The organism is Antrihabitans stalactiti, from assembly GCF_012932915.1.
Taxonomy (GTDB): Bacteria; Actinomycetota; Actinomycetes; order Mycobacteriales; family Mycobacteriaceae; genus Antrihabitans; species Antrihabitans stalactiti.
This window is the reverse complement of sequence record NZ_VCQU01000002.1, coordinates 57298-114968: the sequence shown is the minus strand read 5'-3', so window position 1 is coordinate 114968 and position 57671 is coordinate 57298. Positions and strand designations below refer to the sequence as shown.

Annotated in this window: 55 protein-coding genes (2 of these 55 only partly in view); 15 read left to right on the top strand and 40 right to left on the bottom strand. The window is 64.7% G+C overall.

The window, feature by feature from the left end:
• Both FGL95_RS06215 and FGL95_RS06210 read left to right on the top strand, forming a co-directional pair.
• Positions 1–447, top strand: partial view of a CbiX/SirB N-terminal domain-containing protein gene (locus tag FGL95_RS06215; RefSeq protein ID WP_169585880.1) — the 3' portion only. It extends 321 nt beyond the left edge of the window; 447 of the gene's 768 nt are visible here — the last part of the coding sequence; its start codon lies beyond the left edge, outside the window; the stop codon is at positions 445–447.
• A 29-nt stretch (positions 448–476) separates the two neighbouring features.
• Entirely contained in the window at positions 477–1511 is a 1035-nt protein-coding gene (locus FGL95_RS06210) for a winged helix DNA-binding domain-containing protein (protein WP_338079732.1), read from the top strand.
• On the opposite strand, the gene cysC is transcribed toward FGL95_RS06210, so the two are convergent.
• From cysC to FGL95_RS32865, 9 genes are all read right to left on the bottom strand, one after another.
• Positions 1496–3373 (bottom strand): adenylyl-sulfate kinase, encoded by a 1878-nt coding sequence (gene cysC / locus FGL95_RS06205; RefSeq protein ID WP_169585364.1) that lies wholly within the window; start codon positions 3371–3373, stop codon positions 1496–1498. The two genes, FGL95_RS06210 and cysC, sit on opposite strands and share 16 nt — an antisense overlap.
• Positions 3373–4302, bottom strand: coding sequence for a sulfate adenylyltransferase subunit CysD (gene cysD, locus FGL95_RS06200; protein WP_169585363.1), 930 nt, complete (start codon positions 4300–4302; stop codon positions 3373–3375). The genes cysC and cysD overlap by 1 nt, the downstream gene beginning before the upstream one ends.
• Positions 4299–5099: a trehalose 2-sulfotransferase gene (gene stf0 / locus FGL95_RS06195; protein WP_169585362.1), complete on the bottom strand. Its 801-nt coding sequence runs from the start codon at positions 5097–5099 to the stop codon at positions 4299–4301. The genes cysD and stf0 overlap by 4 nt, the downstream gene beginning before the upstream one ends.
• 93 nt (positions 5100–5192) lie before the next feature.
• Entirely contained in the window at positions 5193–6554 is a 1362-nt protein-coding gene (locus FGL95_RS06190; protein WP_169585361.1) for a sulfatase-like hydrolase/transferase, read from the bottom strand.
• 12 nt (positions 6555–6566) lie between these two features.
• The gene (locus FGL95_RS06185) at positions 6567–7616 is read right to left on the bottom strand and encodes a sulfate/molybdate ABC transporter ATP-binding protein (RefSeq protein ID WP_169585360.1); all 1050 of its coding nucleotides are present in this window, start codon (positions 7614–7616) and stop codon (positions 6567–6569) included.
• On the bottom strand, positions 7613–8419 hold the full coding sequence (cysW, locus tag FGL95_RS06180) for a sulfate ABC transporter permease subunit CysW (RefSeq protein ID WP_169585359.1): 807 nt from the start codon (positions 8417–8419) through the stop codon (positions 7613–7615). Before cysW ends, FGL95_RS06185 begins: the two co-directional genes overlap by 4 nt.
• Positions 8416–9219, bottom strand: a complete 804-nt coding sequence (gene cysT, locus FGL95_RS06175; RefSeq protein WP_206071631.1) for a sulfate ABC transporter permease subunit CysT — start codon at positions 9217–9219, stop codon at positions 8416–8418. The genes cysW and cysT overlap by 4 nt, the downstream gene beginning before the upstream one ends.
• A 100-nt stretch (positions 9220–9319) precedes the next feature.
• Positions 9320–10351, bottom strand: a complete 1032-nt coding sequence (locus FGL95_RS06170) for a sulfate ABC transporter substrate-binding protein (RefSeq protein WP_169585357.1) — start codon at positions 10349–10351, stop codon at positions 9320–9322.
• Positions 10352–10504: 153 nt separating this feature from the next.
• Positions 10505–10594, bottom strand: coding sequence for an Ms4533A family Cys-rich leader peptide (locus FGL95_RS32865; RefSeq protein ID WP_338079731.1), 90 nt, complete (start codon positions 10592–10594; stop codon positions 10505–10507).
• A gap of 90 nt (positions 10595–10684) precedes the next feature.
• Here FGL95_RS32865 and FGL95_RS06165 point away from each other — a divergent pair, with 90 nt between their 5' ends.
• Positions 10685–11746, top strand: coding sequence for a M48 family metallopeptidase (locus tag FGL95_RS06165; protein ID WP_169585356.1), 1062 nt, complete (start codon positions 10685–10687; stop codon positions 11744–11746).
• 2 nt (positions 11747–11748) lie between these two features.
• On the top strand, positions 11749–12432 hold the full coding sequence (locus FGL95_RS06160; protein WP_169585355.1) for an O-methyltransferase: 684 nt from the start codon (positions 11749–11751) through the stop codon (positions 12430–12432).
• 73 nt (positions 12433–12505) lie between these two features.
• Here the strand turns inward: FGL95_RS06160 and FGL95_RS06155 are convergent, their stop codons facing one another.
• Complete coding sequence (locus FGL95_RS06155) at positions 12506–12685, bottom strand: hypothetical protein (RefSeq protein ID WP_169585354.1); 180 nt, start codon at positions 12683–12685, stop codon at positions 12506–12508.
• 201 nt (positions 12686–12886) lie between these two features.
• Here FGL95_RS06155 and FGL95_RS06150 point away from each other — a divergent pair, with 201 nt between their 5' ends.
• Positions 12887–14800 (top strand): glycoside hydrolase family 15 protein, encoded by a 1914-nt coding sequence (locus FGL95_RS06150; protein ID WP_338079773.1) that lies wholly within the window; start codon positions 12887–12889, stop codon positions 14798–14800.
• A gap of 66 nt (positions 14801–14866) precedes the next feature.
• Here the strand turns inward: FGL95_RS06150 and FGL95_RS06145 are convergent, their stop codons facing one another.
• The 3 genes from FGL95_RS06145 to lepA form a co-directional block, all read right to left on the bottom strand.
• Entirely contained in the window at positions 14867–15301 is a 435-nt protein-coding gene (locus tag FGL95_RS06145; RefSeq protein WP_169585352.1) for a hypothetical protein, read from the bottom strand.
• A 183-nt stretch (positions 15302–15484) separates the two neighbouring features.
• On the bottom strand, positions 15485–16417 hold the full coding sequence (locus FGL95_RS06140; RefSeq protein WP_169585351.1) for a nitronate monooxygenase: 933 nt from the start codon (positions 16415–16417) through the stop codon (positions 15485–15487).
• Between the two features lie 23 nt (positions 16418–16440).
• Positions 16441–18276: a translation elongation factor 4 gene (gene lepA, locus FGL95_RS06135; RefSeq protein WP_169585878.1), complete on the bottom strand. Its 1836-nt coding sequence runs from the start codon at positions 18274–18276 to the stop codon at positions 16441–16443.
• A 132-nt stretch (positions 18277–18408) separates the two neighbouring features.
• Between lepA and FGL95_RS06130 the strand changes: the two genes are divergently transcribed.
• Entirely contained in the window at positions 18409–18978 is a 570-nt protein-coding gene (locus tag FGL95_RS06130; protein ID WP_169585350.1) for a type II toxin-antitoxin system PemK/MazF family toxin, read from the top strand.
• A gap of 54 nt (positions 18979–19032) precedes the next feature.
• On the opposite strand, the gene FGL95_RS06125 is transcribed toward FGL95_RS06130, so the two are convergent.
• From FGL95_RS06125 to FGL95_RS06115, 3 genes are all read right to left on the bottom strand, one after another.
• On the bottom strand, positions 19033–19863 hold the full coding sequence (locus FGL95_RS06125; protein ID WP_169585877.1) for a transglutaminase family protein: 831 nt from the start codon (positions 19861–19863) through the stop codon (positions 19033–19035).
• A gap of 112 nt (positions 19864–19975) precedes the next feature.
• Entirely contained in the window at positions 19976–20947 is a 972-nt protein-coding gene (locus FGL95_RS06120) for an alpha-E domain-containing protein (protein WP_169585349.1), read from the bottom strand.
• Between the two features lie 4 nt (positions 20948–20951).
• Positions 20952–22610: a circularly permuted type 2 ATP-grasp protein gene (locus tag FGL95_RS06115; protein WP_169585348.1), complete on the bottom strand. Its 1659-nt coding sequence runs from the start codon at positions 22608–22610 to the stop codon at positions 20952–20954.
• A gap of 163 nt (positions 22611–22773) precedes the next feature.
• Between FGL95_RS06115 and rpsT the strand changes: the two genes are divergently transcribed.
• On the top strand, positions 22774–23034 hold the full coding sequence (rpsT, locus tag FGL95_RS06110) for a 30S ribosomal protein S20 (RefSeq protein WP_169585347.1): 261 nt from the start codon (positions 22774–22776) through the stop codon (positions 23032–23034).
• Positions 23035–23116: 82 nt separating this feature from the next.
• Here the strand turns inward: rpsT and holA are convergent, their stop codons facing one another.
• The 11 genes from holA to FGL95_RS06055 all read right to left on the bottom strand — a co-directional run bounded on the left by holA (position 23117) and on the right by FGL95_RS06055 (position 33439).
• Positions 23117–24085 (bottom strand): DNA polymerase III subunit delta, encoded by a 969-nt coding sequence (gene holA, locus FGL95_RS06105; protein WP_169585876.1) that lies wholly within the window; start codon positions 24083–24085, stop codon positions 23117–23119.
• 42 nt (positions 24086–24127) lie between these two features.
• Positions 24128–25618, bottom strand: coding sequence for a ComEC/Rec2 family competence protein (locus FGL95_RS06100; RefSeq protein WP_169585346.1), 1491 nt, complete (start codon positions 25616–25618; stop codon positions 24128–24130).
• On the bottom strand, positions 25615–26427 hold the full coding sequence (locus tag FGL95_RS06095; RefSeq protein ID WP_169585345.1) for a helix-hairpin-helix domain-containing protein: 813 nt from the start codon (positions 26425–26427) through the stop codon (positions 25615–25617). The genes FGL95_RS06100 and FGL95_RS06095 overlap by 4 nt, the downstream gene beginning before the upstream one ends.
• Positions 26428–26545: 118 nt before the next feature.
• Complete coding sequence (locus FGL95_RS06090) at positions 26546–27406, bottom strand: DegV family protein (RefSeq protein ID WP_169585344.1); 861 nt, start codon at positions 27404–27406, stop codon at positions 26546–26548.
• A gap of 4 nt (positions 27407–27410) precedes the next feature.
• The gene (gene octT, locus FGL95_RS06085) at positions 27411–28160 is read right to left on the bottom strand and encodes a diglucosylglycerate octanoyltransferase (protein WP_169585343.1); all 750 of its coding nucleotides are present in this window, start codon (positions 28158–28160) and stop codon (positions 27411–27413) included.
• Positions 28150–28800, bottom strand: coding sequence for a histidine phosphatase family protein (locus FGL95_RS06080; RefSeq protein ID WP_169585342.1), 651 nt, complete (start codon positions 28798–28800; stop codon positions 28150–28152). Before FGL95_RS06080 ends, octT begins: the two co-directional genes overlap by 11 nt.
• Complete coding sequence (rsfS, locus tag FGL95_RS06075; RefSeq protein ID WP_169585341.1) at positions 28793–29194, bottom strand: ribosome silencing factor; 402 nt, start codon at positions 29192–29194, stop codon at positions 28793–28795. Before rsfS ends, FGL95_RS06080 begins: the two co-directional genes overlap by 8 nt.
• The gene (nadD, locus tag FGL95_RS06070; protein ID WP_338079730.1) at positions 29191–29871 is read right to left on the bottom strand and encodes a nicotinate-nucleotide adenylyltransferase; all 681 of its coding nucleotides are present in this window, start codon (positions 29869–29871) and stop codon (positions 29191–29193) included. Before nadD ends, rsfS begins: the two co-directional genes overlap by 4 nt.
• Before the next feature lie 24 nt (positions 29872–29895).
• The gene (locus FGL95_RS06065; protein WP_169585340.1) at positions 29896–31293 is read right to left on the bottom strand and encodes a vWA domain-containing protein; all 1398 of its coding nucleotides are present in this window, start codon (positions 31291–31293) and stop codon (positions 29896–29898) included.
• Complete coding sequence (locus FGL95_RS06060) at positions 31290–32156, bottom strand: AAA family ATPase (RefSeq protein WP_169585339.1); 867 nt, start codon at positions 32154–32156, stop codon at positions 31290–31292. The genes FGL95_RS06065 and FGL95_RS06060 overlap by 4 nt, the downstream gene beginning before the upstream one ends.
• The gene (locus FGL95_RS06055; RefSeq protein ID WP_169585338.1) at positions 32156–33439 is read right to left on the bottom strand and encodes a glutamate-5-semialdehyde dehydrogenase; all 1284 of its coding nucleotides are present in this window, start codon (positions 33437–33439) and stop codon (positions 32156–32158) included. Before FGL95_RS06055 ends, FGL95_RS06060 begins: the two co-directional genes overlap by 1 nt.
• A gap of 83 nt (positions 33440–33522) precedes the next feature.
• Here FGL95_RS06055 and FGL95_RS06050 point away from each other — a divergent pair, with 83 nt between their 5' ends.
• From FGL95_RS06050 to FGL95_RS06020, 7 genes are all read left to right on the top strand, one after another.
• Positions 33523–34413, top strand: a complete 891-nt coding sequence (locus tag FGL95_RS06050) for a ribokinase (RefSeq protein WP_169585337.1) — start codon at positions 33523–33525, stop codon at positions 34411–34413.
• Positions 34414–34550: 137 nt separating this feature from the next.
• Positions 34551–35747: an RtcB family protein gene (locus tag FGL95_RS06045; protein ID WP_169585336.1), complete on the top strand. Its 1197-nt coding sequence runs from the start codon at positions 34551–34553 to the stop codon at positions 35745–35747.
• 156 nt (positions 35748–35903) lie between these two features.
• The gene (locus tag FGL95_RS06040) at positions 35904–38000 is read left to right on the top strand and encodes a RecQ family ATP-dependent DNA helicase (protein ID WP_169585335.1); all 2097 of its coding nucleotides are present in this window, start codon (positions 35904–35906) and stop codon (positions 37998–38000) included.
• Positions 38001–38059: 59 nt separating this feature from the next.
• Positions 38060–38605: a diaminobutyrate acetyltransferase gene (gene ectA, locus FGL95_RS06035; protein ID WP_169585334.1), complete on the top strand. Its 546-nt coding sequence runs from the start codon at positions 38060–38062 to the stop codon at positions 38603–38605.
• Positions 38592–39866, top strand: a complete 1275-nt coding sequence (gene ectB, locus FGL95_RS06030; RefSeq protein ID WP_169585333.1) for a diaminobutyrate--2-oxoglutarate transaminase — start codon at positions 38592–38594, stop codon at positions 39864–39866. Before ectA ends, ectB begins: the two co-directional genes overlap by 14 nt.
• 13 nt (positions 39867–39879) lie before the next feature.
• Entirely contained in the window at positions 39880–40275 is a 396-nt protein-coding gene (locus FGL95_RS06025) for an ectoine synthase (protein WP_169585332.1), read from the top strand.
• Between the two features lie 9 nt (positions 40276–40284).
• A complete protein-coding gene (locus FGL95_RS06020) occupies positions 40285–41205 on the top strand; it encodes a D-isomer specific 2-hydroxyacid dehydrogenase family protein (RefSeq protein ID WP_169585331.1) in 921 nt (306 codons plus the stop codon).
• On the opposite strand, the gene FGL95_RS06015 is transcribed toward FGL95_RS06020, so the two are convergent.
• Positions 41199–41684 carry a VOC family protein gene (locus FGL95_RS06015; protein ID WP_169585330.1) on the bottom strand — a complete coding sequence of 162 codons (486 nt, stop codon included), beginning with the start codon at positions 41682–41684 and terminating at the stop codon, positions 41199–41201. The genes FGL95_RS06020 and FGL95_RS06015 overlap by 7 nt on opposite strands.
• Here FGL95_RS06015 and FGL95_RS06010 point away from each other — a divergent pair.
• Positions 41683–42555: an NAD-dependent protein deacetylase gene (locus FGL95_RS06010; protein ID WP_169585329.1), complete on the top strand. Its 873-nt coding sequence runs from the start codon at positions 41683–41685 to the stop codon at positions 42553–42555. The two genes, FGL95_RS06015 and FGL95_RS06010, sit on opposite strands and share 2 nt — an antisense overlap.
• On the opposite strand, the gene FGL95_RS06005 is transcribed toward FGL95_RS06010, so the two are convergent.
• The 12 genes from FGL95_RS06005 to FGL95_RS05950 form a co-directional block, all read right to left on the bottom strand.
• The gene (locus tag FGL95_RS06005) at positions 42515–43093 is read right to left on the bottom strand and encodes a TetR/AcrR family transcriptional regulator (RefSeq protein ID WP_169585328.1); all 579 of its coding nucleotides are present in this window, start codon (positions 43091–43093) and stop codon (positions 42515–42517) included. The two genes, FGL95_RS06010 and FGL95_RS06005, sit on opposite strands and share 41 nt — an antisense overlap.
• Positions 43090–44784 carry an MFS transporter gene (locus FGL95_RS06000; protein ID WP_169585327.1) on the bottom strand — a complete coding sequence of 565 codons (1695 nt, stop codon included), beginning with the start codon at positions 44782–44784 and terminating at the stop codon, positions 43090–43092. Before FGL95_RS06000 ends, FGL95_RS06005 begins: the two co-directional genes overlap by 4 nt.
• Positions 44785–44873: 89 nt before the next feature.
• A complete protein-coding gene (gene proB, locus FGL95_RS05995; RefSeq protein WP_206071583.1) occupies positions 44874–45992 on the bottom strand; it encodes a glutamate 5-kinase in 1119 nt (372 codons plus the stop codon).
• Positions 45992–47449, bottom strand: coding sequence for a GTPase ObgE (obgE, locus tag FGL95_RS05990; protein WP_169585326.1), 1458 nt, complete (start codon positions 47447–47449; stop codon positions 45992–45994). The genes proB and obgE overlap by 1 nt, the downstream gene beginning before the upstream one ends.
• Before the next feature lie 83 nt (positions 47450–47532).
• Positions 47533–47796: a 50S ribosomal protein L27 gene (rpmA, locus tag FGL95_RS05985; RefSeq protein WP_169585325.1), complete on the bottom strand. Its 264-nt coding sequence runs from the start codon at positions 47794–47796 to the stop codon at positions 47533–47535.
• Between the two features lie 12 nt (positions 47797–47808).
• A complete protein-coding gene (gene rplU, locus FGL95_RS05980; RefSeq protein WP_169585324.1) occupies positions 47809–48120 on the bottom strand; it encodes a 50S ribosomal protein L21 in 312 nt (103 codons plus the stop codon).
• Between the two features lie 208 nt (positions 48121–48328).
• Positions 48329–51442, bottom strand: a complete 3114-nt coding sequence (locus FGL95_RS05975; protein WP_420838024.1) for a translation initiation factor IF-2 N-terminal domain-containing protein — start codon at positions 51440–51442, stop codon at positions 48329–48331.
• A gap of 417 nt (positions 51443–51859) precedes the next feature.
• The gene (gene ndk / locus FGL95_RS05970) at positions 51860–52282 is read right to left on the bottom strand and encodes a nucleoside-diphosphate kinase (protein WP_169585323.1); all 423 of its coding nucleotides are present in this window, start codon (positions 52280–52282) and stop codon (positions 51860–51862) included.
• Positions 52283–52300: 18 nt separating this feature from the next.
• On the bottom strand, positions 52301–52630 hold the full coding sequence (locus tag FGL95_RS05965) for a DUF4233 domain-containing protein (RefSeq protein ID WP_169585872.1): 330 nt from the start codon (positions 52628–52630) through the stop codon (positions 52301–52303).
• Between the two features lie 68 nt (positions 52631–52698).
• Positions 52699–54132 carry a bifunctional tetrahydrofolate synthase/dihydrofolate synthase gene (gene folC / locus FGL95_RS05960; RefSeq protein WP_338079728.1) on the bottom strand — a complete coding sequence of 478 codons (1434 nt, stop codon included), beginning with the start codon at positions 54130–54132 and terminating at the stop codon, positions 52699–52701.
• A complete protein-coding gene (locus FGL95_RS05955; protein WP_169585322.1) occupies positions 54129–56801 on the bottom strand; it encodes a valine--tRNA ligase in 2673 nt (890 codons plus the stop codon). Before FGL95_RS05955 ends, folC begins: the two co-directional genes overlap by 4 nt.
• 69 nt (positions 56802–56870) lie before the next feature.
• On the bottom strand, positions 56871–57671 hold the 3' portion of the coding sequence (locus FGL95_RS05950; RefSeq protein WP_169585870.1) for a diacylglycerol kinase. Its footprint extends 72 nt past the window's final position; only the last 801 of its 873 coding nucleotides appear in the window; its start codon lies beyond the right edge, outside the window; its stop codon occupies positions 56871–56873.

Sequence of the window (57671 nt, the reverse complement as noted above, 5' to 3'; positions counted from 1 at the left end):
TTGACGCAGTCAGACGTCCTCGGCTCCGACCCGTTGCTGGTCGACGCGGTGCGCGACCGAATTCTGGAGGCGGGCGTCGATCTCGACGACGAGACTGTCGGTGTCGCGGTCGCCGCTGTCGGCTCGTCATCGGCTAGCGCGAATCACAAGACGGATGGGATCGCCCGACTGGTCGCACAAGGCACCGCCTGGACCGCGAAGACATGCTTTGCGACCACCGAACCGGGCGTCACGGACGCAGTCGCCTCACTACGCGCGGCAGGTGCGCAACGAATCGTGGTCGCTCCGTGGTTCCTCGCCCCCGGACTGCTCACTGACCGAGTGACCGCGCTCTCGCCGAACACTCTCCACGCCAACACCATCGGAACGCATCCGGCTCTCGCAGAGGTTGCGATCGCGCGCTACGACCGCGCTCTCGCCGAACTCGCCGACCGCATCTCGGCCTGACGCTTGCCCCTCGGGGGTTGAATGGTGGAGTGACCCTGGACCGCAAGCGTGTGCTGGCCTACCGATTTGCCGCACAGACCGGCTCCGCGGTTCTCGATGTCGGGGTGCAAGACACCGGACCCGACGGTGCGCCGTGGGCGCTGGCGGTCAGAAACGCAGCACCCGACGACCTGGTCTATGCGTGGACCATCCGCGGCGCACCGCACGCCTACCGTCGCAAAGACATCGCCGAGGTCGCCGCTGCCACGCGACCGTTCAGCGAGGCAGACGCAGGCAAGAGAATTTTCGATGCGAACACACCCTTGCGCAAGGCCGGCATTCCCGCATTGCAGGCGCTCGAGCGGATCGCGGACGAAATGCGCCACATCGTGCAGAGTCCGATGGTGAAAGGCGAAGTCTCACAAGCGCTCACCGCGACATTGCCAGAGGAGTACGTCAGATTCTGCCGATCCTGCAACGCAACTCACCCCTTCGAGCAGACGTTCCGGATCGCAGCGCTACAGGCCGGACTCGAACTGGAACCGGGTACGTCGCCACCGGTGTTGCGGCCGATCGACGGCTGGACCGGACCTGCCGAGACGGTGTCAGACCGATTCGACCTGATCCGCGGCTACCTGCGTCTGCTCGGCCCGGCGAAGCCAGCCCATGTCGCGTCCTACCTCGACTCCCCCGTCGGCGAAGTGAAAGCCCGGTGGCCTGCCGACGCCATCGACACCGAGCACGGCTCGATCCTCGAGGCTGACTCGTCAGCGCTCGGCAAAGCGAAGTCGACCGCGCTGCGTCTACTCGGACCATTCGACCTGTATCTCCAGGCGAGGGACCGCGAACTCCTCGTGCCGGACCAGGCTCGCCGAAAACAACTCTGGCCCGTTCTCGGTCGACCGGGTGCCGTGGTCCGCGGCGGCGAGATCGTCGCGATCTGGCGGCCGAAGACGGCAGGCAAGAAGCTCACCATCCTCGTCGAGCCTTGGGCGCCGCTGGACACGGACGCGATCGAAGTGCAGGCGCAGCGGCTTGCCGATTTCCGTGGAATTCCGACGGTCAGCGTTCAGCTTTCGAACTGAGCCAGCACCTCCAGTACCTCGGCGACCAGGTCGTCGATGTTGGCACCGGTTGTGTCGATGGTCAGGTCCGGATTCTGCGGCGGCTCGTATGGCGCGTCGACGCCGGTGAGTCCCTTCAATTCGCCTGCTCGTGCCCGCGCGTACAGACCTTTAGGGTCGCGGCGTTCGCACTCGGCGAGTGGCGTGGCGACGTGCACCTCGATGAACGGCAGCTTCGCCGCATGATTGAGCGCGCGAGCAATCTCGCGATCCGATTCCAGCGGGGACACGAGCGACGCCAACGCCACGACGCCAGCATCGGCGAAGAGACGCGTCAGGTGGCCGACCCGACGAATGTTCTCTGCGCGGTCGCCGGGAGAGAAGCCTAGGTCGTCGGAAATGCCGTGGCGCACGTTGTCACCGTCGAGAAGGTATGCGGCACGCCCGGATTCGACGAGCACGCGTTCGAGCGCGACTGCGACCGTCGACTTGCCAGACGCGGGCAAGCCCGTGAACCAGATCGTCGCCCCACGCTGCTGGACTGCAGTCCATCGGTGCTTACGGTCCAGCGACGACGGATGCCACTTGATGTCGGACCTCGTCTGCACGCCTGGCTTGACCTCACGCGCTTCGAGAATCGTTCCGGCGCCGACGGTTTCGTTCGATGTTTCGTCGATGAGGATGAAGGCACCGGCATCACGGTTGCCCGCGTAATCGTCTGCAACCACGATGGAACTCGTGCGCAACGTGACGGCGCCGATGTCGTTGAGCGCCAACGCGACCGGATTGTCGTGCTCGTCGAGCGTCTCGGGGTCGAGCAACGTGTGGAGCGCCTGGACCGTCGCACGGACCGTCTTGGTGGTGTGTTTCAGTGCCACTCGATCGCCGGCCCGCAGCGGGGTCTCGCCGAACCAGCAGACCGTCGCATCAAGCTCGCGCGCCAGCACCGGCACGTGGGCGTCGTCGACGCCGCTGATCAGAACGTCGCCACGACCGATATCGATGTCGTCGGCCAGCTCGACCGAAACAGACAGCGGCGCAACGGCAACCGTCCGGGAGTCGTCGAGTGTATCGACAGCGGTGACGGTCGTCCGCGTGCCGGCGGGTAGTGACACCACCGAGTCGCCGACCGCCAACGTGCCAGCCGACAACCGGCCGGTGTAGCGCCTGCGCTCCCCCTCGGTCGGGCGCGAAACCCACTGCACCGGCAACCGCAGCTCCCGCGGTTCGGCTTGCGGCGCAACAAGTTCGATCGACTGGAAATGCTCCAGCAGTGTCGGACCCGTGTACCAATCGGTGTTGGTCGACCGATGCACCACGTTGTCGCCGTGCTTGGCTGCAATCGGAATCACCGAGAGGTCGACCCCGCCGAGCCGGTGCGCCAACTGAGCGAGCTCCGCTTCGACTTCTTTGAACCGCACCTCGTCGTAATCGACGAGGTCGATTTTGTTCACCGCAGCGACGAGGTGCGGGACACCCAACAGTGTCGCAATCCTTGCGTGTCGGCGTGTCTGCCGAAGCACGCCGTGACGGGCGTCGACGAGCAGGATTGCGACGTGCGCATTCGACGCGCCGGTGAACATGTTTCGCGTATACCGTTCGTGCCCAGGAGTATCGGCGAGGATGTAGCTGCGATCCTCGGTCGCGAAGAATCGATACGCGACGTCGATCGTGATGCCCTGCTCACGCTCAGCGCGGAGGCCGTCCGACAACGCCGCAAGGTCGGGCTCACCGTCATCGTCGGTCACCGATTCCAGGTGATCCAGCGGCAGGCTGTCGGTGTCGTGCAGCAACCGTCCGATCAGCGTGCTCTTGCCGTCGTCGACGGATCCCGCTGTCGCGAGGCGCAGCAGCTGCCGCCCGGCAGGTGTGGTGGTGGTCATCAGAAGTAGCCTTCCCGCTTGCGGTCTTCCATCGCTGCTGCCGACGTTCGGTCGTCGGCGCGCGTCTCGCCGCGCTCGGACACCGTTGCTGCCGAGATCTCGGCGATGACGCCGGGAATGTCTGTGGCTCGCGATCGAACGGCACCCGTGATCGTGAGGTCTCCGACCGTGCGGTACCGAACCCATTCGACCGCAGGCGATTCCGACTTCGTCGGCGTGCTGTGCTCCGAAGTGGCCAGCAGAATGCCGTCGCGTTCGAACACTTCTCGCTCGTGCGCGAAGTAGATCGACGGCAGCTCGAGTTCCTCCAACTGGATGTAGCGCCAGATATCGAGTTCGGTCCAGTTGCTCAGCGGAAACACACGGACTTGTTCGCCGCGCCGGATTCTGCCGTTGTACAGCGACCACGGTTCGGGCCGTTGCGCACGTGGGTCCCACTGACCGAATTCGTCACGGAAGCTGAGCACCCGTTCCTTCGCACGCGCACGCTCTTCGTCGCGACGGGCCCCGCCGAACGCGGCGTCGAAGCGGCCGGCTTCCAAGGCATCCAACAGAGTTCGTGTTTGCTGACGGTTGCGGGAGCCGCTCGGTCCGCCGACCTCCTGGACCCGGCCTGAGTCGATCGTCTCCTGCACGGACCCGACGATCAGCTTGTGCCCACCTTCTTTCAGACGGCGGTCGCGAAATTCGATCACCTCGGGAAAGTTGTGTCCGGTGTCGATGTGCAGCACTGGAAAGGGAACCGGGGACGGGCGAAATGCCTTCTCTGCGAGACGAAGCAGGACGATCGAATCCTTGCCTGCCGAAAACAGGAGTACCGGCCGTTCGAGTTCGGCCACCACTTCTCGGATGATGTGGACCGACTCGGCTTCGAGCACACGCAGTTCGTCGACCCGCCTAGTATCCAATTCGATTGTCGCGGTGCTCATGTGGGTAGTCCCTTTCGTGCAGCGTCTGCCTTGTACCGCTCGATCCATTCGAGTGAGCGTTTACCGGCCTGTCGTTCAAGCGGTGGCGCGGGCGCCAGCGTCGGATCCTGACCCAGTTCCTTCAGGATCCGCCCGATCACGTCGGTGGTGTTGGCCACGAGGTCGCGGTATTCGACCTCGATCGGTTCGATCTGTTCGTCGGTGAACCACTTGCTCCAGTTGGCTTCTTGATCGCGCAGGATGGTGACGAAATGCGCGATGCCGTCGGCGTGATACTCGGCCAGGCCGTCGATCACCGGGTCGGCCTGCCCTCGCCAGGTCTGCGTTTGGACTGCGCGCCAGAACGAGACTGCTTGGGGCACGACGTCACGACGCGCGATATGGATGAACAGAATGTCGTCGCCGAGGATGTCGCGGAGGGCAGTGCGTAGGTCCGTGCCGGACCGCTCGGGCAATCCCGCCGCTCGGTCGATGACCAGGGGCGTCTGATTCCACATCAGCTTGCCGCCCCAGATTCCGTTCGCGGTCCGACCGTCGCGTAACAGGTCGGCACGCCATTGCTCGCTGCTCCGAGTGTCGGGCGTTCCCGCCTCCAACGGCGCCAGTCTGGCGAGAATCGACTCGTCGGTGACACCCTCGAACCATTGACGAGGCTGCGGAGCCCTGCTAGTCGAGGGCAGGTACTGGAAGAACTCCTGCGGTTCGCCCGCGACACCGGTGGCACGTAGCGATTCGACGAGTAGCGTGCTTCCGCTGCGCTGCGAACCGAGCACCAGATAGGTTTGCGGATGGGCCATCGTGTGATCGTAGCCTGAGCGGAATCACCCTGCACGGCAAGGTATTTCAAATCTTTATGAGTAAATTACTTGCGCGACAACGCAAGCTGTGGGTTACGGGCCTGCCTGCTTGTCGATGCCGCGATCCTTACCGAGTGCGGCACGCGGTATACGAACGAGCCCTTTGATTTTCGCGTAATCGTTCGTGTAGCGATCCGAGATTCGCGTCCCGACGAACTCGGACGGGATGACATCGCCGGTGCGCTGTCGCCACTCGTGCAGGCGCAGCGCCAGACCTTCCACGACCTCTTTGTAACCAGGCGCATATGCCAGGTTGCGATGCTCACCTGGATCGGCGACCAGGTCGTACAGTTCGCGCGCGGGACGGTCCGGCCCGATCTGCGCGGCGACTGCCTGACCCGACGGACTTTCCTCGATGTCCCACGGCAGGTCGAGTTCCGGTCGATTCGCGTAATTCTCGATGTAGCTGAACTCCTTCGTCCTGATCGCTCGGATCGGGTCGAAAGAATCGTGATAGGTCTTCGAGGTGAAGACTGCGTCGCGAACCGACCCCGCGACCCCGGGGGACAGCAATTGCGTTGCGTGGGAAACGCCTTCGACATCATCGGCGACCGGCAGCCCCAGAAAACCGAGGATTGTCGGCAACAGGTCCACGCCGCTGAACATTTCGTCGTACACACTGGGCACGAATTCGCGTCCGCGTGGTGGCGCGACGATCAGCGCAATCCCCGTGCCCGGGTCGTACAACGTCGATTTCGCCCGCGGGAACGCCGGACCGTGATCGGTCACGAAGATCACCCACGTCGACCGGTCCAGACCCGTTTCCTTCAGCGTGTCGAGCAATTCACCGACCGCCGCGTCGGCGACGGTGACCGAGCCGTAGAACTCTGCGAGATCCGCGCGGACCTCGGGCGTGTCCGGCAAATAGTCCGGCACATCGACGCTTTCGGGCGCTACGGGCGAATACCGTTCCCGCGGATACGGCCGATGCGTCTCGAAGAAGCCGGCGGTCAGCAGGAACGGCTTCTCCGGTGGCGAGCGCAGCCATTCGTTCGACTTGGCGACCACGTACTCGCAGAACGAGTTCGAGACGTCGAACTCGTCGAAACCCAACCGTGACGGGAACGAAGTCTCGTGCTGCATGCCGAACAGTGCTGTGTGCCAACCATTCTGCGATAACAGGCTGGGCAACGTCCGGACGTCGGGTCGATACTCCCAGCCGTGGTGTGCGAGGCCGACCAACCCGTTGCTGTGTGGGTATCGACCGGTGAACAGCGACCCGCGCGACGGTGAGCACAGCGGGGCCGTCGCGTGCGCTCGCGTGAACAGAATCCCTTCCGCGGCAAGAGCATCGAGCCTTGGGCTCGCCGCGGCCGGATGACCGTACACACTCAGATGCTTGCCGAGATCGTGCCAATGCACGAGGACGACATTGTCACGCAGCTGGGTCGTCACAAGCGATCCGGATCAGCGTGCCGCAGAGGCCGTTACAGCAACGGCACCCTCGGCTGCCGGCTCGATCACCCGCTGGGGAAGCACCGGGATCCGCGTCGCCCGCGCATAGACCGTCTCACCTTCGTGCAGACCGAGCGCCTCGCTGTCGCCACGAGTGACCTGCGCCGAGAACAGCTCGTTCGTCGCGGCATTGCGCAGCTCTACCCTGACCTCGAAGCCCAGGTGCACAACGCGTTCCACCGTGGCACGGGTGACGCCCGCGGACTCTGCGGTCCCTTCGTTCTGCACCAGCGCCATGCTCGGATCGCGTCCGATACGAATATCGTGCGGCCGCACCAGGTGACCGTTCAGCTTCGCGACTTCACCGAGGAACGACATCACGAAATCGTTCGCCGGGCGATCGTAGAGATCCTCCGGCGTACCGACCTGCTCGATCCGACCCTTGTTCAGTACCGCGATCCGGTCGGCGACGTCGAGCGCCTCCTCCTGATCGTGGGTCACGAGCACGGTAGTCACATGGACCTCTTCATGGAGCCGACGCAGCCAGGTCCGCAGATCCGCGCGGACCTTGGCATCGAGCGCACCGAACGGTTCGTCGAGCAGCAGCACCTGCGGATCGACTGCAAGCGCACGCGCGAGAGCCATACGCTGCCGCTGTCCGCCCGACAGTTGGGCCGGGTAGCGGTGCTGGAAACCGTCGAGTCCGACGATTTTGAGCAACTCGTCGACGCGCTTGGCGATCTCGGGCTTCGGCCGCTTGCGAATCTTCAGGCCGAACGCAACGTTGTCGCGCACCGTCATGTGCTTGAACGCTGCGTAATGCTGGAAGACGAAGCCGATGTCGCGCTTCTGCGGCGACACGTGCGTCACGTCCTTGCCCGAGATCGTCACGACGCCGGAGTCCAAGCTCTCCAGCCCCGCGATCGACCGCAGCAACGTGGACTTTCCCGAGCCCGACGGTCCGAGAAGCGCGGTCAACGACCCGGAAGGGATGTCGAGCGAAATGTTGTCCAGCGCGGCGAATGAGCCATAGCGCTTGTTCGCGCCGGTCACGGTAATCATTGTTTGGCTCCCCTTTTGCGGTCGAGCAAGGTCATGGCCAGCAACGTCACGAGCGCGAGGCCCATCAACAACGTTGCTGCGGCGTAGGCGTCGAAATCGCGGCCTGCGTGATAGCGGTCGTTCACCAGCAAAGTCAGCGTGCGCGAGCTACCCGCGAAGTTCGACGACACGATGATGACCGCGCCGAATTCGCCGAGCGACCGCGCGACCGTCAGCACGATGCCGTAGGTAAGTCCCCACCGAATCGACGGCAGCGTTATTCGCCAGAACGTCTGCCATTTGGATGCGCCCAGTGTCGCGGCGGCCTGTTCCTGGTCGTCGCCGATTTCGTGGAGCACCGGTTCGACTTCCCGGACGACGAACGGCAGAGTCACGAAAATGGTCGCGAGAACGATGCCCGGCAGGGCGAAGATGACCTTGAAACCGGTCTTTTCGATACCGCCGAACCAGCCATGCACGCCCCACAACATGATGAGCGAAACGCCGACGATGATCGGCGAGATCGCGAACGGCAGGTCGACGATGCCCTGAATCAGCCGCCGCCCAGGAAAGCGACCCCGCACGAGTGCGAGCGCGGTGACCACGCCGAACACCACGTTCACCGGGACAACGATCGCCACGATGAGCAGCGAGAGTTGCAGCGCCGAAATGGCAGCGGGCGTCGTCACCGAATCGATGAATGCGCCGACACCTTCACCGAAGGTGCGATACAGGATCACGACAATGGGGAATACGAGAAGCACGACAAGATAGCCCAGCGCGACAACGCGCAACGATATCCGCGATCGCGTCGAAACATTCACGGCGCGTGCTCCTCTTTACGTTGTCCGCGTTCGGCAAAGAGACGCAACACCAACAGCACCAGGAAAGAAATGGCCAGCAACGACACCGAAACTGCGGCCGCATTGATCGGGCGATCGATTTCGATCTGTTGCTGAATATATTGTGGCGTCATTTGCGTCAGCTTCGGAATATTTCCGCCGATAAGCACAACCGAGCCGTACTCGCCGAGCGCACGAGCAAACGCCAATCCCCCACCACTGAGAATCGACGGCGCCAAGGCGGGCAACACGACGGAGCGAAACGTCGTCCAATTGTCTGCACCCAACGACGCCGCGGCCTCTTCGACCTCACGATCGGTTTCGATCAGCACCGGCTGCACGGACCGAACGACGAACGGCAACGTCACGAACGCGAGCGCCACGATCAGGCCGGGGCGTGTCGCGTACAGGTGGACGTCGATCGGACTCATCGGACCGTAGAGCGAGAGCAGCACAATGCTTGCCACGATGGTCGGCAAAGCGAAGGGAAGGTCGATGAGTGCGTTGACTATTCGCTTGCCCGGGAACTCGTCGCGCACCAACACCCAGGCGATGAGCGTTCCCATGACGACGTTGACCACGGCGACGATCGCCGAGACGAGAATGGTCACTTTCAGCGACGCGACCGCGGCAGGAGCCGTCACCGCATCCCAGAAACCGCTGACCCCCTCGTCGAACGACGTCACGGTCAGTGCTGCCAACGGAAGCAGCACGATCAGGCTCAGCCACAACACGGTCACCGCAATGCTCAGCGGACCGACGGTGCCGGTAACGCGCGTCAATCCGAGACCGCGCTTCTTTCTCCCAGCGGACGCTGGACCGGCAACCGGTCCAGCGTCCGCCTTCTGAAGGTTCGTCACAACGATTCAGGCTACCGATCGACTACTTGGTCGCCGCGTCGTAAATTACCGCGACCTTGCCGGTGTCCTTGGTGAACAGGTCCTTGTCGACGGCCTTCCAGCCACCGAGGTCGGCGATCGTCCACAGCTTCGCCGGTTCGGGGAAGTCCTTGGTGAACTCCTTGGCGACCTCAGGATCGACCGGACGGAACCCGGCCTCCGCCCACAGCTTCTGCCCTTCCTTGGTGTAGAGGAAGTCCTTGAGCGCGTTCGCCTTTGCGATGTTCTGGCTCGTCTTGATGACGGCGACGGGGTTCTCGATCTTGAACGTGGTCGGCGGGGTCACGTGCTCGACGTCCTTGCCCTGGCGCTCGACGAACAACGCTTCGTTCTCGTAGCTCAGCAGAACGTCGCCCGAGCCCTGCAGGAACGTGTCGGTCGCTTCGCGTCCGGACTTCGGCTGCACCTTGATGTGCTCGGTGATCAGCGAGTTCAGGTAGTCGAGACCGGCCTGCGGGTTCTTTCCGCCTTCGGACTTGGCCGCGTATGGCGCAAGCAGGTTCCACTTCGCCGAGCCCGAGCTGAACGGGTTCGGGGTGACGACCTCGACACCCGGCTTGAGCAGGTCGTCCCAGTCCTTGATGCCCTTCGGGTTGCCCTTGCGGGTGACGATCGTGACGACCGAACCGAACGGAATGCCCTTGTATGCGTCGGCGTTCCACGTCGGGTCGACGAGACCCTTGTCGACCAGACGGGTGATGTCAGGCTCCACCGAGAAGCTCACGAAGTCGGCAGGGGCGCCGTCTGCGACCTTGCGCGACTGATCGCCGGAGGCGCCGTAGGTGTCCTGGATCTTGACGCCCTTGCCGGCGTCGGTCTTGTTGAATGCCGGCTTGATCTTGTCGTAGCCGACCTGCGGGACTGCGTATGCGAACAGGTTGAGCGTGCCGTTGCTGCCGTCGCCCGTGCCTTCCTCACCACTGGTCGAGTCGCTGGCTCCGCCGCCGCAGGCAGTGAGAGCGACCGCTCCGATGGTGACAAGAGCTGTTGCAAAATAGCGAGATCTGCGTCTCATGACGGTTGAGCCTTTCAAAATGGGATTTCGAGAGAGGGTGAAACGACGAACGACAAAAGTCTGCGGCGTGCTGCGCATGGCGGAACCCGGCGGCAAAGGCGGGGTTATCGAACGCTAATGCCGGCGAATACCGTGCGGCGCAGCGAAATTAGATCAGCGACAGTCGATGTCGGCTACTGCGAGCATGCCGACAGCAATCAACGCCAAGCGATGGCGGACCTTCTGTACGGCGGCTGCAGACACGCGGCAGACTTTAGCAGAGCCTTGGAGACCGCTCCATTCGAGCGGTTAGGCTGGCATGTGGCTTCATTCTTGTTCTTGGGGGAATAACCGATGACCGACAGTCCGGACCGCACTCGAAAGCGGTTCCCCGGCATCAGCTCGCGTGCCTGGGAACACCCTGCAGACCGGACGGCGCTGGTAACCCTGCGGTCGCTGTCCGGCTTCGACACGGTGTTGAAGACGCTGTCGGGCTTGTTGCGCGAACGTCAGCACCGGTTGTTGTATCTCGCCACCGCCGTCCGGGTCGATGAACGACAGTTCCAGAGCATCGATCACCTCCGCGCCGACTGTGTGGCGATTCTGGACTCGGACAGCACACCGGAGTTCTTCGTCCTGCAAGACCCGACGCCGAACGCCTTCACCATCGGTATGGACAAGCCCTTCGTCGTCATCACCACGGGTTTGATCGATCTGCTGGACTACGAGGAATTGCGTTTCATCGTCGGGCACGAACTCGGCCACGCCATGTCGGGCCACGCCGTCTATCGGACGATCCTGATGCACCTCATGCGCCTGGCAGGCAGCATCGGCTGGATGCCGGTCGGCGGATGGGCTGTCCGCGCGATCGTCGCGGCGTTGATGGAATGGAACCGCAAGTCCGAGCTGTCGGGCGACCGTGCGGGCATGCTGTGCTCGCAAGACCTCGATGCAGCGATTCGGGTCCACATGAAGTTGGCAGGTGGGCCGCGGCTGTCAGCGATGAATACCGTCGCCTTCCTGGACCAGGCCGCCGAATACGAGGCGTCGGGCGACCTGCGTGACGGCGTTCTCAAGCTGCTGAACCTCGAACTGCAGACGCATCCGTTCTCGGTGCTCCGCGCCGGTGCGCTGCGGAGTTGGGTCAAGAGCAGTGAGTACCGCACGATCATGGCCGGCGACTATCCGTTGCGTGCCGACGACAAGAATGCGTCCATCGGCGACGAGATTCGTGGTGCAGCCCGTAGCTACAAGGAGTCGTTCGACGAGTCCGAGGATCCGTTGATCCGCACGGTCCGGGATGTGGGGCGCGACTGGAGTTCGGCCGCACAGACTGTAAGCCAGGGCCTCAACGAGGCCGTCTCGAATATCACCAGCAAGCTCGCCGATTGGCGGGTCAACCGCGGAGACGACTGATCATGACAACTCTCGGCAATCCGGAACTCGATGCCTTGCTGGCTCGACTCCACGGCAGCAGCGCCGGTCAAGACCCTGACCTTATTTCGTATTTCACCGACCGCGCAAAGGCAGGCGGCTTCGACTGGGAACACTTCGACGACGACGCCAACCAGTTCATGGCGGACAAATTGGTCGCACTGGAGCAAGACAAAGCGCTGTTCTGTCACCGCCTGTGTCTGAGTCTGCGCGCTCGCCGAGTGGTGGAGGCGGGCACGTCGCACGGAGTCTCGACGATTTATCTCGCCGAAGCGGTCCGTCAGGTGGCTGCGGCTGAGGGCGGCAACGGAGTGGTGATCGGCACCGAGTACGAGCCCGCGAAAGCCGAGGCGGCGCGGCGCAACTGGGCGGAGGCCGGCCTCACAGAGTTCGTGGACCTGCGAGAAGGCGACCTGCGCGAGACCTTGGCGACTATCGAGGGTCCTGTCGACTTCGCACTCATCGATATCTGGACCGAGATGGCCCGGCCGGCCTTGGAACGGATTTCGCCGCACTTGCGACCTGGCGCGATTGTCGTTGCCGACAACACCACCCAATTCCGCGATTCCTACGCCGATTACTTCGCTTTCATCGCCGATCCGGCCAATCGACTTGTGACACAAACTCTTCCGTTCACCGGAGGCCTGGAGCTGACTGTCAGGGTCTAGTGCGCCAGTAGCCAGGCGACAACGACCAACAGCACCAACGCGATCAATGCGAGAGTGACGCGAGAGCGCGGCATCAGCGGTCCGAATTCCGGCCGGCGAGCTTGAGCAGCCCGTCCAGCAAGCGATCGAAGCACCACGCGATGCCGAAAGCTACTGGTATCAAAATCGCAAGCACCAGAATGAATTGCGGGATGAAAGGCAACCCGACAATCCAAAGTTCGAACTCGTCCCACCAGCTTGCAATGCGATGCACCGTGACAGCCTAACGCGCTGCATAATTTGCCCGATCATTCCGTTGCGGGACTCAACGACGAGGGTCGATGATGTGGCAGTGACGCAAACCGCGAAGAAGACCCGGTCCGACGAGAAAAACGGCGAAGCGGATTCGGCTGCGCAGTCGAAAGACGAGTCGCCGCCTGAGGAAAATTCGGCCGATTCCCAAGATTCGGATGCCGTGGTCACCCCGCGGCATCACAGCAATTTCCCGCCGATCGACGACTACGCGTTCCTTTCCGATTGCGAGACAACGTGTTTGATCGCTCGCAACGGCGCGGTCGAGTGGATGTGCGTACCGCGGCCCGACTCCCCCAGCGTGTTCGGCGCCGTGCTGGACCGCAGCGCCGGGCATTTCCGCGTCGGGCCGTACGGGCAGCAAGTGCCTGCTGCGCGCCGTTACCTTCCCGGTGGTCTGATCATGGAAACCACCTGGCAGACCGAAACGGGTTGGCTGATCATTCGCGACGCGCTCGTCCTCGGGCCATGGCACAACACCGAGGAACGGTCGAAGACGCACCGCCGCACGCCGATGGACTGGGATGCCGAGCACATCCTGCTGCGCACCGTGAAATGCGTGAGTGGCGTCGTCGAACTCGAAATGAACTGCGAACCGGCCTTCGACTATCACCGCGAAGCAGCGACCTGGGAATACAGCGGCAAGGTCTACGAAGAGGCGACCGCTACGGCGAAAGGGGCGAAGAACGGTCACCCCACGCTGAAGCTGACAACCGACCTACGGTTGGGCCTGGAGGGCCGCGAAGCCCGTGCTCGCTGCCGAATGGTCGAGGGCGACAACAAGTTCGTTGCACTGTCGTGGTCCGAACTGCCAGCGCCCAAGACGTTCGCCGAGGCCGAGCAGAAGATGTGGCAGACGGCCGAATGTTGGCGGCAATGGATCACCATCGGCCGCTTCCCCGACCACCCATGGCGTGGCTACCTGCAGCGCAGCGCTCTCACGCTCAAAGGCCTGACGTACGCCCCGACCGGCGCTCTGATGGCCGCATCGACCACATCGTTGCCGGAAACGCCACAGGGTGAACGCAACTGGGATTACCGCTTCGCGTGGGTGCGCGATTCGACCTTCGCATTGTGGGGTCTCTATACCCTCGGCCTGGACCGCGAGGCCATCGATTTCTTCGCGTTCATGTTCGACGTCAGCCAAGGCGACGACGGCGAGGAGATTCCGCTTCAGGTGATGTACGGGCTCGGCGGCGAGACGAAGTTGGAGGAGTTCGAGCTCAACCACCTCTCGGGCTACGACGGGGCCAAGCCGGTCCGGATCGGCAACGGTGCCTACGACCAGGACCAGCACGACATCTGGGGCACGATGCTCGACTCGGTCTACCTGCACATCCGCTCGCGCGAGCAGGTACCCGAAAACCTCTGGCCGCTGCTGAAGCGTCAGGTGGAAGAAGCGATCAAGCATTGGAAGAAGCCGGACCGCGGAATCTGGGAGGTTCGCGGCGAGCCGAAGCACTTCACGTCCTCGAAGATCATGTGCTGGGTCGCGTTGGACCGCGGCGTGAAGCTCGCGGTGCTGCACAACGAACACAAGTACGCCGAGGACTGGACGAAGATCGCCGACGAGATCAAGGCGGACATCCTCGAGCACGGCGTCGACAAGCGCGGCGTGTTCACTCAGGCATACGGCATGGAAGCACTGGACGCGTCACTTCTACTCGCCGTGCTGCTCCGGTTCCTGCCTGCCAACGACAAGCGGATCGTTGCGACCGTTCTTGCCATTGCCGATGAGCTCTCCGAAGACGGACTGGTGCTGCGGTATCGCACCGAAGAGACCGACGACGGTCTCACCGGTGAGGAAGGCACGTTCACGATCTGCTCGTTCTGGCTCGTCTCCGCGCTCGTCGAAATCGGCGAACTCGACCGGGCAAAGCACTTGTGCGAACGGCTACTCGGCTTTGCGAGCCCGCTGAAGCTGTACGCAGAGGAGATCGACACCAGGACAGGCCGTCATCTCGGCAACTTCCCCCAGGCGTTCACGCACCTGGCACAGATCAACGCCGTCATGCACGTGATCCGCGCCGAGGAAGATCTACGATCGGGCCGATTCAGGCCGGCTCACCACTCCTAGAAACACCCTCGTGAGTCTTTTAGGAGTCCCTGGACTCCTAAAAGACTCACGAGCAGGTGGGGTTGATCAGCCTGCGAGCAGCCGGACCTCGGCAAGCTGGGTGGGCTCTTCCATCACGTGCTGCGCCTGGATGCGCAGCGTGAAGATTCGGCGCAGATCGGCGATGTGCTCGACCACGCGGTCGATCGTGTCGCGGGCGACGAACGCCGGCGTCAGGAACCATTCGAGCAGGTCGATCATCCGCTGAATCTGCTCGACCGAGGCATGAACCTCACGGCGCGTGTGGCCGATGCCGGCGACCTCGCGTCGAGTCTCCTGAATCAGCTGATCCAGGCCATCCGCGCAGGGGTCGAGACGGTCGACGATGAGTGAGAGGTCGTCGATGAGAAGTGTCGCGTTGGTCGCGAACTCCTCCGCGTGACTCAAAGCTGAGTCAGCCGTCAACGCTGCGCGTGTCAACCTACGAAGGCGACCAGCCGAACCGGCTTCCGTTACCGCCATTGGGAACAGCTCCTCATCCGGAGGGTTGACTACCTCGAAGTGTGACCTGGATCGCATTGCGTTGACCAACTTAGCGCCTCGAGCGCGGACATCGCTGTATTTCGCCGTCTCATTTTGAGCGCCTCGGCGCGTCGTTCACGAAATCCCAGGTCGTCGCGGCAACTGCCGCGACACGCCCGACGCTCAACTCGCAAAGCGACGCAGCAACGCGTCGGCATCAGCAGCGATTCTGCGAACGATCTCGCCGGCCGGATGTTCGCTGTTCACCAGGCCAGCCGCCTGACCTGCATAAACAACGCCCAGCTCCGGGTTGGCAGGGTCGTACGCGGTCGCCAGTTCAGCCTCGTCGACACCGGCATCGTGATAGCGCGCAGTGAACTCGTTGGCGATGGCCCGACCGCCCCACCGCGTCGGCCACGGCTGGTGACGCGCCTGATCGAAGACGGAGGTGTAAACCGTGTCGGTACTGCTGGCGGCAAGGATGCGCGACCGAGCGTACTCAGGACCGATCGTCTCCGGGCTGGCCAGGAGTGCGGTACCGATCAGTGCCCCTTGGGCGCCAGCGGCGATCACAGCGGCCAATCCGCGCCCAGTCGCGATGCCTCCCGCGGCCAGCACGGGTAGCTCAGTGCTGTCGAGCACCTCCTGAAGCAGCGGCAGGGTCCCGACCTTTCCCGTGTGGCCACCGGCCTCGCCACCCTGCGCGACAATGATGTCGACGCCTGCTTGCTCGGCCAATCGCATGTCGTCGACCGTGTTGATCTGCGACATGACCGCAATGCCCGCCGCATGGACGCGCTCGGCGTAGGGAGCCGCATCGCCGAAGGACAGGGCGATCACCCGCGGCTTGGCCTCCAGCGCGGCCTCCAGCAGGGCGTCGTCCTCGTCCAGTGACCAGGTCTGCAGGCCGATGCCGAAAATGCCTCCGATGTCGCGGGCTACGGCAGCCTCTTTCGCAATCCAGTCGGCGGTCGTATATCGAGCTGCGCCGAGCATGCCGAGGCCACCGGCTTTCGACACCTCACCGGTCAGCACTCCCCCGGCCCGGCCACCCATCGGCGCGCCGACGATCGGAAAAGCAAGCCCGAATTCCTTGGTCAACCAGGTCTCGGTCACTGAAGGTCCCCTCGTGGTGAGTGCTACTTCTTGGGCTTGTCGGAATCGGACGACAACGCGGCGACGAAGGCCTCTTGCGGCACCTCGACGCGGCCGACCATCTTCATCCGCTTCTTGCCTTCCTTCTGCTTCTCGAGCAGCTTGCGCTTGCGGGTGATGTCACCGCCGTAGCACTTCGCGAGCACGTCCTTGCGGATGGCCCGGATATTTTCGCGCGCAATGATTTTCGAGCCGATCGCCGCCTGGATCGGGACCTCGAACTGCTGGCGCGGGATCAGCTCGCGCAGCTTGGTGGTCATCTTGTTGCCGTACGCCGCTGCCGCGTCCTTGTGCACGATCGCACTGAACGCGTCGACCGCTTCGCCCTGCAACAAGATGTCCACCTTGACCAACGCTGCCGCCTGCTCGCCCGACTCCTCGTAATCGAGACTGGCGTAGCCGCGCGTACGCGACTTCAGCGAGTCGAAGAAGTCGAAGATGATCTCCGCCATCGGGAGCGTGTAGCGCAGCTCGACGCGGGTCTCGGAGAGATAGTCCATGCCGCCGAGTTCACCGCGCCGCGCCTGGCACAACTCCATGATCGTGCCGATGAACTCACTCGGCGAAATGATCGTGCATTTGACGATCGGCTCGAAGATATTGCGGGCCTTGCCTTCCGGCCAGTACGACGGGTTCGTCACGATGTGCTCGCTGCCGTCTTCCAACTCGACGCGGTATACGACGTTCGGCGCGGTCGAGATGAGATCCAGGTCGAATTCACGCTCCAACCGCTCACGCGTGATCTCCATGTGCAGCAGACCGAGGAAGCCGCAGCGGAAGCCGAACCCCAACGCCACCGACGTCTCGGGCTCGTAGGTCAGCGCGGCGTCGTTGAGCTGCAGCTTGTCGAGTGCGTCGCGCAGGTCCGGATAGTCGCTGCCGTCGACGGGATAGAGGCCGGAATAGACCATCGGACGGGGCTCGCGATAGCCGACCAACGCCTCGGTGGCGCCGTTGCGCGCCGCCGTCACGGTGTCACCGACCTTCGATTGCCGGACATCCTTCACACCGGTGATCAAGTAACCGACCTCACCCACGCCGAGGCCGATCGTCGCTTTCGGCTCCGGTGACACGATGCCCACCTCGAGCAGTTCGTGTGTCGCGCCGGTCGACATCATCTTGATCTTCTCGCGCGGCGAAATCTTGCCGTCGACGACGCGGATGTAGGTGACAACACCGCGATACGTGTCGTAGACCGAGTCGAAAATCATTGCGCGAGCAGGCGCATCGGAATCACCGACCGGGTGCGGAATCATCGCGACGACATGGTCGAGCAGTTCCTTCACGCCTTCACCGGTCTTACCCGACACGCGCAGCACATCGTCGGGCTCACACCCGATGATGTGGGCGATCTCGCCGGCATAGCGGTCCGGGTCGGCGGCGGGCAGGTCGATCTTGTTCAGGACCGGGATGATCGTCAGGTCGTTGTCGAGCGCGAGGTAGAGGTTCGCCAGCGTCTGCGCCTCGATTCCCTGCGCGGCGTCGACGAGCAAGATCGCACCCTCGCAGGCCTCCAGCGCGCGGGAAACCTCGTAGGTGAAGTCGACGTGGCCCGGCGTGTCGATGAGATGCATCACGAATTCTTCGCCGTCGACAACCCACGGCAGCCTGACGTTCTGCGCCTTGATGGTGATGCCACGCTCGCGCTCGATGTCCATGCGGTCGAGGTACTGGGCGCGCATCTGCCGACCTTCGACGACGCCCGTGAGCTGCAACATCCGGTCCGCCAACGTCGACTTGCCGTGGTCGATGTGCGCGATGATGCAGAAGTTCCTGATCCGCGCAGGATCGGTGAACGTTGTATCCGCGAAGCTGGCGATGAGAGTCTCCTAGGTGGGGCGATCAATGCGCACTTTACCTGCGGCGAAAGCGCCCAACCCCTCGTGAGTCTTTTAGGAGTCCCTGGACTCCTGAAAGACTCACGACCCCAAGCGCTACTAAACTGGGTCGCTATGGCACGACCGTGGACCACAATCGGCAAGCAGCTCACCAGTATTGCGAAGGAGCAAGGGCAGAAGGTTGTCCGCAGTCAGGCCCCCAAGCTGGTCGAACGCCTGCAGAAGTCGGGTGTGCTTCCCGACCCCGACGCTCCCAAACTCGGTCCAGGCATTGCGGTCCGGCCGGTAGCGGCCAACGCCGTTCCCACCGCGCAACGCGCACGCCGAGTTGTCTACGCGCCACGTTTGGACGGACGGGCAGATCCCGGCGAAGTCGTCTGGACCTGGGTCACCTACGAGGAAGACCCGAGAAACGGCAAGGACCGTCCGGTCCTCGTCGTCGGCCGCGACAAGGACACGCTGCTCGGTCTGATGCTGTCGTCGAATCCCGCGCACGCTCACGACCGCAACTGGATCGGTATCGGCAGCGGCGCCTGGGACCACGAAGGCCGGCCCAGCTGGGTCCGCCTCGACAGGGTCCTCGATGTGCCGGAGGCCGGCATTCGGCGCGAAGGCGCGATCCTCGAACGCAAAGGGTTCGACGAGGTCGCCATTCGTTTGGTCCGCGAATACAGCTGGCGCTGACCCCGTGCGCGCGTCTCACCCCCGGCGGGGTGAAACTCGCGCACGGTTGTGGGGTCAGGCGAGCCGCGTAATTTCCACGACGACGTCGAGCGCGGTCGAACCGCCACCCGAATAGATACCTTTCAGCGGCGGCACGTCCCCGTAATCACGACCGACACCGACCGACACGTGCTGTTCGCTGATCGCGACCGCGTTGGTCGGGTCGTAGGCCCACCAGGTTCCCGTCCACGCCTCGACCCACGCATGGCTTTCGCCGGCGACCGTCTCCCCCAACGCCGCACTGCGCTTGGGATGCAGATAGCCCGACACATACCGACTCGGAATTCCCATGCTGCGCAACAGAAGCAGCGTCAAGTGGGCGTAGTCCTGGCAGACACCCTTGCGTTCGTCCCACGCCTGGACCGCAGAGGTATGCACTCCTGTACTACCCGACACGTAGGACATTTCCGAATGCACCCATTCGGCTGCCTTCACGACCGCCTCGGCGGGATCGACACCCTTCGACAACTGCTTTGCGACCGAAGCGAGCTTGCGATCACGAGGAACATACGTTGTGGGAGTAAGCAATTCGTCGAAACGGTCGAGCAGCATGTCGCTGCGCAGATCGTCCCACGACCACGATTCCGCCGGTGTCGCAAAGGGTTCGGTCTCTACGACCGACGACCCCGTCACCTCCAGCTCGGTATGCGGCGCATGCAGGTCGAACGCCGTGACCGACGTCCCCCAGTAATCGCGGTACTTGTACGACCGCGTCGCCGGCGACGTCTCCACGCGATTGAGAATCACGTTCTGCCGGTAATCCGCCCGGGGCGTGAGCCGTGCCTCGTTGTACGACGACGTCACCGGCGCGTTGTACGCATAACCGGTGGTGTGGACGACACGCATCCGCCAACTCACTGTGACATTCCTTTCGTTCGCGGACCTGAAGGCATCGCCTTCCCTCCTCGACTCGGTCGCTGCGCTCCCTCGCTCGTCAGTCCAGGCAATGCCGGTCCGCTCACAGCTCCCCCTCTACTTCTGGCTCGAAGTCTGTGCTTCCCGCGTCGTGCCAGGCCACCCACGGAGCTGCGTGGAAGTACTGCAACGCGATCGCCTCGCCCACGTCACGGCAGGTCTTCTGCAACGAGATGAGTCGTGCCTGGAGGTCTTCGAGCAGAACACCCGGCGGCAGAAACTCGAGTTCGCTACGGGCTCGGCCGAGCAATCGCTGCGCTTCGTCGCGCGCACCGACCCGGCTGCTGGGACGTTGGTCGAGCTCGTCGAGGCATTTCTCGGCGACCCGCACCGTGTGGAACACCGACCGCGGAAAGAGCCGATCGAGCAGGATGAACTCGGCAACCAGATGCGCATCGAGTGCGCCACGGTAGGTGCGCAAATACGTGTCGTGCGCTCCCGCCGAACGCAGCACTGTGACCCACGCCGGTGACGACGTGCGGTCCCCGGCACGCGAAAGCAACAGGCGCACAGTCATATCCACGCGCTCGACCGAGCGGCCGAGCAACAGAAAGCGGTAACCGTCGTCGCGGCTCAACGTCGAGTCCGCGAGGCCTGCGAACATCGCCGCTCGTGCCTTGATGTACTGGAAGAACTCGTGCGGACCGAGTCGGCGCGCAGCACGCTCCCGCTCAGCCAGACCGTTGTAGGTCGTGTTGAGGCACTCCCACATCTCACTCGACGTGACCTCGCGGGCTCCGCGAGCATTTTCGCGGGCACTGGAGATCGAGTCGACGATCGAGCCGCCGTGGTCGCTGCTGAACGCGACGAGGTCGGTCACCGACCAGACGTCGAGCGGACCGTCCGGCGGGTCGATCCCGAGGACGCGCAGCAACAGCCGGGAGGTTCGGTCCGGGTCGACGGTCGCGTCTTCGAGCAACTGATGGACTGCGACGTCGAGGATGCGAGCCGTGTCGTCTGCGCGCTCGACGTATCGTCCGATCCAGTACAGGGATTCGGCATTTCGGGCCAGCACGTTGTCACCCGCCGATCTGTTGCTGTTGCTGTTGCTGCTGTTGTTGGTTTGCCTGCGAAGGGCTCAGCTCCGGACCGTGTTCGGCCCGGTCCGACGCGGCCACCACCTCACCGACCAGTTCTTCACCGGCAAGCTCACGTTCGGCGACCGACGCGCGGCTGGCCAGCACCCACGTGTCCTTGCTGCCACCACCCTGGCTCGAGTTCACGATCAGCGAGCCCTCGGGAAGCGCAACGCGAGTGAGTCCGCCAGGGAGCACCCACACATTGTCACCGTCGTTGACCGCGAACGGACGCAGGTCGACGTGCCGGGGTACGAGCTTGTCGCCGACCTTGGTCGGGACCGTCGACAATTGGACGACAGGCTGCGCGATCCACCCACGCGGATCCGCCCTGATCTTGCGGGAGATCACCTCGAGCTCCTTCGGCGTGGCATCGGGTCCGAAGACGATGCCGTAGCCGCCCGACCCCTCGACCGGCTTGATCACCAGCTCGTCGACCCGATCGAGCACTTCCTCCCGCTCTTCGGTCAGCCAACAACGGAACGTGTCGACGTTCGCGATGAGCGGCTTCTCGTTGAGGTAGTACTCGATGATCGTCGGCACATAGGTGTAGACGAGTTTGTCGTCCCCGACGCCATTGCCGACCGCGCTCGAGATCACGACGTTGCCTGCGCGGGCGGCGTTCAGCAGTCCGGCGACTCCGAGCACGGAGTCAGGTCGGAATTGCATCGGGTCCAGGTAATCGTCGTCGATGCGCCGGTAGACGACGTCGACCTGGCGTTCGCCCTCCGTGGTCCGCATGTAGACGACGTTGTCGCGGCAGAAGAGGTCACGGCCTTCGACGAGTTCGACGCCCATCTGCCGCGCAAGCAGGGAGTGCTCGAAGTAGGCAGAGTTCGCGACACCCGGCGTGAGGACGACGACCGTCGGATCGGCCTCGTTGAGCGCAGCGGACGCGCGCAAGGCCCGCAGCAGATGCGACGCGTAGTCACCTACTGCGCGCACACGATGCGAGGAGAACAAGTCCGGGAAGACCCGAGCCATCGTCCGCCGATTCTCCATGACGTACGAGACGCCGGACGGCGAGCGAAGGTTGTCCTCCAGCACGCGGAAGGTGCCTTTTTCGTCACGGACCAGGTCGATGCCTGCGACATGAATCCGCACACCGTTCGGCGGGACGAAGCCCGCGGCCTCCCGATGGAAATGCTCACAGGACGTGACGAGCCGTTTCGGAATGACGAGATCACGCAAGATCGATTGCTCGCCGTAGACGTCGGCGAGAAACATTTCCAGCGCCTTGACCCGCTGCCGAATACCGCGCTCCAATCGCGCCCACTCCGCCGCTGCGATGACGCGCGGGACGAGGTCGAGCGGGAACGGTCGCTCCTGGCCGGACAGCGAGAAGGTGATGCCCTGGTCGATGAAAGCCCTGCCCAGGGCTTCGGACCGCGCCGCAAGGTCGTCGACGTCGATGGGCTCCATGCCGTCGTAGATGCCCTTGTACGGCGTTCGCACCTTGCCGTCGGCGTCGAACATCTCGTCGAAGGCGCGGCCATAGCGGGCGCCATCGCGATAGCCGTCGAATACACGGGTGGGGGGCTCAGCGGAACGCGCCCTGCCAGGGGGCGACTTCGTCGGCTTCGTTGTCGATCGGGTGATCATTTGGCCATGGTGCTACATCCAGCGCGCGAGAGCAGGTTGGGTGGCGTTAATTTCTGGAATCGTCGCAGTTTGAGAACCATCCACCCACCCTGGTATTCTCGACCGTCGGCGTGAATGCGCGCCCAATACTTCCCTTTCGATCAGAAAACTGAGGAACAAACGCGTGGCCAATATCAAATCCCAGGTGAAGCGGATCGGCACGAACGAAGCGGCCCGCCTTCGCAACCAGTCGGTCAAGTCGGCACTGCGCACGTCGATCCGCTCGTTCCGCGAGGCGGCTGCGACCGGTGACAAGGACAAGGCCAACGAGCTCCTGCTCGCTGCGAGCCGCAAGCTCGACAAGGCCGCCAGCAAGGGTGTCATCCACCCGAACCAGGCTGCCAACAAGAAGTCGGCGCTCGCGCTGGCGCTCAACAAGCTCTGATCGACTAGCTTTAGGCGGACGCACACCGCCGTGGTCACCCGGGCCGCGGCGGTTTTTGTTGTGTTCGCAGTAGGACCGCAGGTCAGCGCCGCCGCGAGCGCAGCTCGAGCACCTGTTCGACCGCCCGCTCCACCGCATAGTCGGCGTTCGCCGATGCACCTTTGACGTCGGCATTCAGTGTCGCAACGACCTGCAGCGCCGCGCTTATCGTCTCCGGGTTCCAGCCACGCACCTGCGCTTGCGCCTTCTTGACCTTGAAGGGCGCCAGACCGAGCTGGCCGGCAAGCCGAAATGGGTCGCCATTGCCGGCTGAGCCGACCCGAGCAATCGTGTGCACCGAATCTGCGAGCGCGTCGGCGAGCAGAACCGGGTGCAGACCGCGCAACGACGCCCACCGCAGCGCTTCCATCGCCCCTGCGCGATCGCCCGCGACGGCGAGGTCCGCGATCTCGAACCCCGACACCTCCGCCTTGCCCGAGTAGTAGCGCCGGACCGCGGCGATGTCGATCTTTCCGCCGGTATCTGCCGCGAGCTGCGAACACGCCGCTGCCAATTCGCGCAGGTTGTTGCCGACCGCCTCGATGACGGCGGCCACGACGTCTGCGGCGACACGAACCCCAAGTGCCCGGAACTCGCCGCGCACGAAGTCGACACGCTCTGCGGGTTTGGTCACCTTCTGGCAGTCGTGTACCCGAGCGTTCGCCTTCTGCAGCGCGGGTGCCAGAGCTTTCGCCCTGCCGCCGCCGGTGTGCAGGACGACCAGGACCACGCCCTCCGGTGGCTCGTCGGCAACCTCCTGCACCAGCGCTACTGCATCCTTGCCCGCCTCAGCCGCGGCTTCGAGCACGATCACCCGGTCTTCCGCGAAGAGCGACGGACTCAGCATCTCCGCCAGCTCAGCAGCACTCACATCGCCGGCACGGAGCCGGGTTACTGGGAGATTGTCGCCCGCGCCCCCTGCGCGCACCTCGGCCACGATGCTCGACACCGCGCGCTCGATCAGCAACTCCTCTTCGCCGAGAACGAGGTGCAGCTGGGCGCTCGGGGCAATGTCACTCACGTCGCCGATCGTCGCACGGCTGGCCGACACCGATCACGGCGGCTTGCTGGCAGCGATCCGCCACAATGCAAGGACGACGACCGGTGCCGTGCACAATCCCGCACCGACCAGGCCATCCGGAACGCTGACCACCGCACCCGGCATCGCCGCAGCGCGATCGGCCACCCATAACAGCCACCACAGCAACGGACCTGCCGTCTGGGCAACGAACACCGCCAACGGCGTCCACACCATCGCCGCCACAGCCGCTACCGCCCCGACTACGGTGAGCGGCGCGACCACCACGGCGACCAGCAAATTCGCCCCGATCGCGACAACGCTGACCGTGCCCGACATCCCCGCCACGATCGGCGCGGTGACCACGTAGGCCGCCGTCGCGACGGCGACTGCCTCGGCGGGCGCCCGCGGCCAGCCACGGTCGCGCAGCTTGTCCGCCCAACTGGGTGCAATAAGGATCAATCCCGCCGTGGCGACGACCGAAAGCGCGAAGCCGAAATCGACCGCCAGTGCCGGATAGAACGCGAGCAGGAGCACGACCGCGGTACTGAGCGCGGGAAGCGCCTGCTTGCGCCGACCGGTCACCAGCGCGAGCAGCCCGACCGAGCCCATCACCGCCGCCCGAAGCACGCTCGGCGACGGCCGCGCGAGGACGACGAACAGCGCCAACACAACGGCAGACAATGCAACGCCAGCCTTCGGACCCAGCGTGAGACCGCGAACGACGAGCAGCATCGCACCCAACAGGATTGCCACGTTCGCACCCGACACCGCGGTCAAATGCGACAGTCCGGCGGCCTTGAAATCTGCGCGCACGGCGTCGGGCAGGTTCGACGTGTCACCCACCACCAACCCCGGCAGCAACCCGCCCGCTGCACCGGGCAGCGCAGTCGTCGACACCTCCGCAAACTTGGCGCGCGCCGAGCCCGCTATTCGCTGGACGAACGACGGCGGCGCGACAGTCAGCGGCGGATCGGGTGCGCGAATGGTCGCCACGCTGAGGTCGTTGTGGCGGGGCGCCCGCACGGACCCACGGAACTCGACCCGCTGACCTGGCAGCAGGGATTCCCAACCCCGCGCGGTCGCCAGCACCGTGACCGCTCCGCCCACCGTCCACGTTCCACGAGCGGTGCTGAATTGCTCGAGCCGTGCAGCGACGATCACCTGTTGCGGCCCAGACGCGCTCAGCGCGGCGGGATCGGTCGTCAACACGACCGTGGCGTTCACTTGTGCACCGTCGGCCAGCCCGTGCAGCGGGTGGGTCTGCGATGCATGCGCCCTGACCGCGATTGCTGCGGCGAACCCGGCGCCCAGCGCGAGCGCAGCCGCAAGTCCTGCACCGATCCGCGCCAACGCGCCCCGCCGCAGCACGGCGATTACGACCAGGCACCCGCAGCCGAAGGCAGCCGCCAGCCACACCGCCGCAATCCACCCCGCCTGGATACCGAACAATGTTGCAGCCCAACAGAACCCGGCCGACGGAACAAGGCGCATATCCAGCGGCTTCGACGCTTCGCGCTCGGTCATATCGTCACCAGCTCGCGCAGCTTCGCCAACCGCGCCGGACCGATCCCCTCGACCTCGCCCAATTGCTCGACATCGGTGAACCGCCCGTTCACCGACCGCCACGCGACGATCGCCGCCGCGGTCACCGGACCGACGCCGGGCAAGGCATCGAGTTCTTCTTCGGTCGCACTGTTCAGATTCACTTTGCCCCGACTGGCTGGTCCAGGTGCTGCCGCAGTGCCCGAACTGACTGTGCCGCTGCCGAGTACGGGTGGACCACCGTCGGTCGACGCGACGCCGACGAGAACCTGGTCGCCGTCCATCAGCCGCTGCGCCATGTTCAGGCTCAGCAGGTCGGCGCCCTCCTGCGCTCCGCCCGCCGCCGTGATCGCGTCCGCGATGCGCGACCCCTCTGGTAGCCGGACCAGCCCGTTCGTGTGGACCAACCCAACGACGCTCACGACGATCATCGCCGGCGCAGGAGGGGTCGACGTTTCCACCGGCGATGCCGACACCGATGCCGACACAGCGGGCAAAGCCGGTACGGCATTCTGCTGCGGGCGCTCCAGCAGGAACACGACGCCGACAATCACGACGACCACGACGCCGACGAGCGCCAGAGTCACCGCTCCAGGCCGCCCAGGGTCGAACCTCGCGCCCCGCAACCTCTCGGGCAACCACGAAGACCGCCCCCGCGGCTCCGGGCCCAGGTCGAGCCACTCCGGCGTCCGCTCGGCGTCGTCGAGGTCCGCCACGACCTCCGGCTCACGGCCACCGGTGACAGCACCGAGCCTGCTGCGGACCCTGTCTCGCTCCTCGATGCTGCGCATGTCCGGGACCGTATCGACTCGGCCGGACGTGCAGCCGTTCGCGACCTGGGCTTTCAGAAAATCTGTGGATAACTAGGGTGCCTGTGGATAACGCCGAAATAGGTTGGCAGTCAGTCTGTTACGCGGGATCGCCGGATTCGACCAGCGGGGAACTACCCGGAATGACAACTACTCCGACCGCCCCCGGGCCGAGGTGGACGCCCAGCGTTGCGCTGAACTCCGTAACGATCAATTCGGTGAGTCCGGGAATGCGGTCACGCAACTGCGCGGCGACCTCGTCGGCCCGGCCTGCCGCGCCGACATGCTGTACCGCAACAGCGGTGGGTTCGGACCCGGCTTCCTTCACCGCGGCGTCGACAAGTTTCGCGACCGCCTTCGACATAGTCCGCGTCTTTTCCTTAAGGATCAGCTTTCCGTCGACAACGTGCAGGACGGGCTTCATCGCGAGCGCGGTCCCGAGTAGCGCTGCGGCCGTGCTGATCCGGCCGCCGCGGCGCAGGTGGTCGAGTCGGTCGACGACGGCGAAGCTTCGGCCACGCTTGCTCACCGAGACCGCCGATTCGTAGACGTCGTCGATACCGGCGCCCGTCGCCGCGAGTCGAGCAGCCGCAAGGGCGGGAAATCCGACACCCATTCCCGCACTGAGCGAATCAACGATTCGGACTTTGCCGTCGAAGTCCTCGATCGCCTTTCGCGCGGCTTGCCACGTGCCGGACAATTTGCGCGAGATATGCACGGCTACAACACCATCGCCGTCACTTGCGTCATAGGCGCGCGAATAGTATTCGCGCAGTTCGCCAGGCGACGCACCCGACGTCGTGACGGTTGCGCTGTACAAAGATTCCGGCATCTCGTCGACGCCTTCGCGCAGCTGACGATCACCCACCAGGACGTGCAGCGGGACGACGATGACCGAATAACGCTCCACGAGAGCAGGATTCAAGCTCGCTGCGGAATCGGTTACTACAACGACGCTCACAGTGCTACCGAACCTCCGCGAGCACTGGCCTCAGTGCCCCGATCATGGCCGCCGCGACCCTGCGGTGAGCCTCCCAACCCCAATGAATCCCATCAGGATTCGCCTCGCTGGAAAAGATGTTGTCCGCGACGACGCTCAAGTCGACGATCGGCACGTCATGCTCCGCGCCCCATTTCGTCGTCGCGCGAACTGCCGGCTCACGCCCAGCATGGACGCGGCCGTATGCCTCACAATCGTGGACCGCAGGCAGGGACGCGATGAACGGCAGTTCGGGACGCAGGTACGCCAAAGCGGCCCTTGACTTTTCGAGGTATTCCACAGTGAGCCGTGGCGGCAGAGCAACCGGCCTGCCGAGCTTCGACAGCCGCGGTTGCAGCCACTGATACCCGGAACGCACGTACCGCCGCACGAGCGGCGGTCGGATGTAGCGGATCTGTTCGCGCAGAGCGGTCGGCAGCGGCGACGGGAGGGAATCCATGCCGCCGGTCGCGAAAATCACCGCACCAGCTTTCGGCACGGACGCCCAGACCGTCGGGTCCTGAATCAACGCCCAATACGCGTCGCGACAGGTCCAGCCGATACGCGCGACGAGCACCAGGTCCCAGCCGAGCTCGGCCGCCACCAAGTTGGGCCAGATCTCCGGATGGTCGGACGGCAAGCCGCCCTTCGGTCCGTAATAGGCGAGCGAGTCGGCAATGACGAGCAACACCGGCCTGTCACATTTCCCCTCGCTTCGCTCGACCCTAAAGGACATCCGACGCCACCTTCGCCGACGCATTCCAGACGTCGAGCCGCCATGCAACGTCGAGACCTTCACCGTGCGCGGCCAACTGCACCCAGCTCGTGTTGCCGAGCCCGCCGAGGATGGGCCAACGGGCAACCGGCAGGTCGAGCAGCGACGCCGTCAATGCCGCAATCAAACCGCCATGCGCGACGAGAACGACCGGGCGCGCCTGCCACTGCGCCGTCCCCAGAAGCTCGTCGACCACCGGACGGGACCGTCGCGCTACATCGAGCCGAGTCTCGCCGCCTGGAGGCGCCATCGTTGCGTCGGCGCGCCACGCAAGACGCGCGCCGGGGTACTGCTCGTCGACCTCGTTGTGGTCCAGCCCCTGCCAATCACCGAGATGAGTCTCTCGCAGGCGCGGGTCGACGGCGACGGTCAGACTTGCGGAATCGGCCAATTCGGCCGCGGTGTCGTAGGCGCGACGAAGATCGGACGACACGATGGCGATCGGTTGCAAGGCGGCCAACTCGCGCGCCGCTTCCTTCGCCTGAGTTCGCCCCAGCTCGGTCAAGTCGGTGTCGATCTGGCCTTGCATGCGTTCGCCGGCGTTCCACTCGGTTTGCCCATGCCGCAACAGAATGAGCTTGCGGACCGTGGGGCTAGCCATCGCTACTCTCGGCGCTCTCAACACGGTCGCCGCCGATCAACCCGGGAACGTCGACGATCGGGCAGTCCTTCCACAACCGTTCGAGCGCGTAGAAATTGCGCTCGTCGTTGTGTTGCACGTGGACGACGACGTCGATGTAGTCGAGCAGCGTCCACCGACCCTCGCGAGTGCCCTCGCGACGAACCGGCTTGTGACCTGCTTCGCGCAACTTCTCTTCGATGTTGTCGACGATCGCGTTGACCTGACGCTCGTTCGGTGCGGACGCGATGACGAAGCAGTCGGTGATGACGAGCTGCTCGGACACGTCCAGAACGACGACGTTCGATGCGAGCTTCTCGTCGGCAGCGAGCGCAGCCTGACGTGCGATATCGATGGCCTCGGCTGTGGCGCTCAAGTTGAACCTTCCATAGTTGGCGACGACATCGGTTCCCGGCTCTTGGACTTCGATTCGCCCGCTGAGCCGTACAGATGCCGCTTCGAGATGTATTGGACGACCCCGTCGGGGACCAGGTACCAGACCGGGCGATTCTCCGCGGCGCGGCGGCGGCAATCTGTCGACGAAATAGCCAGCGCAGGAATCTCGATGAGCGTCACCGCTTCACGCGGGTAGTTCCCGAGATGCTCGGCGAGATGGTCGATCCGCAACTCGTAGCCCGGCCGCGATACGCCGACGAAGTGCGCGAGGTCGAACAACTCTTCCCAGCTCTGCCAAGACAGAATACTGGCCAGCGCGTCGGCGCCGGTGATGAAGTACAGCTCGGCCTGGGGATGTTGCGCCCGAATGTCGCGCAACGTGTCGACGGTGTAGGTGACTTTCTCCCGATCGACGTCGACCCGGCTGACCGAAAACCTGGGATTCGATGCCGTTGCGATGACGGTCATCAGGTAGCGGTCCTCGGCAGGTGAGACCTTCTTGTCTTCCTTCTGCCAGGGCCTTCCGGTCGGCACGAAGATGACCTCGTCGAGATCGAACCGGTTCGCGACCTCGCTCGCCGCGACCAAGTGACCATGGTGAATGGGGTCGAACGTTCCACCCATCACACCAAGTCGTCGGATCCGGTCTTTGCGCACGAGTGACGAGCTTACGGGGCGCCCTTAGATTGGGAGTAATCCAGCAACAACGCTGGTCAGCTGGGCGGCCGACCGGCATTCGTGCATTTCGATCACTTCGCTGTACTTGTCGGCGGCCGAATCGCCGTCGCCCCAGTTGTTGCGCGGCTCCGGATTGAGCCAATGGGCATGCTTTGCGACGTCGACCAAGCCACGTAAAGCGTCGAGATTCGGGTCGCGATAGTTGTTTCGGCCGTCGCCGAGAATCAGGATCGAGGTCCGGCTCGTGACGGCGTCCGCGAACTGCTGGGCGAACACGCCGAACGCATTGCCGTAATCGGAATGGCCGTCGTAGCGAATGACGTCGGCCTCGTTGACGATCCGCACCAGCGATTTGCCGAGGTCGGTGTCGGGCTCGAAGAAGTCGGTGACCTCGTCGGCCGAGTCGACGAACGCGAAGATCCGCACCCGTGAGAACTGCTCCCGCAGCGCGTGGACCAGCAACAACGTGAAGTGACTGAACCCGGCGACGGACCCGGACACATCGCAGAGGATCACCAGCTCAGGGCGGCCCGGTCGCGGCTTACGCGCCACTAGGTCGATCGGCACTCCCCCGGTCGACATCGACTTTCGCAGCGTCTTGCGCAGGTCGATCTCGCCTCGCTTCGCGTGCCTGCGACGGGCGGCGAGTCGGGCTGCGAGCAACCGGGCGAGCGCGTTCACGCTGCGACGAAGCTGCGTCAGCTCGGCGTCGGAAGCACGCAGAAAATCGACGTCCTCGGCCTGCTTCGGCACGCCGTAGTTGGCAACGCGATCGCGCCCGATCCGTTCGGCGGAGCGCCTGCGCGTCTCCGCCTCGACCTGTTTGCGAAAGTTCGCGATGCGCTCTTTCGCGGTCCGACGGGCGACCTCGGACTCGAAGTTCTCGTCGCCCACCGCGCCGTTCAGCAGCCCGGCCATGATTTTGGCGACCAAGGTCTCCGGCTTTAGATCGCGGAGGGTTTGATACGCGGAAAACGACGGTCCGTTGGCGGACTGGTACTGCCCCAGCTGCTCGACGAGCTGCGCCACCATCGCGTCTGCCTGCGCAGAGTCGTCGATCAACATCTCGGCGAGCATGTTCCGAAGGGCGACCAGATCGACCTCACCGTCGGGTTTACGTGGCAGTTCGAGGTCGTCCTCGTCGGTCTGCCGCATCCCGATCGCCACCGGAAACCAGAGGTCGAACAGTCCGTCGAAGGTCGCCCGATGGGTGGGTCTGCGGAGCAACGCGCAGGCAAGACCTTCACGCAACACGTCGCGGTCGAGCAGGTCCAGCACAGACATGACCTGACCCGCGTCCACGGTCTCGGACGGTCCGACAGGAATCCCACGCTTGCGCAGCGCTTCGACGAAGCCGACTAGATGCCCCGGAAGTCCATGCGGCGCAAGCGATTCGGTCAATTCAACCTCAACTCCGCAGACGCTTTCACGTGATCGGCCCGATGCTTGAGAACCACACCGAGCGTCGTCCGAATGGCGTCGTCGTCGAGCTTGTTCATGCCGAGCGCCAACAGCGTGCGCCCCCAGTCGATCGTCTCGGCGACAGACGGCAGCTTCTTCAGTTGCATGCCACGCAGCACGTGGATCGTGCGGACCATCTGCTCGGCGATCGCCGCAGGCAGCTCGGGCACCCGGCTCGCGAGAATGCGGCGCTCGAGGTCTTCGTCAGGGAAGTCCAGGTGGAGGTACAAGCAGCGGCGTTTGAGTGCTTCGGACAGCTCGCGGGTCGCATTGGAGGTGAGCACCACGAACGGCTTCCGCGTGGCGACGATCGTGCCGAGCTCGGGAACCGTGACCGCAAAGTCGCTCAACACCTCGAGCAACAGGCCTTCGATTTCGACGTCCGCCTTGTCGGTCTCGTCGATGAGCAGGACCGTCGGCTCCGTGCGCCGAATCGCGGTCAGCAGCGGCCGCGACAGCAGGAATTCCTCCGAGAAGACGTCCTGTTTCGTTTCTTCCCAATGGTTTTCGGAGCTGGCCTGGATCCGCAGGATTTGCTTCGCGTGATTCCACTCGTAGAGCGCGCGCGATTCGTCGACGCCTTCGTAGCACTGCAGGCGGACCAGTTCGGCGCTGCCGCACTGCGCCACGGCGCGCGCGAGCTCGGTCTTGCCGACGCCCGCGGGACCCTCGATGAGCAAGGGCTTACCGAGGCGATCGGCAAGGAACACCGCCGTGGCTGTTCCCTTGTCCGCCAGATAACCGGTCTCGGCGAGCCTGGCGATGACGTCGTCGACAGAGGTGAAGATCGCAGACTGTTCCATCAGACCGGCCGAACCTGGCCGTCGCCCCACACGATCCATTTTGTCGAGGTGAGCTCAGGTAGGCCCATGGGTCCGCGGGCGTGCAGTTTCTGGGTCGAGATACCGATCTCGGCGCCGAAGCCGAACTGCTCACCGTCGGTGAAGGCAGTCGATGCGTTGACCATGACGGCAGCCGAATCGACGCGGGCGGTGAACTCCCGCGCGGCGGCGAGATCCGCGGTCACGATGGCGTCGGTGTGCCCGGTGCCGTAGCGGTCGATGTGCGCGACGGCTTCGTCGATGTTCGCTACCACCTTGAGGGCAACGTCGAGGGAGAGGTATTCGTTCGACCAGTCGTCCTCGTTCGCCGGAATGAGGCCGGGCAGGTCGCCGTGGATGCTGACATTGTGTTTTTCGAGCGCCGCGATCAGCTTGGGGACCGCAGTCTCCGCGATCGCGTCGTCGATCAGCACGGTCTCGGCGGCGTTGCACACGCTGGTCCGGCGGGTCTTCGAGTTGATGATGATCTTTTCGGCCATGTCCAGATCGGCCTTTTCGTGAACGTAGACGTGGCAGTTGCCGGTGCCGGTCTCGATGGTCGGCACCGTGGCATCGCGCACGACTGCGCTGATCAGCCCTGCGCCGCCGCGCGGAATTACGACGTCGACGAGGCCGCGTGCCTGAATGAGGTGGGTGACAGTGGACCGGTCCGCACTGGGCAGCAGTTGGACCGCATCGGCAGGCAAACCACTCGCGGTCAGCGATTCGCGAAGCACGGCAACCAGCGCTTCGTTCGACTTCGCCGCCGACGACGAACCGCGCAACAGCGCCGCGTTGCCCGATTTGAGGGCAAGTCCGAACGCATCGACCGTGACGTTCGGCCGCGCCTCGTACACCATCCCGACCACGCCGAGCGGCACCCTGACCTGGCGGATCTCGAGGCCGTTCGGCAGCGTCGAACCACGAATCACGTCCCCGACCGGGTCCGGAAGGCCCGCGACCTGCCGTAATCCGGAGGCGATGCCATCTACTCGCGCGGCAGTCAGGCGCAGGCGGTCCAGCAGGGACTCACCCGTTCCGCCCTCGCGTGCGGTGTCGATGTCGGCGGCGTTCGCGTCGAGCACGGTGTCGACGGCGGAGAGAACGGCATCCGCCGCAGCGTGTAGGGCTGCGTTCTTCTCGGCAGTCGTGAGAAGGGCCAGCGTGCGGGAGGCGACTCGGGCACGTCGGGCGGCCTCGTGCACGACCTCACGGGGGTCGTCCGTGGTCGCGTTCACCTGCACAGAATCGGTCACAGCGGTCATACATACAGCGTAGCTACCGCCCTCAGATCTGCCGCTTCGCGCCTCCGCAGGAAACATTCGACAACGGTCTAGCCTGAGTAAGTATGACCACTGTTGAATCGGCGGCTCCGCGGATCACGGTCCTCGGCAGCGTCAACATGGACCTGGTCGCGACCACCGAACGGCTCCCCGTTCCAGGCGAGACAATTTTCGGCGGCTCGTTTGCGCAATCCCCTGGCGGTAAGGGGTCGAACCAGGCGATTGCGGCGGCGAAGTCCGGCGGCGAGGTCGAATTCCTCGGCGCGGTCGGCGACGACACCTTCGCACTCGAGCTGCGAGAGACGCTTGTCCTCAACGACGTCGGCACCGAGCTACTGCGCGAAGTCGAAGGCCCCAGCGGCGTCGCATTCATCACCGTCGACCAGTCGGGCGAGAACAGCATCATCGTCGTCGGCGGCGCCAACGCCACCGTCACGGACCTGTCCGCCGAAGAGTTGGCCGCAATCGAGAATGCGTCGACCTTGCTCTGTCAGTTCGAGATACCGATCGAGACGGTGACCGCCGCTGCCAAGCATGCGCGCGCCAAAGGCACGATCGTCATGCTCAATCCCTCTCCGATGCAGCCGATTCCGACTGAGCTGCTGGAATGCGTCGATGTGCTGGTCCTCAACGAGATCGAGGCCGACCAGATCGGCGACGACGGACTGGCCGGGGTTCCACACGTCGTCATCACCCGCGGATCCAGCGGCGCGACCTATCGCGGTCCGCAAGGTGTCGAGCACAAAGAGCCCGCGATGCCCGTCGAGGCAATCGACACAACAGGCGCTGGTGACGCATTCGCCGGCGCGCTTGCAGTGGCGTGGAATCAAGGGCCGGAACAAGCGTTGCGTTGGGCGTGCGCCGCCGGTGCCCTCGCCACCACGGTCCGCGGGGCGAGCCCGTCGCTGCCGTCCGACGAGCAGATCGAAGCCGCGCTGACGCTCAGCACCCACTAGGTCGTGAGTCTTTTCGGAGTCCAGAGACTCCGAAAAGACTCACGAGGGGAGGGTCTGAACTCGGCAGATAATCAGGTGCGCCAAGCCAATTCGCGCCCTACCGTTGACGGGTCACTTACCTAGGAAGGACCCGGACCATGTTTCCCGTCGAACTGCGCGGTACGCGTGCCAAGACGCTCATGTGGGCGCCCGAGCACGAAATCGAGCAGGCAGCCTTGCAGCAGCTGCGCAACATCGCTGACCTGCAGTGGGTGCATGGCGTCCGCGTGATGCCCGACGTACACCTCGGCAAGGGTGCGACCGTGGGCTCGGTCATTGCGATGCGCGACGCCGTCGCTCCCGCCGCGGTCGGCGTCGATATCGGCTGCGGTATGGAGAGCGTGAAGACCAACCTCACCGCCGCGGACCTGCCGGACGATCTGTCCGGGCTTCGGTCGAAGATCGAAGCCGCTGTGCCCGTGGGGTTCTCGGCACATAAGTCCGCGGTCGACGTGCGGAAGCTGGCGTTCGACGCCCCCCGCCTACGGTCCGGCTGGGATCGCTTCTGGGGCTCGTTCACGTCGCTGCACAGCGATGTCCAGAAGCTGGAAGGTAAGGCGCACAACCAGATCGGGTCGCTCGGCGGCGGCAACCACTTCATCGAAGTGTGCCTCGATGAGAGCCAGAAGGTCTGGATTCTGCTGCATTCCGGTAGCCGCAATATCGGCAAGGAACTCGCCGAGCGGCACATGCACATCGCTCGTGGCCTGCCGCACAACGTGGGCCTGCCGGACCGTGACCTCGCCGTATTCGTTTCCGGCACAGCGGAAATGGCTGCGTACCGGCGCGATCTGGAGTGGGCTCAGGAGTACGCGGCGCGCAACCGCGCGGTGATGCTCGGTCTCATCTGCAAGGCAGTGCGGGAGCAGTTTCCGCAGGTCAAGTTCGACGTGCCGATCTCGTGCCACCACAACTACGTTTCCGAGGAGATCATCGACGGCGAGCCGATGCTCGTGACTCGCAAGGGTGCGGTCCGTGCGGGTGACGGTGAACTCGCCCTGATTCCCGGCTCGATGGGTACGCGGTCCTATGTGGTGCGAGGCAAGGGCAATCCGGCGTCGTTCCAGTCGGCAAGCCACGGTGCGGGCCGTCGGATGAGTCGAAACGCGGCGAAGCGGCAGTTCACGGTCGCCGATCTCGTTGCCCAGACCGAGGGCGTCGAGTCCCGCAAGGACGCAGGCGTCATCGACGAGATCCCGGCTGCCTACAAGGACATCGACGCGGTGATCGCTGCGCAGTCCGACTTGGTCGACGTGGTCGCGACGCTTCGTCAGGTGCTCTGCGTCAAGGGCTGACCCCACCCCGTGCGCGTGTCTCACCCCCAGAAGGGTAAAAATCGCGCACAGTTGTCAGGCGACTGCCGCCCAGAACTGTGCGCGATTTTTACCCCTGGGGCGGTGAGACGCGCGCACGGGGTTCGGTTGTCGGCCCGCTAGTGCACGATGGGGTTCATGACGACCGCCACCACGGACCTGCGCGCCGATGCCGAACAACTCCTCCGGGAGCTGGCAGGCCCGACGGCGCAGTTGCGCGACGACCAGTGGATCGCGATCGAGGCGCTGGTCGTCCAACGCAAACGCGCGCTGGTGGTGCAGCGAACCGGGTGGGGCAAGTCGGCGGTGTACTTCATCTCGGCGAAATTGCTGCGACGCCAGGGCATGGGTCCGACGGTCATCGTGTCGCCGTTGCTCGCTTTGATGCGCAACCAGGTCGCTGCTGCCGAACGAGCAGGCGTCCGGGCCGCGACTATCAACTCCGGCAACGTCACCGAATGGGACGAGATTCATGCCGACGTCGCGGCGGGCGAGATCGATGTGCTGCTGGTCAGCCCTGAACGGCTGAACAACCCGGACTTCCGTGACCAGGTACTTCCGTCACTCGCGGCCGATGCAGGCCTTGTCGTCGTCGACGAAGCGCATTGCGTGTCCGACTGGGGCCACGATTTCCGGCCTGATTACAGGCGTATCCGCACCCTCGTGGCCGACCTCGGCAACAACATCCCCGTCCTCGCCACCACCGCGACCGCTAACGACCGCGTTGTCGCCGATATCGCCGCGCAGGTCGGTGTCGGCGGCTCGGACACGTTGGTCTTGCGTGGCACGCTCGAGCGCGAATCCCTGCATCTGTCAGTAGTTCATCTCGACGACGCGGTCGAGCGCGCGGCCTGGCTGAGCAGGCAACTCGCGGACCTCCCCGGTTCCGGCATCATCTACGTGCTCACGGTGTCGGGCGCGCGGGACCTCGCCGACATACTGTCCGACCATGGTCACAAGGTCGCCGCATACACCGGCCAGACCGACACCGCCGAACGCGAGGCGTTGGAAATAGCGTTGCTGAACAACGAGGTCAAGGCGCTTGTTGCCACCTCCGCGCTCGGCATGGGGTTCGACAAGCCCGACCTCGGCTTCGTTGTCCATCTCGGCGCGCCCTCCTCCCCGATCGCCTACTACCAACAGGTCGGCCGCGCGGGCCGAGCTACGGACCGTGCGGAAGTGATACTCCTGCCCGGCGCCGAGGACCAACGCATCTGGAGCTACTTTTCGTCGGTCGCCTTTCCGCGAGAGCACCTGGTGCGCAAAGTCATCGAAGCGCTGGACCCGATAAAGCCGCTCTCGACGCCCGCCCTCGAACCGCTCGTGGAGCTCAACCGGACTCGACTCGAGATGGTCCTCAAGGTGCTCGACGTCGACGGCGCCGTGAAGCGGGTTCGCGGCGGCTGGATCGCGACCGGTGAGCCCTGGACCTACGACGAGGAGCGCTACCTGCGCCTCGATACCGCGCGCGAATCCGAACAGAACGCGATGTTGGAGTACCAAAAAATCACCACCTGCCGGATGGATTTTCTCCGCAGGCAGCTCGACGATCCCGGGCTCACCGAAGCGCCGGCACCCTGCGGTCGTTGCGACAACTGCACCGGCAGTGTCCGCGACCGCACGGTCGACGCGGCGGACCTCGACGCGACTCGGACGCGCCTCGATCGCCCCGGCGTCGACCTACTGCCCCGCAAGATGTGGCCGACCGGGCTTGCGAAGCTGGGCGTCAAGCTCTCCGGCAAGATCAGCGACGGCGCCGAGACCGGCCGCGTGCTGGGCAGGCTGTCCGACCTCGGGTGGGGTCAGCGGCTGCGCGCCCTCCTCGACGGACCTGACGCTCCTGCGCCCGATGCGCTGCTCGCGGCGTCGATCAAGGTTCTCAAGGCGTGGGATTGGGAGCAGCGACCGACCTCGGTCATGGCGCTCGAATCGCCGACGCACCCGATTCTGGTCGGCAGCCTGGCTGCCCGCTTGGCGGACCTCGGCAGGCTGACCGACCTGGGCGTTCTCCGTGAAGCGCCTGGTCACCCGCCGGTATCCGCGGCCAACTCCGCGTATCGCGTCGCCGGTCTGGTCGACGCGTGGGACACCCCCGATCTCAGCGGCGTCGAAGGCCCGATTCTGCTGGTAGACGCCCTGACCGACACCGGTTGGACGTTCACCATGGCTGCCCGGGCCATGCGTGCGGCGGGGGCCGAAGCGGTCCTGCCGTTCGCCATCGCGACGCCGAAGTAACCGAGTGTGGCGGAGGCCATAGTTAGACCTTTGGCTGCCCGGGGTATTCGCTACTACCGATGCAATCACAGACGAACGACACCCACAGCGCCGTGCCGGACGCGGCGTCGCTTCGAAGTCCACAGATAGCTGACGGAGTCCGGCTCTGGCAGTTGGCAAAGGATTCACAAGTACTCGACGTCAATTCGAGCTATTCGTACCTGTTGTGGTGCCGGGACTTTTCCGACACGACGATCGTGGCCGAGAGCGCTGGCGACGTCGTCGGGTTCGTCTCCGGATTCATGCGCCCGCAATCGCCAACGACATTGTTCGTCTGGCAGGTTGCTGTCGACCGTGCTCAGCGCGGCCGAGGCCTCGGAGTGGCGATGCTGAACCGCCTTCTCGACACCACCGCGGCGCACACTCTCGAAACGACGATCAGCCCGGACAACACCGCATCGATCGCGATGTTCACCGCGCTCGCGAGGCGGCGCGACACCTCAATTTCGAAGCAGACCCTGTTTTCCGCCGACAACTTCCCTGACAGTCACCAACCGGAAGATCTCTACACAGTCGGTCCGATGGATCAACTGACGAAGGAGCATGCCGACAATGACAACCTTTAAACCGACAACCATTGAGCCAACGATTTTCGAGTCCTTGGAATCCGAAGTCCGAAGTTATAGCCGCCAATGGCCCACCGTTTTCGAGACAGCAAAGGGTGCTTGGCTGCGCGACGAGGACGGCAAGGAGTACCTCGACTTCTTCGCAGGCGCCGGCGCGCTGAACTATGGTCACAACAACCCGGTCCTCAAGAAAGCCTTGATCGAATACATTGCGGGCGATGGCATCACGCACTCGCTCGATATGGCCACCGTGGCAAAACGACGGTTCTTGGAGACCTTCGCAATGAAGGTGCTCGAGCCACGCGGTCTCGACTACAAGGTCCAGTTTCCGGGACCGACCGGCGCGAACACCGTCGAGGCTGCACTGAAACTGGCGCGCAAGGTGACCGGCCGCGAGTCGATCATCAACTTCACCAACGCCTTTCACGGCATGACCCTCGGGGCTTTGTCGGTGACGGGCAACGCGTTCAAACGCGCAGGCGCGGGTATCCCCCTCGTCCACACGACGCCGATGCCGTTCGACAACTACTTCGACGGCGTGATGGAAGATTTCCACTGGTTCGAGCGCGTGCTCGACGACTCGGGATCGGGCCTCAATCGCCCGGCCGCCGTCATCGTCGAGACCGTCCAGGGTGAAGGCGGCGTCAATGTCGCACGCCCGGAATGGCTGCGCGCGCTTGCTGATCTGTGCTCGCGCCGTGGAATTCTGCTGATCGTCGACGACGTCCAGATGGGTTGCGGCCGAACAGGTCCGTTCTTCTCGTTCGAGGTCGCGGGCATCGAGCCCGACATCGTCACCCTGTCGAAGTCGATCGGTGGCTACGGAATGCCGATGGCACTGACGCTGTTCAAGCCCGAGTTGGACGTGTGGGCGCCGGGCGAGCACAACGGAACGTTCCGCGGCAACAACCCGTCCTTCGTCACCGCACAGGTTGCGCTGGAACATTATTGGTCCGACGACCGCCTCGAGGTGTCCACGCTGGAGAAGGGCGACAAGATTCACGCCGAGTTCTCGAAGTTGGCCGACGCGTTCGACGGAGTCACGACTCGCGGCCGCGGTCTCGTCCAGGGTCTCGCCTTCGAGAACGCCGAATCTGCGGGCAAGGTATGCCAACTCGCGTTCGACAACGGTCTGCTGACCGAAACATCCGGGCCGACAGACGGTGTCGTGAAACTTCTGCCGCCACTGACGATCACCGACGAAGAGCTCGACCACGGGCTCCGCATCATCGCCGACGCCACCGCAACAGTCTGCAGCTGAGAGGAATCACACCATGATCGTGCGATCGACAGCCGAAATCACCGACACCGACCGTGATGTGACCAGCAGCGACGGAGCGTGGCGCAGCAAGCGCATCGTGCTCGGCGGAGACGGCGTGGGGTTCTCGTTCCACGAGACCACCATCGCCGCAGGGACGGTCAACGAGTTCCACTACGCCAACCACGTCGAAGCCGTGTGGCTCATCGAGGGGGAAGGCAAACTCGTCGACCTCGACAACGACCGCGTTTACGACCTCGGTCCCGGCTCGATGTATCTACTCAACGGACACGAGCGCCATCGCGTCGAGCCCCGGACCGAAATGCGCATGCTATGCGTATTCAACCCGCCTGTCACCGGTCGCGAAGTGCACGATGAAAACGGTGTCTACCCACTGGTTGCTGCCCAGTAGGGTTGGCTGATGGCAACGACTATCGCTCTGCTGCCGAATCAGGACCCGACGCTCGTCGACGCGGTCGAACGTGCTGGCGGTGAGCTCGCAGAGCTCACCGCTGCCAGCGGCCTCGTATGGACTGCCGGCCCTGACGACTTTCCAGACCCGTTGCCCGACAACGTCGAATGGGTGCAGTTGTTCTCGGCGGGTATCGAAGAATTCTTCACAGCGGGAGTCGTCGACGCAAATCCTCGGGTCCAGTTCACCTCTGCGACCGGAACTTTCGCCCCGACCGTTGCCGAACATGCACTGGCGCTGTTGCTTGCCGGGGTACGCGCAATACCTGAGCACCTCTTCGCCGACACCTGGCGGCAACAAGAATTCTTTCCGAAGGTCGGCACACTGCGCGGCAGCACAGTCGCGATCATCGGCGCCGGCGGAATCGGCCGCGCATTGATACCGATGCTGGCGCCGCTCGGCGCTCGCGTCGTCGCGGTCAACCGTTCTGGTAGGCCGGTGCCCGGTGCGATCGAGACACTGCCAGTGACGCGGCTCGACGAGGTGTGGTCGCGCACCGACCATGTCGTCATCGCTGCGCCTGCCACGCCGGCAACGAAGCACCTGCTCGGGGCAGCCGAGCTGGCCCAGCTGAAGCCGACATCGTGGGTGATCAACGTCGCCCGCGGCAGCCTCGTGGACACAGATGCGGTGGTGGAAGCGTTGGAGGCGAACCAGATCGGCGGCGTCGGCCTCGACGTCACCGATCCTGAGCCGCTGCCGGACGGCCACCCGTTGTGGACACTCCCGAATGCGATTGTCACGCCACATGATTCGAACCCGCCGCAGCGGCGAGTGGCGGCGTTCGCGGACCGAGTGGCCGAGAACGTCGCCAGATTCGCCGCCGGTGAGGACTTGATTGCGAAAGTCGACCCAGTCGCCGGCTACTGAGCGGGCTCGGCGGCGGGGAAGAACAGCTCGCGCGCCCGGCGCGCGACCTCTTCGGCGGGTACGTCCTCGATCTTGGTGCAGACCGCCCAGCGGTGACCGAACGGGTCGATGACGACGCCGTGCCGATCACCGGAGAAAGTGTCGGAAACCGGAAGCACCAGGGTCGCCCCTTCCCGGACCGCGCGGTCGACGAACGCGTCGGTGTCCGGGGTGTAGACGACGATCGACGAGTGCACCCACCCCGCTTCGGGCGCCTTGATTCCGTAGTCGGGCATTTCGTTGGACAGCTGCAGCATGGAGTCGCCGATTCTGATTTCGGCGTGCATGACGCTGCCATCCGGCGCGTCCATTCGGTCGACGATCTCGGCGCCGAGCCCGCGCTGGTAGAAGTCGAGGGCAGCAGCACCGTCGCTGACCGCGAGGAACGGTGTGATGGTGCGGTAGCCGGCGGGAATCGGGTTAACTGGAAGTGTGGTCATGAATCAAGCTTCGTCGGCGACCGCCCGGCGGGGATTGAAGAAAAGCGACACGATCCGCGACCTGCTCGACGGCAGGCGGACCGTGGCGTTGACGGGCGCGGGGATGTCGACCGACAGCGGGATCCCGGACTATCGCGGTCCGGATTCGCCACCCCGCAATCCGATGACGTACCAGCAGTTCGTCGGCGACCGCGACTTCCGCAGGCACTACTGGGCGCGTAATCATCTCGGGTGGCGCTTCATGGACGCCGCACAGCCGAACGCCGGTCACCGCGCGCTCGCCCGTCTGGAACGCGCGGGCCTGGTGAATGCGGTCATCACTCAGAACGTCGATCTGCTGCATACGAAGGCCGGTAGCCGCAACGTCATCGACTTGCACGGTTCGTATGCGCAGATCCGTTGCCTGGAATGCGGCCATCGCGTGTCACGCCACACGCTTGCGAAACGGCTCGACGCCGCGAACCCGGGGTTCACAGCAGCAGCCGCGACAGGCGTCGAGATCGCCCCGGACGCCGACGCGGTGCTCGCGAGCACCGACGGCTTCCGTCCCGTCGACTGTCACGTGTGCGGCGGGATGCTCAAGCCCGACATCGTGTACTTCGGCGAAAGCGTTCCGCGCGAGCGGGTTCGGGCCGCATTCGACGTGGTGGAGCAGGCGGACGTCCTCCTCGTGGCCGGCTCGTCACTGACTGTGATGTCCGGGCTGCGGTTCGTTCGCCGGGCCGCCAAGCTCGGCATTCCGATCGCGATCATCAACCGCGGACCGACGCGAGGAGACGAGTTCGCCACCATCAAGCTCGAAGCCGGCTGCTCGGAAGTGCTGACCGTAATCAGCCAGGAGCTAGACCCCGAAGAACGATATCAACGCTGAAGTCGAGCTGACTCGCTGTGACGTCGTCGCGATGGGTCATCGCAGCGACGATGACCGGGGCGACGAGAAGATCTGCAGCCCAACGTAAGTCGACGTCGTCGCGAATGTAGCCAGCGTCGACGCAGCGGCCCAGAATTGCCAACAGCAGGCCACGCCGCTGCGCGATCAGTTGCTCACGGAACCGCTGATAGTCCTGCGGTGCCTCGCTGCCGTCCGACGACAGGCGGCGCATGAGGCGCCGAAACTGGGGATCGGCCCACTGTTCGCGCAGCCGCCCGAGCAACGCACCCAAGTCCGCCCGCGGGTCGTCGCTGAGCGTGGGCTCGTCATCCGACTGGAACAGCACCGACAGAGCGCCCAGGATCAAATCGTCTCGCCCGGACCAGCGTCGATAGATCGTCGTCTTGGCCACTCCGGACGCGGCCGCGACCGCCTCGACCGTCGTTCCAGCCCGCCCTACCTCGGCGAGCAGGTCGAGCGTCGCCGCCCGGACCTGATCATCGATTGCGGTATCCCGCGGGCGCCCACGAGGTTTCATACCAGTTCCGGCGCCACCTCGTCGTGCGCATCCGACGTCCGAGGCTCGGTCGGACCGGGAAGCATCGTGAACGCCGCGATCGCACCGAGGAATGCGCTCAGCGCGGCCACGATCGACGACACGTGCATCCCGTGGATGAACGAGTCCTTCGATTCCTGAACGAACGCGCCGATCTCGGTCTGTGCCTTCGCACGTTGCTGCGCGACCACGTCAGGCGACAACTGCGCTGCTTGCGGCAGCTCGCCTCGCTTCTGCATCGCGGCTGCAGCTTTCTCGACGAATTGCAATGCGCCGCCGATCGATTCGCTTGCATCGTCGCGCACCAACGGGGCGACGCGCACATTGTCGGGCAGCGTGGCGACTATGGCGGCGGGTTGGTCCAGCGCCGCAGCGAGTTCGGCGGGACGGTCGGCCCCGAGCGAACCACGGAAGGAGACTGCCAGGATCGATCCCAAGACGGCAACACCCAACGCACCCGCCACCTGCCGGACCGTGTTGTTCACCGCCGAACCCGCTCCCGCCTTCTCGCGCGGGACCGCGCCCATGATCGCGTTCGTCGCGGGCGTCATGGTCAAGCCCATTCCCGCACCGAGCGTGAACATCTCGACCTCGATCAGCCACTGCGGGGTTGCGGCGGTGACGAGCACGTAGGAGAGCATCGTCAGCGCAAAGATCGTCAGCCCTGTTCCGGCGACAAGTTTCGAGCCGAACTTGGCCGACAGTCCTGCTGCCTGGCTTGCCATGATCATGACGCCTGCCGCGACGGCGATCAGGCTCACGCCGGCGGCCAGCGGTGTGTAGCCGCGAATCACCTGCAAGAAGTAGGCGAGATAGAACGTGGCGCCCATCAGCGCGAAGAACACCATGGCGATCGAAATCGTGCCCGCGCTGAAGTGCTTGTTCGCGAAGAGTGTCACATCGATCGTCGGATGCGAACTCCGCTTCTCGAGGTAGACGAACAGTGCAAGCAAGGCGGCGCCGACGATGATCGCGCCGAGGGTATTCCACCGCAGCCAGTCGTTCGTGTTGCCGCCCTGGATGATTCCGTAGACCAGAACGACGAGAGCGACAATAGAGAGCAGGCTGCCGAACGGATCGAACCGGCCGGGATTCGGATCGCGAGACTCGGGGACGAGCACAAAGATGAGAATTGCGCCGACGATCACGATGGGCACATTGACCAAGAAGACAGAGCCCCACCAGAAGAATTTGATCAAGGCGCCGCCCGCGATCGGTCCGACAGCAATCGCCACGCCTGAGAACGCCGCCCAGATGCCGATCGCCTTCGGCCGCTCCTCGGGTTCGAAGACGTTCTGAATGATCGACAGTGTCTGCGGCTGAACGGCTGCAGCGCCGATGCCCATCAGCGCACGGTAGACGATCAATTCGGTCGGCGTCGTCGCGAACGAACACAGCGCCGACGTCACGCCGAACGTGGCAATTCCTAACAGCAAGATACGTTTTCGGCCGACTCGGTCGCCGGTTACACCCCAGACGATCAGCAAACCCGCGAAGACGAGCGCATAACTGTCGACAGCCCACTGCATCTGACTCTGCGAGGCGCTCAGGTCGTCCTGGATGGTCCTCAATGCAACGTTGAGGATCGTGTTGTCGAGGATCACGACCAGCAGGCAGATCACCATCACACCCAAGATGAGCCAACGTCTCCGCTGAATCGTTTCGCTGTCCATGCCGACTCCCACCCGATTTCGCTACGCGTTCGTATCGAAATCTAGTCCGCACTGCGGCGGGGAGCACCCCAAATTTTGGTCAACGAACCTTAAACGGCTACCAAATCGTCCGCGTGCACGACGGGGCGCTGGAGCTCGGACGGCAGATCGCTCGTCGAACGACCGAGCATCCCTTCCAGTTCTGTGCTGTCGTAGGCAACGACGCCACGAGCCGCGACCACGCCGTCAGGGCCGACCATGGCCACCACGTCACCGCCGTAGAACCGGCCCGTCACGCTGGTAATCCCCGCTGCGAGCAGCGATCTGCGGCGCTGCGCCACCGCGCTGACCGCGCCCGCATCGAGGTGCAGGGTCCCACTCGCGTCGGCCGCGTGCCGCACCCAGAACTTGCGCGCGGACAGCCTGATCGGCCGCGCAGCGAAGGCGGTTCCCACCAACCCCTCGCCCAACGCGTCGGCTGCCGATGTCGCGGCAGCGAGCAGGACGGGTACGCCGGCGTCGGCCGCCAGACGCGCGGCCGACAGCTTCGATGCCATGCCGCCTGTGCCCAACGCTCCCCCGGCGCCGACGATCACGCCGTCGAGGTCGGCCGTGCTCCGAACCTCCCGGACGAGCGCCGCCGGACCTTTTCGAGGGTCGCCGTCGAACAGCCCCTCGACGTCCGACAGCAGGATGAGCGCGTCGGCCCCTACCAGATGCGCGACGAGTGCTGCCAGCCGGTCGTTGTCGCCGAAGCGGATCTCTTCCGTTGCGACAGTGTCGTTTTCGTTCACGACTGCCACGGCACCCAACGACCGAAGCCGGTCGAGGGTGCGTTGTGCATTGCGATGATGTTCCCGGCGGGCGAAGTCGTCGGCGCTCAGCAGCACCTGCCCGACCGTGCGGCCGAAACGGGCGAACGAGGTCCCCCAGGCGTGCGCCAAGGCCAACTGCCCGACGCTGGCCGCGGCCTGCTTGGTCGCCAGATCTTGCGGGCGCCTCGTCAATCCGAGCGGCGCCATCCCTGCGCCGATCGCACCCGACGACACCACAACGACGTCGCTGCCCGCGGCCATCCGGGCCTCGATCGCCTCGGCAAGCTTGTCGAGCCGGGCGAGGTCGATGCCACCTTCCAGACTTGTCAGCGCCGAAGAACCGATTTTGACGACTACCCGTCGCGCTGCCGAAATGGCTTGCCGCGCAGGGCTCACCGCGTCGACCCCGGTCATCAGTCCTCCGACTCCAAGCTTTCGAGACCACGGCGAACTCGGCGGGCATGCTTGCGCTCGTCGGCGCCGATGCGGTCCACCTGGTCGATACGAGCGTCGGTGCCGCGACCGGTCCGCACGAGGTCGACACCCGCGGGCGTCTGCGGCTCCCAGTCGAAGGTCACCTTGCCGATCGTGACGGCAGCGCCCGGCTGGGCACCCTTCTTCATCAACGCGTCCTCGACACCCAAGCGCGCCAGGCGATCGGCGAGGTAGCCGACGGCTTCGTCGTTGTCGAACTGCGTCTGCTTGACCCAACGCTCCGGCCGCGTGCCCTTGACGATGAATCCGCCTTCGATCTCGGGATCGGCCACCACGCTGAACCCGGTGTCGTCGGCCGCGACCGGACGAATGACAGGCCGGCGCGCGACCGCCTTCGGGTGCGCCAGACGGTATTGCTCGACCATCTGAGCAAGCGCGAAGGTCAAGGGCCGCAGGCCTTCCCGGCTGACCGCCGAGATGGCGAAGACCGGCCAACCGCGCTCCAGCAGCTCAGCGGTGACCATTTCGGCCAACTCGGCAGCTTCAGGTACGTCGACCTTGTTGAGAATGACGACCCGCGGGCGATCGGCGAGATCACCCAGGCTCGAATCCGCCGACAACGCCGGCTTGTAGGCCGCCAATTCGGCTTCGAGCGCATCGATGTCGGAAATCGGGTCGCGTCCGGGTTCCAAGGTCGCACAGTCGACGACGTGCGCGAGCACTGCACATCGTTCGAGGTGCCGCAGGAAGTCCAAGCCCAGTCCGCGGCCTTCGCTCGCGCCGGGGATCAACCCGGGAACGTCGGCAACGGTGAACGTCGTATCGCCACTGGAGACCACACCGAGATTGGGCGCGAGGGTGGTGAAGGGATAGTCCGCGATCTTCGGCTTGGCGGCCGAAAGGACGGACACGAGTGAGGATTTGCCGGCGGAAGGAAAGCCGACGAGCCCGACGTCGGCGACGGACTTGAGTTCCAGCACGAGCTCACGCTCGACACCGTCTTCACCGAGCAACGCGAATCCCGGCGCCTTGCGAGCGCGCGATGCCAGCGCCGCGTTGCCGAGGCCGCCGCGGCCGCCTTGCGCAGCCTCGTAGCGGGTTCCCTCACCGACGAGGTCCACCAGAATGCGGCCGTCGGAATCGAGCACCATGGTGCCGTCGGGGACCTTCAGAACCAGGTCTTCACCGTTGGATCCGTCGCGGTTGCTACCCATCCCCTGCGTACCGTTGGTCGCCTTGGCATGGGGATGGAAGTGGAAGTCGAGCAATGTGTGCACGTTGGGATCGACCTCGAGGATGACGTCACCGCCACGACCGCCGTCGCCACCGTCCGGTCCGCCCAGCGGTTTGAACTTCTCGCGATGGACGGACGAGCACCCGTTTCCGCCTTTGCCCGCACTGATGTGCAGGACAACGCGATCGATGAATCGGGCCATGGATGGATCCTCTCTCTAGCAAAACGACAGGGCGGGCCCGGGTGCTCGACCCTGGCCCGCCCTGTCGGCGTTCGTGCTTCCGGTTAGGCCTGGGCCTCCGCCGGAACGATGTTGACCGTCTTGCGTCCACGCTTCTGCCCGAACTCGACCGCACCTGCGGCCAGAGCGAACAGCGTGTCGTCGCCGCCACGGCCGACGTTCACGCCGGGGTGGAAGTGGGTGCCGCGCTGGCGAACCAGGATCTCGCCCGCGTTGACCGCTTGTCCACCGAAGCGCTTAACACCGAGCATCTGTGCGTTCGAGTCGCGACCGTTGCGCGAGCTGGATGCACCTTTCTTATGTGCCATGTCCAGAGTCCTTTACTTGATGCCGGTGACTTTGAGGACCGTCAACTTCTGACGGTGCCCTTGGCGCTTGTGGTAGCCGGTCTTGTTCTTGAACTTGTGGATCCGGATCTTCGGACCCTTGGTCTGCTCGACCACCTCGCCGGTGACCTTGACCTTGGCAAGCTTGTCAGCGTCGGTGGTCAGCTCGGACCCATCGACAACGAGGACCGTGTCGAGCGAGACAGCCGTGCCGGGCTCACCCTCGATCTTCTCGACCTTGACAAGATCGCCGACTGCGACCTTGTACTGCTTACCGCCGGTCTTGACGATCGCGTACGTTGCCATCGGACGGCTACCCTTCTTTCCTTCAGGTGGAGCTTGTTCGAACTTCGCTCGCGCAGCGGTTGCCACGCGACTGGTCTAGTTTCATATCGCTGGACGCGACGGCGGCGGCTCGCGCCACACACGTGCGCGCGGCGAACCGATATCGCCGGCAGCGACTGGTCAAGGTTACGGGACTTGCGCCTCGAGGGTCAAACTGGCGCAAGCCTTGTCACTCCTCGACTGGCGGTCCTGCAGGTCGGGACACGGCTCGTCGCCGCGGAGCGCGCGGTGGCAACGAGATTTCCTGATGCACATAGACCGGTTTCTCGGCCGGTGCGGCATCTGCCTGGTGCGCAGGAATGACGATCACGGTGCCCGCGCTCGCCTCCCCTACCGGCGCAGATGTTGCACGCGACACGCGCCGCCGCCCCACTGCCCTCTTCTTCGGAGCGACCGCATCTTGCACGGGCTCAGGCTCTGCCTTTGGCTCTGGTGCAGCCGCTACCGGCTCTGGCTCGGGTGCGGTGACCGGCGCGACAACCTCGGCGACGGGCGCTTCGACGGCTGAGGTGCTAGACGGCTCCGCCTCGACGACCGCGGCCGGTTCGTGGGTGTGCTCGTGATCGTGATCGTGATCATGGTCGTGCTCGTGGTGATGTGCCGCCATCGCGAGCGCGACGGGATGCGCCCGACGCACTGCAGGGTCGACCTCGGGCGTGTGCCCGTTCGGGGTCGGCTCCGGCGTCTCGGCACCTGCCGGCGTCTGGCGGCCGCGCCGCTTGCGCGGAGTCGTCTCGCCACGCGCAGGCCCACGGGACCCTTCGTCGGACGACGACGGCTCCACCGGGTAGGAATGCACGAGCAGACCGCGCCCGTGGCAATGCTCACACTGCGTCGAAAAGGCCTCGATCAGACCGGTTCCGAGCTTCTTGCGAGTCATCTGAACCAACCCGAGCGACGTCACCTCCGACACCTGGTGCCGAGTTCGGTCACGCCCCAGCGCTTCGGTCAGCCTGCGCAGCACGAGATCGCGGTTGGACTCGAGCACCATGTCGATGAAGTCGACGACGATCATGCCCCCGATGTCGCGCAAGCGCATCTGTCGCACGATCTCCTCGGCAGCTTCGAGGTTGTTGCGCGTCACCGTCTCTTCGAGGTTTCCGCCTGCGCCGGTGAACTTTCCGGTGTTGACGTCGACCACGGTCATCGCTTCGGTGCGGTCGATGACCAGCGTGCCGCCGGACGGCAGCCAGACCTTGCGGTCCAGCGCCTTGGCGAGTTGCTCGTCGATCCGGTACGTCTCGAAGACGTCAGGACCCGATTCCGCATCGTGGCGATGAACGCGAGGCAGCAGGTCCGGCGCGACGGTGCGAATGTAGTTCTCGACCGTGCTCCAGGCCTTCTCTCCCTCGATGACGATCTTCGAGAAGTCTTCGTTGAAGAGATCGCGAATGACCTTGACCAGGAGGTCGGGCTCTTCGTAGAGCGTCTGCGGGTTGCCCTTGCCTGCCGCGGATGCCTGCTCGTCGATCAGCTTCCACTGGTTCTGCAGGCGTTCGACGTCACGCTGGAGCTCTTCGGCGCTGACGCCCTCCGACGCGGTGCGAATGATCACGCCGGCATCGTTCGGCACGATGTCGCGCAGGATCTCCTTCAACCGCTTGCGCTCGGTGTCGGGCAGCTTGCGGCTGATGCCGGTCGACGTTCCGCCCGGCACGTACACGAGGAAACGTCCGGCGAGGCTGATCTGCGTCGTCAGTCGCGCACCCTTGTGCCCGACCGGGTCCTTGCTGATCTGCACGAGCACCTGATCGCCAGGGTTGAGTGCCTGCTCGATCTTGCGCGAATTGCCACCGAGACCTGCGGCCTCCCAGTTGACCTCACCGGCGTAGAGCACACCGTTGCGGCCACGGCCGATGTCGACGAAGGCGGCTTCCATGCTGGGCAGCACGTTCTGCACGCGACCGAGATAGACGTTGCCCACCATCGAACCGGAGCCCGTGCTGGTGACGAAATGCTCGACCAGAACGTCATCTTCCAAGACGGCGACCTGGGTGACGGGCGCGTTCGGCGTGCCATCTCCGGTGAACAGCTTGTCGCGGACGACCATTACCCGGTCGACGGCTTCGCGGCGGGCCAGGAACTCGGACTCGGTCAGGATCGGCGGACGGCGACGGCCTGCGTCTCGCCCATCACGACGGCGCTGCCGCTTGGCTTCCAGCCGCGTCGAGCCGCTGATGCCTTGGACTTCGTCCTTCACACGCGGCTTGTTCCGCGGCTCGCGCTCGTGGACGACAGTGTTCGGCGGATCGTCTTCGGACGCCGGAGCCTCGCCCGGACCGTCGCCGGTTACCTTGCGACGACGACGACGGCGACGCCGACGATTCGTTCCGTCGGCATTCTCGGCGCCGTTCTCATCATCGGCACCGTCGGAATCGGCGTCGTCGGCACCCTCGTCGGAATCGGCGTCTTGGGTATCGGCCGCATCGGCGTCCGCGCCTTCGGCGGTGTCAGGTGTTTCGACTGCGTCGTCGGTGTCGTCGCCCTCGGCGTCGCCACCCGCTTGCTCGCCACGCCCACGACCGCGCCCACGGCGACCCCTACGCCTGCGCTTCGGCTGCGTTCCGTCAGCGCTCTCGTCGTCGGAACTCGCCTCGGTCGACTCGTCGTCGGTGGTCTCAGCAGCTTTCGCCTCCGGCTCCGGCTCGGAAACCGGTTCCGGCGTCGGCGGGGCCTGCTCGACCTTGCGACGGCGGCGGACCTCGGCGATGGCTTCCGCGTCCGGCTGCAGGAACAACGGCATCGCCACTGCACCAGCCGACTCGAACGTGATCGGTGCGGTGTCTTCCGACACGACCGGGCTCGCGAACAGTTGGGGCTGCACCGCGACAGGTTCCGGCTCGGCGGCAGGTTCGGGTTCGGGTTCGGGCTCAGGTTCGGCGGCCACGACCTCGGCCTCGACGACCGGCTCGGGCTCTGCCACGGGCGTCGGCTCGGGCACAGGCGTCGGCTCGGCCACAGGCGTGGGCTCGACAGTGGGACCCGCAGCCAGCGAATCCCGGACCGACTCGGCAACGTCGCGCGCAACACTCGATTGCGGACTACGCGCTTCGGCGCCGATCTCGGTCAGTGCGGCAAGGATCTGCTTGCTCTTGACGCCGAGCAGCTTGGCGAGGGCGTGAACCCTGATGCGATCGGGCAATTCGGGCTGCCCTTCTTCCGGCGAACCCGCGACAGGCGGCGCCGGATCAGCAGCAACGCCGACCACGTCGACGTCCTGCAATGGTGCTGAATCGACTTCATTCAGCTCTTCTGGTGTCTCCGGCGGCACTTGATCGGCCACGTAGTCTCCTCGGGACCCCCGGGCGCGTCTGCCCAGAAATCGGGAATGAACGCGGCCACGCGGGGGCTACTTGTGTACTCGCGCCCTGTGGGGCGCGAGTTTGTATGGTCTCGCTCCGCGTACTCGGTATCGTCCGTTGGGCTAATGGTCCGTGTGGGCTAGCTGGGCACGCGGTGCCTGGCTGGATGGCTGTGTTCCGTGGTTCGCGCGCTGACCATCCAGCGTGCCGACGCGGGTGGAAGGGGCTATCCAACTACCCGTGGCAGCGATGAAGGCATCGAACCGTGGTGTCATCCGATTGCGACCGCACGGGCCCATCTCCGCAGAGCGGCGACGAGCCTGTGCGGTGCAATCTCCCTCAGTATCCCACACGCGCTACCAGTAGCTTGCCAGCGGCGCGGGACGGCTTGTCGTGGCTTAGTCGGCGGCTGCGAGCGCGGGGAACCAAAGCGCGATTTCGCGCGCTGCGGACTCGGCGGAGTCCGACCCGTGCACCATGTTCTCCTGGGTCTCCAAGGCGAGGTCGCCGCGGATCGTTCCCGGCGCGGCCTTCTCGACCGGGTCGGTGCCGCCGGCCAGCTGGCGGAAGCCTGCGATGGCTCGCGGGCCTTCGACCACAGCGGCGACGACGGGGCCGGAGGTGATGAATTCGAGGAGCGAACCGAAGAACGGGCGCTCGGCGTGCTCTGCGTAGTGGCTGCTCGCGAGCTCGTCGGAGACGTTCTTCAGCTCGAGTGCGGCGATGGACAGTCCCTTCCGCTCGATGCGGCCAAGGATTTCGCCAATGTATCCGCGGGAAACGGCATCAGGCTTGATAAGGATCAGGGTGCGCTCGGTCACGGCGGTCAGCCTAGAGGTTCAGTCCCGCTGGCCGGGGAGCAGCCCCTGCTGAATACGGAGCTTGACGTCGCGTCGCAAGAACAAAATGTAGCCCCACACACCGGCGAAGATGATGCCCAGCCACCCGATTGCAGGATGGGCGAACCACGCCGCAATGAACGCGACCTGCAATGCGAGGTTGTACGCGAGCGCCCACGACCGACGTTGTAGCCCGGCACCGAGAATCATCAGCACGGTGAGCAGGCCGAGGTAGCCGCCCGATATCCACGTGAGTCCGCCGCTGAGCTTCCACACGACGGGCAACCCGAGAAGAACGACGATCGCCTCGAGAATCAGCACGCCGGCCATCACGCCGCGCAGCGCCTTCCACGGATCCTTCGTGGGGGGCTTGAAATCACTAGTACTCGACTGCTCGGTCACGCCGGGTCCTTTCCGAACAGCGTGCGGGCCGCGCCTGCCGTCACCACCGAGCCGGTGACGACGACGCCCGCGCCGGACACCGCCTCCCCCGGATCTGCGACGTCTTCGGCGATGGCGATGGCGGTTTCCAGAGCGTCGGCCAGCTCGTGCGCGACGACGACGCGTTCGTCGCCGAACCGCTGCACAGCCAGGTTGGCGAGATCCTCGGCTGCCATTCCGCGGGGCGAGCCGTTCGACGTCACGACGATTTCGTCGAATACCGGCTCGAGCGCTTCGAGGATGCCTGCAACGTCCTTGTCCGCCATCACCGCGACAACACCGACCAGCTTGCGGAAATCGAACTCCGCACTCAGGGCGGCGGCGAGGGCTTTGGCACCCGCGGGGTTGTGCGCGGCGTCCAGGAATACGGTCGGAGCGCTACGAACGCGCTCCAGGCGGCCCGGCGACGAGACTTCAGCAAACCCTGCGCGAATCGCCTCGATATCGAGTTGCCGGTCCTTGCCTGCGCCGAAGAACGCCTCGACCGCCGCCAACGCCAGCACGGCGTTGCGGGCTTGATGCTCACCATGAAGCGGCAGGAAGATCTCGTCGTACACGCCGCCCAGACCCTGCAGTTGAAGTTCCTGGCCGCCGATGGCGATGCGCCGGCCGACGACCTTGAACTCCGCACCCTCGCGGGCGACCGCCGCATCGGCTTCGACGACTCGGCGCAACAAGACGTCCATCACCACCGGGTCCTGCTCGGCGATGATCGCGACCGTGTCGACCGGAACCAGCTGGTCGGGGGCCTTCTTGATGATTCCGGCCTTCTCGCCGGCGATCGATTCGAGGTCCGGACCGAGGTACTCCGTGTGGTCGAGCGAAATCGGCGTGATGACGGCGATCTGCCCGTCGGCGACGTTCGTCGCATCCCAGCGTCCGCCGAGACCCACTTCGACCACGGCAACATCCACCGGAGCTTCGGCGAACGCGGCAAAGGCCATCGCTGTCAGCACCTCGAACTTGCTCATGGCCGGTCCGTCGGTTTGGGCGGCATCGACCATCTCGATATAGGGCAGCAGTTCGCGGTAGGTATCGACGTAGGTCCGGGGCGAAATCGGCAGCCCGTCGATACTGATCCGCTCGGTCGCGATCTGCAGATGTGGGCTCGTCGTGCGGCCGGTGCGCCGGTGCAGGCTGCGCAGCAGACTGTCGATCATGCGGGCCACCGACGTCTTACCGTTGGTGCCCGCAACGTGGATCACCGGATAGTTGCGCTGCGGCGACGCGAGCAGGTCCATCAACGCCGCGATGCGGGCCGTTGACGGCTCGATTTTCGTTTCGGGCCAACGCTTGTCGAGTTCCGCTTCGACCAGCGCCAGTTCGGCCAGGTCGACGACCCCGGGAGCCGCGCCTGCCGAGCTACCGATATCTCCGTCGGGTGTCGTCACGCCGGAGCCATGTCGTTGAGCCGTGCAGCGATGCGCGTGACCTCTTCTTCGGCCAACTGCTTGCGAGCGCGGATCTTCGCGACGACCGGTTCCGGCGCCTTGGCGATGAAAGCCTCGTTGCCGAGTTTCGCCGTCGTGGCTACCAATTCCTTCTCGGCCGCGGCGAGATCTTTTTCGAGCCGTCGCCGTTCGGCTTCGACATCGACCGTCCCTGAGGTGTCCAGCTCGACGGTCACCGTGGCGGTCGTCAACCTGATCTCCAAAGACGCTGTTGCGGCGAAGTTTTCGTCTGCCACGTTCAGACGCGCCAGGGTGTTGATCGAGTCCAGTTGACCCGTCAGGTCAGCGTCGTCGATGCCGACCAGTCGCGCGGCGACCTTCTGCTTGTCCTTGAGACCCTGGTCGCTGCGGAAGCGGCGGATCTCGGTGACGAGTCGCTGCATATCCGAAATACGTTGGGCAGCAATCGCGTCGGTCGCAACTCCGGCGGTCGAGGGCCATTCGGCAACCACGACCGAATCCCCCGACGTCAGTGCGCGCCAGAGCGATTCGGTGACGAACGGAATGACCGGATGCAGCAGCCGAAGCAGCGCATCGAGGACCGCTCCGAGCACGATGCGTGTGTTGTCGGCCCGTGCTGGGTCGGCGAACTGCACCTTCGCGAGTTCGAGGTACCAGTCGCAGACCTCGTCCCACGCGAAGTGGTACAGCGCCTCGCACGCCTTGCCGAATTCGTAGGCGTCGAACGCCGAATCGACTTCGCCGCGAACCTCTTCCAGCCGATCGAGGATCCAGCGGTCGGTGTCGGTCAGCGCCTCACGCGGCGGAAGTTCTTCGGCGACAGCGCCGTTCATCAGTGCGAACTTCACTGCGTTGAACAGCTTGGTGATGAAGTTCCTGGACGCGGACGCGTGCGACTCACCGATGGAGAGGTCACCACCCGGCTGCGCACCGCGCGCCAACGTGAATCGGACCGCGTCGGCCCCGTACAGATCGATCCACTCGAGCGGATCGATCCCGTTGCCACGGGACTTCGACATCTTCTTGCCGAACTGGTCCCGAATCAGGCCGTGCAGGAACACATCTTTGAATGGAACCTGCGGACCGGACTTTCCGTCGGTGATGGCGTCGTCGTTCGCCACGTAGAGGCCGAACATCATCATGCGCGCGACCCAGAAGAAGATGATGTCGTAGCCGGTGAAAAGCACATTGGTGGGGTAGAACTTTCGCAGTTCCGGCGTCTTCTCCGGCCACCCCAAGGTGGAGAACGGCCACAGCGCGGACGAGAACCAGGTGTCGAGAACGTCGGGATCCTGCTCCCACCCGGCAGGGGGCGTCTCGTCCGGTCCGACACAGACGATCTCGCCGTTCGGTCCGTACCAGATCGGGATGCGGTGCCCCCACCACAGCTGCCGGGAGATACACCAGTCGTGCATGTTGTCGACCCAGCCGAACCACGCCGTTTCCTGGCTCTGTGGGTGAATCACCGTGTCGCCGTTGCGGACCGCGTCGCCCGCGGCCTTCGACAACGACTCGACCTTGACGAACCACTGCAACGACAGCCGTGGCTCGATGGCCTCGCCACTGCGCTCGGAGTGCCCGACGCTGTGCAGGTAGGGCCGCTTCTCGGCGACGACACGCCCCTCACGGGCCAGCCGCTCGCGGACCTTCACCCGCGCCTCGAACCGGTCCATACCGTCGAATTCGGTTCCAGTACCGACGATTCGGGCGCGCTCGTCCATGATGGACGGCATCGGTAGGTTGTGCCGCAGACCCATCTCGAAGTCGTTCGGGTCGTGCGCGGGTGTGATTTTCACTGCGCCGGAACCGAATTCAGGGTCGACGTAGTCGTCGGCGATGATCGGGATCTGCCGCTCGGTGATGGGGTGGAACAGTGTGGTGCCGATGAGCGCCTTGTACCGCTCGTCGTCGGGATGCACCGCGACCGCGGTATCACCGAGCATCGTCTCGACACGCGTCGTGGCGACGATGACGTGCGGCTCGGCGTCGTTCAACGACCCGTACCGCAGCGATACCAGCTCGCCCTCGACCTCTTCGTGCTTGACCTCGATATCGGAGATCGCGGTCCGCAGCTCGGGCGACCAGTTGACCAGCCGCTCGGCGCGATAGATCAAGCCGTCGTCGTACAGGCGCTTGAAGATCGTCTGCACGGCGCGCGAAAGTCCGTCGTCCATGGTGAAGCGGTCGCGGCTCCACGCGACGCCGTCGCCGAGCCTGCGCATCTGCCCCTGGATGGTGCCGCCGGAATCGTGCTTCCAATCCCACACCTTGTCGACGAACAACTCACGACCGAAGTCTTCCTTGGTCTTTCCGTCGACGGCGAGTTGCTTCTCGACCACGTTCTGGGTGGCGATTCCGGCATGGTCCATGCCGGGTTGCCACAAGACCTCGTAGCCCTGCATGCGCTTGCGGCGCGTCAACGCGTCCATCAACGTGTGGTTGAGCGCGTGACCCATATGCAGACTGCCGGTGACGTTCGGCGGCGGCAACACGATCGTGTACGGCGGCTTGTCGCTGGCAGCATCGGCTTCGAAGTAACCGGCCGCTACCCAGCCCTCGTACATCTGCTCCTCGACGTCGCTGGGGTTCCACGACTTCGGGAGGGAGTCAGCTCGGCTGTTCGGGTTCTGGGGGGCTGCGCTGGTCACTCCGCGATTCTAGTTGCTGCAGCTTCGCCACCCGTGCGCGCGTCTTACCCGCCCAGGGGTGAAAATCACTCACGGTATGAATAGCCGGACCGCGTCCCGGACCGCTTCGATGTCGATCGGCAGCGCACCGAGCGGCTCACCGTCCGCGTAGGCCGTGGTGTCGGGAGCCGACAGCCGGACCGTGCGAGAGCGATAAGTATCGACGTTGTCGATGTCGACGTGTGTGCCTTTGTAGACGGTCGGCATCAGGCGAACGAGGTTGAACCTGCTGGTACCGCCGATAACGGTGACGTCGAGCATGCCGTCGTCGGTGCGTGCGCCCGGCACGACGAGCATGCCGCCGCCGTAGGACCGAGTGTTGCCCACCGCGACCAAGATCGCGTCGACCTCCACGACCTGGTCGTCGAGTTCGATGCGGTACGGCACGGTCCGCAGTGTGGCCAACTCGGCGAGCATCGCGATGTTGTAGCGCGACTTACCTTTGGGCCAGCTCATCGAATTCGCCCGGTCCGTGACGCGTGAATCGAAGCCGCTGGCCAGCACAGTGCCGAAGTAGGTCCCGCCTGCCCGGCCCAGGTCGATGGCTTTCGTCTTGCCCTCGATGATGACGTCGGCCGCGGCGGCCGGATCGTCGACGGGGATGCCGAACTCGCGGGCAAGATCGTTACCGGTACCACCGGGGATGATGCCGATGGGGACCTCGGTGCCCGCGGCCACCTGCAGCACCGCGGAAATCAATCCGTCACCACCTGCAGCGACCAAAGCTTCGACACCCGCCGCGACGGATTCACGGGCCAGCGCAAGCGACTCGGCAGCGGACTTGCCTGCGAGTTCGGTCACGGCGACGCCACGCTCGCGGAACCGTGCAAT

Coding starts and splice junctions, on each gene's coding strand:
- octT (WP_169585343.1), bottom strand. CDS start 28,160: ATGTCCTTTAGGGTCGAGCGAAGCGAGGGGAAATGTGACAGGCCGGTG.
- cysC (WP_169585364.1), bottom strand. CDS start 3,373: ATGACCACCACCACACCTGCCGGGCGGCAGCTGCTGCGCCTCGCGACA.
- FGL95_RS06160 (WP_169585355.1), top strand. CDS start 11,749: ATGACAACTCTCGGCAATCCGGAACTCGATGCCTTGCTGGCTCGACTC.
- FGL95_RS06100 (WP_169585346.1), bottom strand. CDS start 25,618: ATGACCGAGCGCGAAGCGTCGAAGCCGCTGGATATGCGCCTTGTTCCG.
- FGL95_RS06005 (WP_169585328.1), bottom strand. CDS start 43,093: ATGAAACCTCGTGGGCGCCCGCGGGATACCGCAATCGATGATCAGGTC.
- rplU (WP_169585324.1), bottom strand. CDS start 48,120: ATGGCAACGTACGCGATCGTCAAGACCGGCGGTAAGCAGTACAAGGTC.
- FGL95_RS06055 (WP_169585338.1), bottom strand. CDS start 33,439: ATGACCGCTGTGACCGATTCTGTGCAGGTGAACGCGACCACGGACGAC.
- FGL95_RS06000 (WP_169585327.1), bottom strand. CDS start 44,784: ATGGACAGCGAAACGATTCAGCGGAGACGTTGGCTCATCTTGGGTGTG.
- FGL95_RS06040 (WP_169585335.1), top strand. CDS start 35,904: ATGACGACCGCCACCACGGACCTGCGCGCCGATGCCGAACAACTCCTC.
- rpmA (WP_169585325.1), bottom strand. CDS start 47,796: ATGGCACATAAGAAAGGTGCATCCAGCTCGCGCAACGGTCGCGACTCG.
- FGL95_RS06080 (WP_169585342.1), bottom strand. CDS start 28,800: ATGGCTAGCCCCACGGTCCGCAAGCTCATTCTGTTGCGGCATGGGCAA.
- FGL95_RS06010 (WP_169585329.1), top strand. CDS start 41,683: ATGAATCAAGCTTCGTCGGCGACCGCCCGGCGGGGATTGAAGAAAAGC.
- FGL95_RS06015 (WP_169585330.1), bottom strand. CDS start 41,684: ATGACCACACTTCCAGTTAACCCGATTCCCGCCGGCTACCGCACCATC.
- FGL95_RS06045 (WP_169585336.1), top strand. CDS start 34,551: ATGTTTCCCGTCGAACTGCGCGGTACGCGTGCCAAGACGCTCATGTGG.
- FGL95_RS06060 (WP_169585339.1), bottom strand. CDS start 32,156: ATGGAACAGTCTGCGATCTTCACCTCTGTCGACGACGTCATCGCCAGG.
- FGL95_RS06115 (WP_169585348.1), bottom strand. CDS start 22,610: ATGATCACCCGATCGACAACGAAGCCGACGAAGTCGCCCCCTGGCAGG.
- FGL95_RS06165 (WP_169585356.1), top strand. CDS start 10,685: ATGACCGACAGTCCGGACCGCACTCGAAAGCGGTTCCCCGGCATCAGC.
- cysD (WP_169585363.1), bottom strand. CDS start 4,302: ATGAGCACCGCGACAATCGAATTGGATACTAGGCGGGTCGACGAACTG.
- FGL95_RS06095 (WP_169585345.1), bottom strand. CDS start 26,427: ATGCGCAGCATCGAGGAGCGAGACAGGGTCCGCAGCAGGCTCGGTGCT.
- FGL95_RS06185 (WP_169585360.1), bottom strand. CDS start 7,616: ATGATTACCGTGACCGGCGCGAACAAGCGCTATGGCTCATTCGCCGCG.
- ectB (WP_169585333.1), top strand. CDS start 38,592: ATGACAACCTTTAAACCGACAACCATTGAGCCAACGATTTTCGAGTCC.
- FGL95_RS06170 (WP_169585357.1), bottom strand. CDS start 10,351: ATGAGACGCAGATCTCGCTATTTTGCAACAGCTCTTGTCACCATCGGA.
- FGL95_RS06130 (WP_169585350.1), top strand. CDS start 18,409: ATGGCACGACCGTGGACCACAATCGGCAAGCAGCTCACCAGTATTGCG.
- FGL95_RS06025 (WP_169585332.1), top strand. CDS start 39,880: ATGATCGTGCGATCGACAGCCGAAATCACCGACACCGACCGTGATGTG.
- proB (WP_206071583.1), bottom strand. CDS start 45,992: ATGACCGGGGTCGACGCGGTGAGCCCTGCGCGGCAAGCCATTTCGGCA.
- FGL95_RS05965 (WP_169585872.1), bottom strand. CDS start 52,630: ATGGCCGGCGTGCTGATTCTCGAGGCGATCGTCGTTCTTCTCGGGTTG.
- FGL95_RS06145 (WP_169585352.1), bottom strand. CDS start 15,301: ATGGCGGTAACGGAAGCCGGTTCGGCTGGTCGCCTTCGTAGGTTGACA.
- ectA (WP_169585334.1), top strand. CDS start 38,060: ATGCAATCACAGACGAACGACACCCACAGCGCCGTGCCGGACGCGGCG.
- stf0 (WP_169585362.1), bottom strand. CDS start 5,099: ATGGCCCATCCGCAAACCTATCTGGTGCTCGGTTCGCAGCGCAGCGGA.
- FGL95_RS06050 (WP_169585337.1), top strand. CDS start 33,523: ATGACCACTGTTGAATCGGCGGCTCCGCGGATCACGGTCCTCGGCAGC.
- FGL95_RS06125 (WP_169585877.1), bottom strand. CDS start 19,863: ATGCGTGTCGTCCACACCACCGGTTATGCGTACAACGCGCCGGTGACG.
- obgE (WP_169585326.1), bottom strand. CDS start 47,449: ATGGCCCGATTCATCGATCGCGTTGTCCTGCACATCAGTGCGGGCAAA.
- FGL95_RS06020 (WP_169585331.1), top strand. CDS start 40,285: ATGGCAACGACTATCGCTCTGCTGCCGAATCAGGACCCGACGCTCGTC.